Origin of the sequence: Nonomuraea sp. NPDC049400, from assembly GCF_044466425.1 — a bacterium.
GTDB lineage: Bacteria > Actinomycetota > Actinomycetes > Streptosporangiales > Streptosporangiaceae > Nonomuraea.
Map to the genome: position 1 here is coordinate 114,103 of NZ_JBITMP010000002.1, position 55,865 is coordinate 169,967.

The window sequence follows — 55,865 nt, forward strand, 5'->3', positions numbered from 1 at the left end:
CGCACCTCGAAGCTGATCTCCAGCGTCGAGGCGTACGCCTGGCTCATCCTGACGCCGCGCAGCGGCGCGTAGGCGCCGTTGTAGATGACCTCCTCCATGGTCGGTTTGAAGAAGAACGTGAGGAAGACGCCCGTGAGCAGGACGACCACGAACGCGTACAGCGCGATCTCCCCCAGGAGGAAGGTCCAGTGATCGGGAAAGACCTTCCGCATCGCCTTCTTCAGGAACCCGGCGCCGCCGATCCGATCGTCGAGCGCCTGGGCCAGTGAGCTGACCTTCATCGTCACTCCGCCTATGACTGGTGTGGTGTGTCACCAGACAAGACGGAATGAGATGAAGAAATGTGACATCAGTCTCCGATGCGGCGGCTCTCGGGAGGTCCCAGGTAGCTCGGGAGCACGCCGCCGGTGTCCAGCACGATGCGCTGGAGCACCACCGTCGGGTCCACCATCCAGAACTTCACCACGTGCACGCCCGGTGTCGCGATCGTGTGCGTGGTCGTGGTGACGTTGACGTTGTCGGAGGTGTTGCGCTCCCACTGGCGGTTCATGGTCGTGTCGTTGGCGCCGGTGGCGGTGGTGACGTTCACCCGCTGGGGCGGCTGGTCGTCGATCGAGACCGCGTACGTGAGCCCGTCGGTCGGCAGCACGTTGTTCCTGGGCGACAACAGCACCGACACCTTCACCTGGCCGGTCGTGAACAACGTCGTCGTGTACTCCAGGCGCGGACTGCCCCCGCCCGGCGTCTGGCGCGCGGCGGTCACCGGGAGCGGGGTCACGCCGTCCGAGGTCTTGCCGAGGTCGGGGATCACCCGCCACGGGCCGACCGCTCGGCTGTAGTGGCCCGCCTCGATCGCGACGTGGCCGCCCGCCTCGACGAACCCCTTGGGGCGGACGGCCGGGTTGTCGATCACGGCCTGCACGGTCACCTGGCCGCCCGCACCCGCCACGGTGATGGGGACCTCGGTCCTGCCCTTGGGAGCGCGCGACCAGTCCACCTTCACAGCGACCCGTACCTGGTCGGTGATCCTGCCGGAGCCCGGCGTGACGCTCACCCAGGGCCGGGCGGGCGTGATCGTGTAGTCGAACGGGGTGGCGCCGCGGTTGAACACCTCGATGTACTGTCCCGGATAGGCCTGGTACGGGCTGAACGCCGGCAGCACGGCCGCGCCGGTCGCGCCCGGCCACCACTGCTCGGAGCCGTCGATCGCGACGCCGAGACCCGCGGCCTCCGGGACCTGTGTCCGGACGAGGTGCGGGTAGAAGGCGTCGGGCAGGGCCACATTGTTCTTCTCCGGCTGCTGCCACGGCGCGTTCGGGCCGTACCGCTCGACGTCGCCGTACCCGATCTTGGGCTGCAGCTGGAAGTCCTTCCACTTGCCCCCGGCCAATTCGCCGTAGTGGGCGTTCATGGCCTGGTCCGCGTCGAACGCGGCCTGGGCGAGGTCAGCCTGGGCGTTCGCGGCGGCGCGGCCCTGCCTGGCGTAGAGGATGTTGGTGAACTGGGCCCGGCGCAGCACGTACAGGTTGGCCGTGGCCTTCACCTGGTAGTGGACGAGCTGGTAGTAGGCGTCGTCGAAGCCGGGCGGGAGACTTTTCCGGATTTTTTCGGCTTTGTCGGCTAGGCGCTGCCATTCACCCGCGACCCTGTCCATCTCGCGGTAGCTGGTCAGGCTGAACGGGGTGTCGTCGGCGTACCTGATGCCGGCGGGGGCGGCGGGGTCCAAGGTGATGCGGCGGTTCAGCAGCTCGGGCTTGCGGCGGGACTGGAGCCTGCCGTACTCGTGGAGGACCTCGGCGATCGCGCCGGCACGCTCGGCGCCGAAGCTCTGCGCCGCGTACGCGCGCTCCCAGTCGTCCAGCTTGTCCAGCGGCAGCTTGGCGGGGTCCCAGGCGTAGTCGAGGAAGAACTGCAGCGGCAGCTCCTCGTTCTTCATGTCGCCGGCGTTGACGACCCAGAGCCGGTCCACGCCGTAGGTGTAGGCCAGGTTGAGCTGCTCCCACGTGCTCGCCAGGTTGATCGTGTCGACCCACTTGTAGTTGCGGCCGCCGCCGACGTAGTCGAAGTGGTAGTACATGCCGTAGCCGCCGGATCGTGCGGGGAGCGCCTGATCGGGCAGCTTGCGCAGGTTGCCCCAGTTGTCATCGCAGAAGACCACCGTCACGTCGTCCGGCGGGCGCAGGCCCTGGTCCCAGTATCTCTGCACCTCCTTGTAGAGGGTCTGCACCTGCGGGATGCTCTCCAGGCCCTCGCCGCTCTCGCGGGCCAGGATCTCGCGCTGGCTCGCCAGGATGGTCTGCATCAGCTCGATGCCGTCGCCGTCCGGCAGGCTCACGTCGCCGTTGCCGCGCATGCCGAGCGTGACGACGCCCTCGAAGCCCTGCTCCTTCATCCTGCGGATGCCGTCGGCCCAGTACTTCTTGATGGCCTCGCCGTTGCGGCGGAAGCTCCACTCGCCGGTCCCGCCGTACGGGTCGTGGCCGGGGGTGACGATGTTGCCCTGGGAGTCGCGTACGGCTGCGACGGCGTGCCGGTTCCACTCCTCGATGCCCCGCATCATGGGGGCCTCGTGGGAGGTGCCCATGACGATGCCGTACTCGGCGGCGACCTTGTGGTTGTCCGGGTCGTCCTCGGCGAACGCCCGCCCCCAGACCGCCGGCCACAGGTAGTTGGCCTTGAGCCTGAGCATGACCTCGAAGACCCTGGCGTAGAACTTGCTGTTGAAGCCCCAGGGGTACCCCTGGGCCAGTCCGGGGCCGAAGTGACGCGGGGCCCAGGTGCCGAGGTTGGGGTTCTCGTCGTTGATGAAGAAGCCCCGGTACTTCACCTTCGGCGTGCCCTGGGTGTGCCGGCCGGGAAGCACGTACAGGGCGTCCTGGTGGCGGGCGGGCACGTCGTCCCACCAGTACCACGGGGAGACGCCGATCTCCTTGGAGACGTCGTACGCGCCGTAGATCGTGCCCCGCTGGTCGCTTCCGGCGATCACGAACGCGCGCCGGACGCCGGGCAGGGGATTCTGCACGACCTGCTCCAGCGAGGTCTCCCACTTGCCCGCGATGCCCGAGACGTCGAGCTTGCCGGTGCCGACCAGGCGGTCGATGAGCGGGCTCCTGCCGATGGTGCCCACGAGCACCACGTCGTCCTGCCCCGGCACCTCGTCCTTCGCCACGGCGGCCACGGCCGGCCGCACGCTGGTGACGCGCTCGATGTCGGCCTGCAGGTCGCCCGCCACGCGGACGACACCGGCGTGGTCGCTCGCGCTGACCACGATGGGCGCAGCGCGGCCGGCGGCCACGAGGGGGAACCGTCCCGGGCCTGCGGAGGCGGAGACGTACGTGCCGAGCGGCTTGCCGCTCCGGGCTTGGGCGGGTGTCGGGACGGAGGCGGTCGCGGCGGTCATCACCACGACCGATAACAGGAGCCTGGCGAGCTTTGTCATCTGAAACTTTCACCTTCAAGGAGAAAATTTCGGGCAGGGTAAAGCGGATGCTAAGCGGCGCTCAAGTGGCGGTCAATGCGTCCTGGCATGGTCCCTCGGTTCGAGGGCAGAAGTCGCCGGGATCGCCTACTGTGAATCTGCCCGATTTGTCAGGTTTGGGAGGCATTGGCGATGCGGAACGGCCGCACCACACTCGTCAGCACGTTCGCGGCGGCCCTGCTCCTCGCCGCAGGCTGCAGCTCGGGCGGCTCATCAGGGCCCGCCGCGAAGCCGCAGGAGCAGGGGCCGGTGGCCAAGCTGTCGATCACGCCTGCCGACGGCACGAAGAAGGTCGCCCCCGATACCGGGATCGGCGTCAAGGTCACCGACGGCAAGGTCACCAAGGTGACCGTCGCGGACGCCAGGGGACGCGAGGTGAGCGGGAGCGCGGGCGCGGACGGGACCTGGCGGCCCAGGTGGCCGTTGAAGCCGTCGACCGCGTACACGGTGAGCGTGCAGGCCACCGGCACGGACGGAAAGCCGGTCACGGCGCAGGCCGAGTTCACCACGCTCAAGCCGAAGCGGGTGCTTGAGAGCGGCATGTCGCCGCTGGACGGCGAGAAGGTCGGCGTCGGGATGCCGGTGCAGCTCCTGCTCTCGCAGCCGGTCACCGCGCGCGAGGACCGGGCCGCGGTCGAGCGGTCACTGGAGGTGCGGATGTCCAAGCCGGTCGAGGGCGCGTGGAGCTGGGTGAGCGACCGGGAGGTCCAGTTCAGGCCGCGGGAGTACTGGCCGGTCGGCGAAAAGGTCACGGTGGTCGCGCACCTGGCCGGGCTGCGTGCCGGGCAGGACCTGTGGGGCACCAAGGACCGCAGCCTGACGTTCACGGTCGGGCCCGAGCACATCACGAAGGTCAGCAACGCGGACCACCAGGCGGTCGTGCGGGAGAACGGCGAGGTCGTCAAGACCATCCCGGTCAGCCTGGGTAAGCCGGGGGACGACAGCTACTCCGGCGTCATGATCGCCCAGGAGAAGGCGGCGGAGACCGTCATGGACTCGGCCACCGTCGGCAAACCGGGCGAGTACCGCATCCGCACCAAGTGGAACGTCAGGATGACCTACAGCGGCACGTTCTTCCACGCCGCGCCCTGGTCGACCGGCGCGCAGGGCAGCCGCAACGTCAGCCACGGCTGCGTGAACGCCAGCCCGGACAACGCCCGCTGGTTCTACGAGTTCACGCAGCGGGGGGACATCATCGAGGTGACCGGGACGTCGCGGAAGCTGCGGTTCGGCAACGGGCCGACGCCCTGGGCGAAGTCGTGGGAGGACTGGCTGGCGGGCAGCGCCCTCGGCAAGCCGATCAACGGGTAGGGGGAACGGCGGCGCTTATCGTGGTGCCTTCTCCCCGTACGCCGTTGACGGTGAGGCGGCCGCCCAGTCCGGCGATTTCGGCGCGCCGGCTGCGTAGACGGGTCTCCAGCACGTCCGCCGACGTCCCGGAGTCGTCATGGCTGACGGTCAAGCGCAGCCCGCTGGGGGCCACGGTGAGGGCGATGGCGACGGTACGGGTCGCTGCCTGCCGTTCCACCTCCTGCAGGACATCACGGATCGTGCCATGGACGATCTCGGTGATCGCGGTGGGAAGCGGTTGTTTCGGCAGAGCCCATATCTCCACCGTGATCCCGGTCTGCCGCGACCATTCCGCCACGTAATCCGCCAAGGCCTGTGAGGCTGTGCGGCTGCCTGATTCGAGCTCGCCATGTGAGCTATGGATCATTTGCTGGAGCCTTTCTTGCCTTTGCACTTTCCGGCACCACCTGTGTGCCACTTGTCCGGCTGGACGCGGGCACCGATAAGCGCAGGCCCAGGTGCAGGGAACGGTGCTCAGATTCTCTGCGGAAATCGGCGCTCAGTCCTCAACCCTTGAATTGAATCGGCGGACCCATCCGCAGTAACCGAGACTCATCCAACTGCTGTACACCGGGGGAACCACTGCCCCTCCTGGCCCACCGCAGGAGTTTACGGCGAGCTGATCATCTGTCAGTGCGAGCCCGGTTTGACCAGGCCGCAGTCATAGGCGAGGACGACGACTTGGGCGCGGCTGCACAGGCCGAGCTTGGCCATCAGACGGTTGAGGTGGGTCTTCACCGTGGCCTCGCTCACCTGAAGGGCCTGGGCGATCTGCCCGTTGGACATCGCCCGGCCGACGAGCTGGACCACCTCGGTCTCCCGCGCGGTCAACCCGGCCAGGGTGGGCGGCGGTGTGTGGGCCACGGGGGTGTTGAACGCCTCGATGAGTCGCCTGATGGCGACCGGGGCCAGCAGGACGTCACCGGCCGCGACCGTATGGATGGCGGCGATCAGGCGCTCTGGGGGAGTGTCCTTGAGCAGGAAACCGCTGGCACCGACGCGGAGGGCGTTGTAGACGTACTCGTCGAGGTCGAACGTGGTCAGAATGATCACCTTTGGCCCGTCCTCGCCGCATGTCGTCAGGATGTGCTCGGTCGCGGTGATGCCGCTCATGCCGGGCATGCGGATGTCCATGAGGATGACGTCGGGGCGCAGGGCGGAGGCGAGCCGCATCGCCTCCTCGCCTGAGCCCGCCTCGCCGACCACGTCGATGCCGGGGGCGGCGCGCAGCAGGGCCGCCAGGCCGGCACGGATCAGGATCTGGTCGTCTATCACGGCTACCCTGACGTCCACTCGCATCACCATCGGAGTCTGGGGGACCGTCCCGCTACGGGGACGGGGGCAGGGGGAAGGACGCGGCTACGTCATAGCCACCTTGGGGAAGCGGGCCTGTGGTGATCGCGCCACGGTAGAGCTTTACACGTTCCGCCATGCCCAGCAAGCCGTGCCCTCCGGGCGTCGTCGCCCGCGTGCCGCGCCCGTCGTCGGTGATGCGAAGGGCCAGGTCGGCGGGGCCGTAGGTCACCACTATCCGTACACGGGCATCATCGCCGGCGTGCTTGAGCACGTTCGTCAGCGCCTCCTGCACGATCCGGAACGCGCACAGGTCCAAGCCCGTGGGCAGCGGCCGCGCCGTTCCCTCGACGGTCATGTCGATCGACAGGCCCGCCAGCCGCATCCGCTCGACCAGCGCCGGCAGGCGTTCGAGACCAGGAGTGGTGGTGTAGAGCTCCTCATCCTCGCCGGCCGGCTCGACGCGCAAGATCGAAAGCAGCCGCCGCATCTCGGTCAGGGCCGCACTGCTGGTGAGGGCGATGACCTCCAGTGCCTGCCGCGCCGTCTCGGGCTCGGACGATGCCACATAGCGGCCGAGCCCGGCCTGTACGGAGATCACTGACATGTGGTGGGCGACAACGTCGTGCAGCTCGCGGGCGATCTGCATGCGCTCCAGCGCGACCGCCCGCTGCGCGGCGGCCTCCTGCTCCTGGTGCAGCCGGTCGGCCAACTCCGCCAGCTGCCTCGTACGCGACGCCAGCAGCCGCATGCTCGCGCCGACGCTCACGGCGCAGCCGGATACCACCAGAGCCTGCCCCAGAGCGGACCATACGGCTACTCCCGGCACGTGCCAGGAGGCGTGCGTCCACTCGGCGACGACGGGCGCGGAGCAGACGAGCGCGGCGCGCAGCGGCCGGTGCGCGGCGACGGTGTAGAGCGCCAGCAGGGGGCCCATGTTGTTGAGCCCGTGGTGGTAGCCGAGCAGGTGGTAGACGGCCGCCCCTGACACGCTGACCACCAGCACGGCGTAGGGCGCGCGACGGCGGGCCGCGAGGGGGGCGTTGACCAGCAGTATCAGGGTCAGCGACGGCAGGTCGGCCGGACGGCGTCCCTGGCCCGGCTCGGCCACGGCCCACAACCAGCTCGTGATGACCAGGAACAGAGCCAGTGCGGTGTCGACGATCGCGGGGTTGATCTCTGACAGCCTCCGGATCACCGGTGGCGCGCCGTTGAGCATCCGCCAGCGTAACTCCGCGCGGTTCCGGCCCGCATGCACCCGGGAGTGGAGATTGCGTACCGCAAAAGTCGTACGCCAGGGCGTGGGGGAACTGCTAGAGCCCCCTCGTCCCCGGGACCACCAGGCCGGACTCGTAGGCGACGACGACCAGCTGGGCCCTGTCGCGCACGACACGGCGGAACGTGACGCGGTTCGTGATCGCCCGCCGGGCCGCCGACGACAACGCCGTACCGGCCGTCCTGTCCCGCCCGCCCAAGCGGCGGCCGCCCGTGACCACCCGGACATTCGACTTCCGCAGGTCGGAGACCGCCTGGACGATCAACGGCCATCCCTACCGGCCCGGTGTCCCACTGGCCCGCCCGCGCCTGGGCACCGCCGAGGTCTGGCGGCTTACCTGCGACTTCCACCACCCCGTGCACGTCCACCTGGCCCACTTCCTGGTGCTGGCCAGGAACGGCAGGCCGCCCGCCGCCACCGACGCCGGGTGGAAGGACACCGTGGACGTGCGCCCGTACGAGGTCGTGGACGTGCTCGCCCGCTTCGACGGCTACCGGGGCCGGTACATGCTGCACTGCCACAACCTCGAGCACGAGGACATGGCGATGATGGCCGAATTCGAGGTGATCTGATCTCGGGCGGGCGGCCGGAACCCTGCCCGTCGCGACTGCGACCGGGTAGGGAAGACTCACACCAGACCCGTCTGATGAGAATGAGGAGCGGCAATGCACATCGTACGGTTCGTCAGCCCCCTGACCGACGCGCCCGCGGTCGGCGTCGACGACGGCGAGCGGGTGGTGGAGCTGTCCGGCGTCACCACCGTGGCGGAGCTGCTGCGGTCGCCGGTCGAGGGACTGCGGGAGCGGGTGGCCGGGGCGGACGGGCCGGAGCACCCCTCCGGATCGGTGCGGCGGCTCGCGCCGGTTGACGGGCAGATGGAGGTCTGGGCGGCGGGCGTGACGTACCGGCGCTCGCGCGAGGCCCGGGTGCTCGAGAGCGAGCGCGCCGCCGACGTGTACGAGCTGGTCTACGACGCCGAGCGGCCCGAGCTGTTCTTCAAGTCGGTGGCCTGGAAGGTCTCGGGCGACGGCGGGCGCATCGCGGTGCGGTCGGACTCGGAGATCGACGTGCCGGAGCCGGAGCTCGGCCTCGTGCTGAACGCGTCCGGCGAGATCGCCGGCTACACGGTGGTCGACGACGTGAGCTCGCGCACCATCGAGGGGGTCAACCCGCTCTACCTGCCGCAGGCCAAGATCTACCTGGGCGCGTGCGCGGTCGGCCCCGCGATCAGGCCGGTGTGGGAGGTGTCCGACCCGTATGCGCTGGACATCACGCTGAGCATCGCCAGAGCGGGGGAGACGGTGTGGGACGGCAAGGCGTCCACCTCCCAGCTGCACCGCCGGCTCGACGACCTGGCGGGCTACCTGTACCGGGCCGACGTCTTCCCCGACGGCGCCGTGCTGGCGACCGGCACCTGCCTGGTCCCCGACCTGCCGTTCACGCTGCAGGACGGTGACACCGTCACCATCGGCATCGGAGAAGTCGGCACCCTCACGACCGGCGTGGTCAAGGGCCTGGAGCCGATGCGAGAGATCGGCGGAGTGCTGTAACTCTCATAACGGACGTGCGCGGATGAGACGCCCGTTGACTTTGGTTTGGATGGTGTCCAAATTAATGGGCATGAGGCGCTCTCTCGCGGTGTTCCTCGTCGTGCTGTGCACCCTGGTGGGCGTGCCCCCGCACGCCCACGCCGCCGCGCACGAGGTCACGTACGACAGGTACTCGCTGATGGTGGACGGAGAGCGGCTCGTCCTGCAGGCGGCCGAGTTCCACTACTTCCACCTGCCCAGTCCCGGGCTGTGGCGGGACGTGCTGGAGAAGCTCAGGGCGGCCGGGTTCAACGCCGTCTCGGTCTACTTCTCCTGGGCCTACCACTCGCCGAGCCCCGGCGCGTACGACTTCACCGGCGTGCGCGACGTGGACCGCCTCCTGCGCACCGCCCGGCAGGCCGGCCTGTACGTGATCGCCCGCCCCGGGCCGTACATCAACGCCGAGACCACCGGCGGTGGCCTGCCCGCCTGGGTGAAGACCGTGCCGGGACGGGCACGCAGCAGCGAGGCCGGATACCAGGCCGCCTACCGCGAGTGGCTGCACCGGATCAACCCGATCATCGCCAGGCATCAGGTCACCTCCGGCGGCCCGGTGATCCTGCACAACGCCGAGAACGAGTACCAGGTCAACACGGACGCCGCGCTCGCCGTCACCGCCGAGCAGCAGGTGACAGGGCCCGGCCCGATCAGCCTCTTCGCCTACGGCAACGTCCGCACCACGCGCTAGCCGCGCTCCGGCACGGCCAGCTCGCCCAGCAGGGACCAGTCGTCCTGCGGGACCATGGCGTTGATGATGCGCGGCGTCTCGACGAGGTGCGGCGGGAGCGTCTGCTGCGCCTGCTTGAAGTGGGCCGACTGAACGTGCGCCGCTCCGGCCTCCTCGTCCCGGAACGCCTCCACCAGGACGTACTCGCCAGGGTCCGCGACGCTGCGTGACCAGTCGAACCACAGGCAGCCCGGCTCCGCCCTGGTCGCCTCGGTGAACTCGGCGGCGATCTCCGGCCAGCGGTCGGCGTACTCGGGCAGGATGCGGAACTTCGCGGTGATGAAGATCATCGGCTGGCTCTTTCGGGCTCGGCGGCACTACAGCACGAGACTAACGGCCGCCCATTGACAGGCATTCATGCTTACCTACTGTTTGGAGAGGAACGCGTCGGTCCCGAGAAACGCGGTCGCGGCGGTTCCGGATTTCCTGAATTTCCTACCAAATGTGTGGGATAGTGGAAGAGTGAGTCTGGACAGGATCCGCGCTTCGAGCGCCCGCGCCGATTCCCCCCTGACCGCCGCCATCCTGGCGGGCCGGTGGATCAGATCCGCCGCGGCCGATGACGAGCGTGGCAGGCGCTGGCTGGCCAATCCCGATCCGCACGGCGGGTCGGCGGTCACCCCCGAGCCGTGGTCCCTCTATTCGGGGGCGGCGGGCATCGTGCTGTTCTTTCTCGAGCTGGCCGCGGCGACCGGCCACGAGGCGTACCACGAGGACGCCAGGGCCGGGGCGCGCAGGCTCGCGGCGGCCTGGCGGGAGCAGGACGACCTCTCCCTCTATCACGGGCTGACCGGCACCATGATCGCGCTCATGGAGGCGGGCTGGGCGCTCGGCGAGGGCGGCTTCGAGGCCGAGGCGGCCGCCATCGCGGAGGTGATCCTGCGCAGGGGACAGGAGTCCGGGAACGGCGTCGGGTGGTCGCGGGATCCCGCCCAGCGGGGTGAGGGCGGCATCATCCTCGGCCTGCTGCGGGCGGCGGCCCACCTCGGCGTGCCCGCGTACGAGGAGGCCGCCGTGGAGGCGGGGCTGCGGATCGCCCGGCTGCCCGTCCCGGGGCACCAGTTCGGCGACTGCGCCGACCTGCCCGTGGACGCGGTCACGCCCGGCTTCCTCGCGGGCACGTCCGGCACGGCGTTCCTGCTCGCCCGCCTGTACGGGGTGACCGGTGACGAGCGGTTCCTGTTCGCCGCCCGCAGCGGGGCGGCCTTCGTCCGCGAGGTCAGCGTCGTGAGCGGCAGCTGCGCGGTCGTCCCGCACCACGTGCCGCACGCCCGTGGGCTGCACTACCTGGGCTTCTGCTCCGGGTCGGCCGGCGTGGCCAGGATGTTCTACGAGCTGTACCGGGTGGGCGGCGACCCCGGCGACCTGGAGTGGGTGGAGCGGCTGGCCCGTGGCATCGTCAAGAGCGGCGTGCCGCGGCGCCATACCGAGGGCTACTGGAACGTGGCCTGCCAGTGTTGCGGCGCGGCCGGCCTGATCGAGCTGTTCGTGGGGCTGTGGGCGGCGACGGGCGACGAGGCCCACCTGGAGTACGCCCGCCGGCTCGCCGCCGACCTGATCGGCCGGGCCACCGACCATGACGGGCGCGGCTACCGCTGGTACCAGGCGTACCGGCGGCTGCGCCCCGGAGAGGTGACGGCCGACACCGGCTACATGGTGGGTGCGGCCGGCATCGGCGCCGCGCTCCTGCACCTCGACGCCGCAGGCCAGGCTGACCGCCCGCGCCGCGTGATCCTGCTGCCCGACAACCCGTTCCCGGCGATCCCGTTGCCCGCGTCCGTGCTCCGCTGAATCAATCCATGTATATCCAGTAGGAAATATTGACTTTACGGGCCGGGGCTCGTAGTTTCATGGTCATGGGCCTTTACCTGACCACGCGCCCGCACGTGGACTTCGGCCACGTCGCCAGCGCGCAGTGTCGCTGATCACGTACCGCTGACACCCTCCCCTCTCCCATCAGAGGACCCATCGTGATCAAGTTCAGACATGCCCTTCTCGCCGCCTTGCTGCCCACCGTCCTGGTGGCCTGCGGCACGGCCCAGGCGAACCCGGAAAAGGAGGTGAAGGTGCTGCGCTACCAGGGCAGCGCCGGCACCGTCACCTTCCCCGAGCTGGCCGAGGAGCTCGGCTATCTCGGCGACGTCAAGCTCAAGTGGGTCGGCAACACCACGTCGGGCCCGCAGGACATCCAGTCGGCGGCCACCGGCCAGACCGACTTCGGCGGCGCGTTCAACGGCGCGATCGTCAAGCTCAAGGCGGCCAAGGCCCCGATCAAGGCGGTGATCGGCTACTACGGCTCCGACAAGGACACGTACCAGGGCTACTACGTCAAAGAAGACAGCCCGATCAGGACCGCCCGCGACCTCATCGGCAAGAAGATCGGCGTCAACACCCTCGGCGCCCACCACGAGGCCGTCATCAAGGAGTACCTCAAGCGCCAGGGGCTGACGCCCGAGGAGAGCAAGCAGGTCCAGCTCGTGGTGATCCCGCCGGTCAACACCGAGCAGGCGCTGCGCCAGGGGCAGCTCGACGTCGGCACCCTCGGCGGCGTGCTCAGGGACAAGGCACTCGAGCGCGGCGGGCTGCGTCCCCTGTTCAAGGACGTGGACCTGTTCGGCCCGTTCACGGCGGGGTCGATCGTGCTCAGAGAGGACTTCATCGCCGAGAACCCCCACACCGTCAAGACGTTCGTGACCGGATTCGCGAAGGCCGTCGAGTGGGCGCAGACCCACTCGCGCGACGAGGTCATCGCCAAGTTCCAGCAGATCATCGCCAAGCGCGGGCGCAACGAGAGCGCCGACACCGTGCGCTTCTGGAAGAGCACCGGCATCGCCGCCAAGGGCGGTGTCATCGCCGACCAGGAGTTCAAGACCTGGATCGACTGGCTGGAGCGCGAGGGCGAGATCAAGCCCGGCCAGGTCGAGGTCTCCGACCTCTACACCAACCAGTACAACCCCTTCGCCGGTGGGAGCGGCTCATGACCAAGATCAGCATCCGGAACGTGACCAAGACGTTCCAGGTCAGGGACGATTCCCGGCCGTTCACCGCGCTCTCCGGCATCGACCTCGCCGTGCGCGAGGGCGAGTTCCTCACGCTCGTCGGCCCCAGCGGCTGCGGCAAGTCCACCCTGCTCGACCTGATCGCCGGGCTGACCGCGCCGACGTCCGGTGAGATCCTCATCGACGGCGTGGCGGTCTCCGGGCCCGGGCTCGACCGGGGCATCGTCTTCCAGCAGTACGCGCTGTTCCCCTGGCGCACGGCCCAGTCCAACGTGGAGTTCGGGCTGGAGGCCAAGGGCGTGCCGAGGAAGGAGCGGGTGCGGCGGGCCCGCGAGCACCTCGCGTTCGTGGGGCTGGCCGGGTTCGAGGAACGGTACCCGCACGAGCTGTCCGGCGGGATGCGGCAGCGGGTCGCGATCGCGCGCAGCCTCGCGTTCGACCCCGACGTGCTGCTGATGGACGAGCCGTTCGCCGCCCTGGACGCGCAGACCCGCGAGTCGCTCCAGGAGGAGCTGGTGCACGTCTGGGAGCAGACCGGCAAGACCGTCGTGTTCATCACGCACGGCATCGACGAGGCCGTCTACCTCGGCCAGCGGGTCGCGGTGATGACCTCGCGGCCCGGCCGGATCAAGGAGGTCGTCGACGTGCGCTTCGGCTCGCGGGAGGGCGACCTGCGGGCGGACCCGGCCTTCGGCGAGTACCGCCACCACGTGTGGAGCCTGCTGCGCGAAGAGGTCGCGGCGGCGCAGGTGCAGGAGCGGAAGGCGGCGACGACTCATGGCTGAGCAGCGCCTGCTCCCCGGGGACCTCCACTGGTACGACCTGCCCGACGACGAGGCCGAGCAGGACGTCCCGCAGGAGAGACCGCGCCGGCGGATCTTCGGCGCGCGCATCCAGCCGGGCCGGCGGATTCTCGGCGCGCGCATCCAGCCGAGCCGGCGGAGCCTCGGCCGGCGGGTCCGGCGGGCGGCCACGAACTCCACGGCCATCCTGCTCCTCCTCGCCGCCTGGGAGGCGCTGCCCAGGCTCGGCGTCGTGGACCCCGTCTTCGTCCCGCCGCTCTCGGAGAACCTCGCCGCCTGGTACGACCTCCTGGCCGGCGGCCGGCTCTCGGAGCACCTCGGGGCCTCGCTCGCCCGCTCGCTGGCCGGCTTCGGCCTGGCCATCGTGCTGGCGATCCCGCTCGGCCTGCTGATCGGCTGGTACAAACCGGTCGCCGACTTCCTCACCCCGCTGCTCGAGCTGTTCCGCAACACCTCGGCGGTGGCGCTGCTGCCGGTGTTCACGCTCATCCTGGGCATCGGGGAGACGACGAAGGTCGCGTTCGTGCTGTACGCGTGCTCCTGGCCGATCCTGCTCAACACCGTCAGCGGCGTGAAGACCGTGGAGCCGCTGCTCATCAAGTCGGCCAGGTCGATGGGCCTGGGCCCGGTCCGGCTGTTCCAGAAGGTGATCCTGCCCGCCGCCGTGCCCGCCATCTTCACCGGGGTGCGGCTGGCGGGCGCGTACTCGATCCTCGTCCTGCTGTTCGCCGAGATGGTCGGCGCCAAGGCCGGGCTCGGATATCTCATCCTCGACACCCAGTCCAGCTTCCGCATCCCCGACATGTACGCGGGAATCATCACGATCTCCGCGCTCGGCGTGCTGTTCAACCTGCTCCTGGTCGGCGTCGAGCGCCGATTCTCCACCTGGAGGACCACGTGACGAGAAAGCTCCACCTGAACGCCTTCCTCATGGGCGTCGGCCACCATGAGGCGGCCTGGCGGCACCCCCGTACAGAGCCGGCCCGCCTCACCGACGTCCGCCACTACCAGGAGCTCGCCAGGATCGCCGAGCGCGGCAAGCTCGACTCGGTCTTCCTCGCCGACGGCGTGGCCCTGCACGGCGACGTCAGGCACAACGCGCTCGGCGGCCTCGAACCGCTGACCCTGCTGTCGGCCCTGGCGGCCGTCACCGACCACATCGGCCTCATCGCCACCGTGTCGACGACGTACAACGAGCCCTTCCACGTGGCCCGCAAGTTCGCCTCGCTCGACCACATCAGCGGTGGCCGGGCCGGCTGGAACATCGTCACCTCCGCGGGCGAGGCCGAGGCCCGCAACTTCGGCGTCGTCCGCCCGTCACACGCCGACCGCTACGCAAGGGCCGGCGAGTTCCTGGAGGTCACGCGGAAACTCTGGGACAGCTGGGAGGACGACGCGATCCTGCGCGACCGCGCCGGCGGCCGCTACGCCGACACCGGCAAGATCCACGCGATCGAGCACGCCGGCGAGCACTTCGCGGTCGACGGGCCGCTCAACACCTCCCGCCCACCCCAGGGCCACCCGCTCCTGGTCCAGGCGGGGTCGTCGGAGGACGGCAAGGAGTTCGCCGCCCGCCACGCCGAGGCCGTCTTCACCGCTCAGCAGACCCTGCAGGAGGGGCAGGAGTTCTACGCCGACCTGAAGCGCCGCCTGGCGGCCTACGGCCGGCGGCACGAGGACGTGCTCGTCCTGCCGGGCATCTCGCCGATCATCGGCTCGACCGAGCGCGAGGCGTTGCGGCTGGAGAAGGAACTGGAGGATCTCATCATCCCCGCGTACGGGCTGGCACAGCTCTCCACCATGACCGGCATCGAACTGACCGAGGACGCGCTGGACCAGCCTCTGCCCGAGGTACCCGTCGAGACGGAGGGCGCGCAGAGCCGGCGCAAGCTCGTCCTGGACCTGGCCAGGCGCGAACACCTCACGGTGCGGCAGCTCCTCGGCCGCCTCGCCGGCGGCCGCGGCCACCGCGTCGTCGCCGGGACCCCCGATCAGATCGCCGACCAGCTCCAGGAGTGGTTCTTCGCCGGGGCGGCCGACGGGTTCAACATCATGCCGCCGATCCTGCCCGGCGGGCTGAGCGACTTCGTGGCTCACGTGGTGCCGGAGCTGCAGCTCAGGGGCCTGTTCCGGCACGACTACGAGGGCCGCACCCTCCGCGAGAACTACGGCCTGCCCAGACCCCCGTCCCGGTACGCCGCCGCCCGGCGTGAAGAAGTGGCGGTGGCGCGATGAGCATCGTGACGCTGGTCGGCAACCCCCGGGCGGGCTCCCGCACGCTCGCCGTCGCCGCCTCGGCCGCCCAGGCGGTCGGCGGGCGCCTCGGGGCCTCGCCGGGGGCGTACGCGGTCGTGGACCTGTCGGGGCTCGGGCCCCACCTGCTCTCGCCCGGCAAGCACCCCGACGTGGGCGCGGCGCTGGAGTTGGTGAGCGGGGCGAGCGTGCTCGTGGTGGCCGGCCCGACCTACAAGGGCACCTATACCGGTCTGCTGAAGTCGTTCCTCGACCGCCTGCCGCCGGACGCGCTGGCGGGCAAGGCGGCGCTGCCGCTGCTGGTCATGGGGGACGCCAAGCATTCGCTGGCGGTGGAGGTGCACCTGCGGCCGCTGCTGGTGGAACTGGGAGCCTTCGTGCCCACCCCGGGACTGGCGGTGCTGGAGTCGCAGATTCCGCAGCCGGCGGAGGTGCTGGACGGATGGGCCGATCGGGTGGCGCCGCAGGTGGCCGCCGCGCTCAAGGAAGGGGCGCTTTCATGACGGAGACCGTGGCCGCTCGTGAGGCCCGGCGAGCCAAGGAGGCACGGCACTCGCGCTTCGCGGCGGAGGGCCGGTTGGCACCCGCGCGGTCCCCGGAGGCCCGGTTGGCGCCGCCTCCACGGGCGACCGCGGCGACCGCGGGCCGATCCCTGACGGAATCGCAGCGGGCCGTGGCGGCGGTTTCAGGCAGTCCCGTGGACGCCGACGGGTTCCGGCAGGCGCTGGCCGTCCACGCCGCCGGGGTCGTCATCATCACCGCCCAGACCGACGGCATCCCCACCGGGCTCACCGCCACGTCCTTCTCCTCCGTCAGCCTGGACCCACCCCTGGTCTCCTTCTACGTCGACCGGTCCTCCACCACCTGGCCCGCGATGCGCTCCGCGGACCACTTCGCCGTCAACGTCCTGGCCAGCGACCAGGCCGACCTGGCGGTCAGGTTCGCACGCAAGGACGTCGACCGGTTCGCCGAGCCCACCCGCTGGCGTCCAGGACCTCTCGGCGCGCCCCTGCTGAAGGACGTCTCCGCTCACCTGATCTGCCTCCCGCACGACACGGTGGACGTCGGCGACCACATCCTGGTCGTGGGCCTGGTCGCCGATGCCAGGGTGCACAGTCCAGGCCGTCCCCTCATCTACCACCAGGGCCGCTTCGGCCGCTTCTTCGCTTATCCCTGAAGTCCCTGAGAACGCTGACGGCCGCCCGGCGCATCGCCGGGCGGCCGTTTCCCGTTGCTCACCACGTGGTCATGTCACTGACAACGACCACGTGGACCGTCGCCCCCGGCATTCACGCGCATGAGTGAGCGCGGACATGTGTGTGGCCCCGGCCACGTCGTCGGGGCCGGGGCCTTGCGCAGAGGGTCAGGTCAGGCGGCGATGGGGGAGTAGGCTGCCGCGTCGCCCTTCAGCACGACGCTGGGGCGGCCGTCCACCCCCACCGGCACATCCCCGGCGATGGTGACCCGGTGCAGCCGCCGTGGCCGGTCGCCGAAGTCGTGCACCACGCGGTGCTGGGTCGCCCGGTTGTCCCACACGGCCACGTCGCCGGGCGCCCACCGCCAGCGCACCGTGTTCTCCACCTCCGTGACGTGCTCCTGGACCAGCCGGATGAGCGAGGCGGACGTGTGCGCCGGCAGCCCCACCAGCCGCATGGCGAAGTCGCCGAGCAGAATCGACCGTTCGCCGGTCTCCGGATGCACGCGCACCACGGGGTGCTCGGTCTCGAACACCGTGGAGGCGAACACCTTGGCGTACTCCCGGGCCCGCTCGGGATCCGCGGAGGCGGCGACGCGGGCGTAGTCGTACTGGTTGGTGTGCACGGCGCGCAGCCGGTCGAGCAGGTCCCGCAGCTCGGCGGGCAGGTGCTCGTACACGCTCACGGTGTTGGCCCAGAGCGTGTCACCACCGGCGGCGGGAACGGTGACGGCCCGCAGCACCGAGGCCAGCGGCGGCCGGTCCACGAACGTCACGTCGGTGTGCCAGCGATCCACCTTGTGGCCGTTGCTGTAGTCGAGGTCGAGGATGTGGTCGTTGCCGTTGAGCGAGGGCACGGTCGGATGTGCGGCGGTCGGCTCGCCGAGCAGCCGGGCGAAGGCCACCTGGCGCTGCTCGTCCAGATGATCCTGGCCGCGGAAGAAGATCACTTTGTGGCCCAGCAGCGCCAGGCGGATCTCCGCGACGACGTCAGCGGGCAGATCGCCGCCGAGCCGCACACCGGAGATCTCGGCGCCTATGCGACCGGCGACAGGGACGATGGACAGGGATGACATGGGATTGTCCTTCCGTAAGAGGATTGGCCTGCGGTCGGAAGGACGGACACAGCGCGCTGGCCACGCGGCAGAAGTCCACGTGACCCCGGATGGTCAGAGCCGTGGTCGTCACACCACAAACGTAGATCGCCCACGCTTAATAGTCAATCTAATTGGTAGGGAATTAGGGTTTTGACTCCGGTCCGGAGAGTCGGTCGGCGATCTCCTCGGCCCGCAGAACCAGCGCGAAGCCCTTGCGCAGGACCGCGAGCTCGGGTTCCTGGCGGGATTCGTCGTCGGTGGCGGTGACGTCCGAGCCGAACACGACCTGGTAACCGCGCTCGTACGCCTGCCGTGCGGTGGTGCCGCAGCAGTAGTTGGTCAGCGTGCCGGTGACGATGACGGTGTCGCGGCCCAGGTTGCGCAGGATGGTGTCGAGCGGGGTGTCGTGGAACGCGCCGTAGGAAGGCTTGCGGATCAGGATCTCGTCGTCGCGGTATCCCATGGGCTCCCAGGCCGTCGCCGGGCCCGGCCTGTGCCAGTCGGTGTCGGCGTGCGGAAGGAAGCGAAGGGCGTGGGGGCGGTCCAGCCCGAGGTGGGTGTCGTCGAAGATGGTCCAGATCACCGGGACGCCGGCGTCTCGGCAGTGGTCGACGAGCCGGCGCAGCCGGGGGGCCATCCGGGTGGCGGCCGGCACCCAGTACGGGCTCCAGCCGGGCCGTACGAACTCGTCCTGCATGTCGATGACCAGCAGCGCGGAGCGCTCGGGCCGGACGGTGAACGACGCCTGTCCCTGCTCGTAGGCGATCCGCGCCCGCGACGTCACCCACTCCTCGGTATAGGCCATTCCGGAGCTCCTATCTCGATTCGAGGTATGTCGATTCGAGGCGGCAGCATAGCAGCCGCGCCCAGAGCGAAGACGTGCGGGAGCTAGCCGCGTGTGTGGGAAGCGGCTGGTGCGGGTGTTCGGATCGGGTCGGTCCCGTCCGGGACGTGGCGGCGTGGCCGTACCGAGCCGGCCAGCAGGACGACGAGCCCGGCGGCGGTGACGCCCGCGCCGGCCCAGAGCGGTGAGACGAAGCCGAGCCCGGCGCCGAGGGCGAGCCCGCCCAGCCAGGCGCCGAGCGCGTTGCCGATGTTGAAGGCCGCTATGTTGGCGCCGGAGGCCATCGTGGGCGCGTCCTGGGCGTACCCCATGATCCGCAGCTGCAGCCCAGGTGCGGTGGCGAGGCCGACCGCGCCCATCAGCATCAGCGAGACGATCGTCATGGCCTTGCTCTGCGCCGTCAGCGCGAACACCGCGAGCACCACGGTGAGCAGTGCCAGGATCACGGCCAACGACGTGTTCAGGGCGCGGTCCGCGAACTTGCCGCCGGCGAAGTTGCCTGCGAACGTGCCCACCCCGAACAGCACCAGCAGCCAGGGCACCGTGGTGGTGGCGAACCCGCTGACCTCGGTGAGCGTGAACGCGATGTAGGTGAACGCGCCGAACATGCCGCCGAAGGCCAGCACGGTGACCGCGGCGGAGACCCACACCTGTGGCCGGCGGAACACGCCGAGCTCGCCGCGCAGGCTCGTCTCGGCAGGCGCCGGCGTCGGCGGCACCAGCAGCCGGATCCCGGCCAGCGCGACGACGCCGATGACCGTGATCGCCCAGAACGTCGAGCGCCAGCCGAGCTGCTGGCCGAGCAGCGTGCCCAGCGGAACCCCGAGAACGTTGGCCGCGGTCAGCCCGGCGAACATCAACGCGATGGCCCCGGCTCGCCGGTTCGGCGCCACCATGTCCGCCGCGACCACCGAGCCGACGCCGAAGAACGCGCCATGGCACAGCGCCGCGACGACCCGCCCTGCCATCAGCACCGGGTAGACCGGCGCGATCGCGGAGATCAGGTTGCCCGCGATGAACAGCACCATCAGCGCGAGCAGCACCTTCTTGCGGTCGAACCGGGCGATCGCCGCGGTCAGCGCGATGGCGCCGACCGCCACGCTCAGCGCGTAACCCGAGACCAGATACCCGGCCACCGGCTCGCTGACCCCGAAATCCGCCGCCACCTCCGGCAGCAGCCCGATGATCCCGAACTCCGTGAGCCCGATGCCGAAGCCGCCCAGTGCCAGGGCGAGAAGCCCGATAGGCATGTCCAAACCCCCAATTGCAATGCGTTCGCCGTTATGCGGCGCTTGCAATTATTGCGGGCGCTCAGAGCCTCCACGAGTGGCCGGGAAGCCACTATACGAAAGAATCAGGCCAAGGCAATCGGCCGGCCGGCGCTACGGCGTACGCCGCCCCGCCACACGTCCGCGATGGCCCGGGTGGCCGTGATGTCCGTGGTCGGGTCGCCGTTCACCAGGAGCAGGTCGGCGCGGAGTCCGGGCGCGATCCTGCCCCGGTCGGCGAGGCCGAAGCAGCGTGCCGGGATGCTGGTCGCCGCCGCCAGGGCCTGTTCCGGGGTCCAGCCGGCCTCCGTCAGGAGCAGGAGCTCGTGGTGCAGGCCCGCCCCGTGCACCGGTCCGAACGGGGTGGCGTCCGTGCCCGCCGGCACCGGCACGCCCGCCCGGAGCAGGGCCGCGGCTGAGTGGGATGCGTTCAGCACACCCTGTGAGTGCATGGGGATGTCCGCCCACTCCCGGCCGAAAGTGCCCTTCGCGCGATCCGACATCCGGCCCGCGACCCGCGGGTCCCGCAGGAGCTCCTGGTCGTTCGGGTCGCCGGTGACGGCCTCGATGTAGGTGATCGTGCTGATCACGAACGCGTCGTACGAGGCGACCCTGGCGGCCATCTCCCCGGCCTGGTCCTGGTCCACGTCGGAGTACAGGTGCGCCAGCCCGTCGGCGCCCGCGTCCAGGGCGATGATCGCCTCTCTCGCGGTCACCGTGTGCGCGATGACCCGCAGCCCGGCGGCATGGCCCGCCTCGACCAGCGTGGCGGCGAGCGACGGGCTGAGCGCGGGGAGCCGCATCCCGGACGAGCCGCCGTCGTCGATGGCGATCTTGAGGTAGTCGACGCCCTCCGCCAGCCGCGCCTCGACGAACGCCTTGGCCTGGCCCGAGTCGGCGACCGTGTCGAGCGTGTGGTCCGTGCCGAGGGCCTTGAGCACGTCCGCGGTCATGATCTGGGTCGGATGCCCGTGCGGGGCGGTGGCGATCATGCTGGAGCTGCGGATGTCGGCCACGTCGTCGCGCTCGGCGGCCAGCCGGCGCTGGGCGGCCAGGACGGGCGGCAAGTTGTTCATGTCGAGCTCGGTGGTGACGCCGAACTTCAGCGCCTCCTCCAGATCGCCGTCGAAGGCGTGCGTGTGGGCGTCGATCAGGCCCGGCAGCAGGGTCTTCCCGGCGCCGTCCACCTCGACGTCCACGGGAGCGATGCCCGGCTCGCCGATGCTGCCGCCGTCGATCAGCACGTCGGCGGCGGGCACGGTCCGCTCGCCGTCGAAGACGCGGACGTTACGGATCAAAGTACGCATTGTCTGCTCCATATAGTTCGATATCTAACTAAATCTTCATCGGATAGTACGATGTCTAACTATCTGGGAGCAAGCATGCGTGCGGCCCGCGCCCCAACAGCGCGGGCCGCAGAGCTGGAATGTCAGTGCGAGAACGCCTGGAACTCGGCCGCCCTCACCTGGTCCCGCAGCGGGCTGGCCGTGGCGCAGTCCGTCGCGGAGTTCGGATCCTTGTCCTGCTCACCGGCGTACCGCGGATTGCCGGTGCACTGCGTGCTGACCACCTGCAACATCAGATGCGTGGCGGTGGCGGGCCGCACCCCGAACGACTTGATGACCATGTCCGCGCCCCGCGGGCGCGGCAGACCGGCGTCGAAGGCGTCCGCAGGACTGGTGTAGATCTTCGTGAAGTTCGCCGGGTCCGCGCAGCCGGAGCTGCAGGCCAGCACCTCGAACGCGCGGAGGCTGGAGAAGCGGTTCTGCCCGCCCGGGTCGGCGGTGTCGCCGATGTTGGGCCGGAGCATCGCGCTCACCTGCACCCGCCGCACCGTGACCGGCGCGTCGCCCGCCAGGTCCACGACGACCGACTTGCCGGCGGGTGCGCCGGTGAGCGAGGCCCAGTTCGTGGCCTCGGTCTCGTCGATCAGCTTGGCCTGGTTGACGCCGTCGCCCGTGGCCGCCGCGCCGCCCGCCGCCGAGGCGAGGTTGCGGGTCAGCGGCAGCGGGAGCGGCAATGTCACGCCGCCCACCACGGCGTACTTCAGCCGCGTGTGCCCGAACCCGTTGCCCGTCACCACGAAGGAGTACACGCCAGGCGTCATCTCCACCGTGTCGCCCAGCGGCGTCGCCGGGTCGGTGTCGGCGACCGGCACCACGCGGCCCTCGTAGTCGCCCACGTACAGCCGCAGCGCCGCGCCCTTCGCCTCGCCCAGCGGCTTGAGCTGCAGCGAGCCGTTCTTGCCTGCGGGGTTGACGAAGCTGGGCGTCGGGTCGGCGTCGTTCGAGCCGTTGCTCGCGGCGCCCTTGCCCAGGCCGTGCTCGGCGAACGCGCGCCACATGATGTCCTGGTTCTTGCCGCCGAAGCGGATCGCGTCCGCCGCCAGCAGCGCGTCCCGGTGGTCGACGTAGCTGACCGCGCCCGAGGCCATCAGCAGCAGGGCGTCGAACGACAGCTGCGCCCAGCGCCGGTTGCCCGGGCACCGCTCGACCGGCGTCTGGCCGTCCGCGCAGGCGCGTTGCTGCCTGGCGGTGCCGTCGCCGTACCGCTTGACGAACGCCGCCCGCACGTCGAACTGCGTGGCCGACCAGATCTCGCCGTCCGCGTGCACCTGCTGGCCGACGATGTCGTAGGCGACGTCGCTGTAGTTCAGCGGGGACTTCGACATGTCGTAGTTCCTGATGCCGCGCGCCTTGTCGCCCGTCACGTAGCCGCCGGTCACGTACGGGGTCAGGCCCGAGGGGCGGAAGCCGTACTCGAAGAGGTGCTCCATCGCGAACAGGTCCGACGTGCTCTCGTTCATGGCCCCGGCCTGGGCGCCGCTCCAGCCGGCGTTCGGGCCGCCGACCATGCGGCCGGAGATGGCGTGCGTGTACTCGTGGCCGATGACCGACATGTCGTAGTCGCCGTCCACGCACGGCGAGTAGAACGAGCCGGCGATGGGCTGCCACAGGTACATGTTCGTGATCGGCGCGACGCCGTCGGGCCCGGTGATCTGGTTGGCGTTGTCGCGCACGGACAGGACGCGGGCGCCGGCCTGCGCGTTGCCCTGCTCGGGGTCGTTGCCGAGGCCGCCGCGCGAGCCGTTGTCGGCCTGCATGTTCCAGGCGGTCTCGGTGAAGCCGAGCCGGTAGGACCAGTCGTGCATGCGGTTGTGCATGGCGTTCAGGTTGGCCATGGCGGCCTCGAGGTCGGCCTCGCCGCTCTGGTCGAACACCGCGGGGTCGCACTTCGCCTCGTACCAGGTGTTCCGCCACGGGTAGACGTAGTTCCTGCTGGGCGTGAGCACGTTGGTGCGCGTCCCGACGGTGAACGGGTCGCCGCTCGCCCGGTTCTCGGTCGTCTTGGTCGCGTTGCCGGAGCTGGTGTTCGTCGGCTCGTTCGTGGCGTGGTCGACGTCCCACGCCTTGCCGGTCCCCGGGTCGCCGCCGGTCACGAAGTCGCAGCCGGGGCCGGCCGTGAAGCACCAGGTCTGGCGGGTGTCGTGGGAGGAGTAGTCGTCGCGCGGGTTCGCCGGGAAGGCCGCCCAGTGCGGGTTCTCGGGCTCGAAGTGGTCGACCAGGTTCTCGCGTACCAGGATGGCGCCGCTGACGGCGTCCACGTGCGTGGTGAACCCGGCGGCCTCGCCCTGCGAGCCGCCGATCAGGACCACCTGGTACGCGCTGTGCACCCCGTCGGGAGCGGGCACCGCCACCGGCGTGGCCTGCTTGGTGGTCGCCTTGGCCAGGTCGATGCCGCCGTCCCTGGCCGCGATCTCCAGCGCCTGCTGCGCGGTGACGGTCGCTGCCGGGGGCGCCTCGGTCTCCCTGGAGAGTGAGGAGGTGACGTGCCTGACCTGGCCGTTCGCCACGCCGACGGCGACGAGCCCGTCCACGCCGGCCGGCAGGCCGCCGAAGCGCTGGCGCAGCAGCACGGCGTGACCTGCGCCGATGGGGTTGACCGCGACCCGCTCCAGCGCGTCCACCGCCTCCGCGGACAGGCCGAAGGCGGTCTGGTTGTTCTTGAGGTACGTGCGGGCGGCCTGCTCGGGATCTTCACCGAGGCCCTCGGCCAGAGGCTCCGCGCTGGTGATGGCGGCGGGGGTGCCGAGAGCGTTCCAACGGATCTCGGCCTTCTGCCCGGCGGTGCGGGCGTTCACTCCGGCGGGCGGCGCCACCCTGCCCTGCCGGTTGTCCACGTCGGGCTTGCCGTGCTCTTCGGCCTGGAAGTCGTGGACCGGGGCCTGCCTGCCGGGCTCGCCCCGGGCCGGCCCCGCGAGGGGTAAGGCCGACGCGACGAGCGCGGCGGCCAGGAGAGTGCTGCGTAACCAGGACAAGTGTGCCTCCTGCGTCTCAGGGGTGCGCGGATTGCACGCACCCGCAAGAGGTAACACCGGGGGAGGAGGCTGGCAAGATCTAAATGCGGGACAGGTGTCCGGCGCCTCGACGGATGCTCCGCGTCGTACGGCGGCCCGGCGCGTGATGTGCGCCGGGCCGCGCGACGGCCGGTCTCAGATGATGCGGTACTTACGGCCGCAGTTGTCGAACTTGCCGGCCCAGCAGGTGAACGTGTAGACCTTCGTGATCCCCTTGCCGTGCCAGCCCTCGGTCACCTTGCCGTCGAACGAGCGGTTGAACTTGTGCCAGTCGCCGTTCTGGTAGTACTCGAACCACACCCAGCCCTTCTTGCCGCCGACCTTGTCCACGCCGTACCACTTCGTGAAGACCTTGCCGCCGGCCTTCCACGTCTTGCCGAACGTGTACGCCTTGTGGTCGCTGGAGAAGAACTTGCCCCACTTGACAGTCGTGGTGGACTGCGTGGTGGCCTGAGCCGCAGGGGTCATGGCGATGCCGGTGACGGCCGTCGAGCCGGCGAGAGCGATGATCGCAAGGGTCTTGCGCATTGGGTTTCCTCCCCGTTGTCAGTGCGCCGGTTGGCCCGGCAGCACGGACATTACGGAGACTCGGCGCGATCATCTGTGGACAAATCCGCACTCGCGAAGTGATCGGTGACACACTTGCCAGGCGATCACCGGACCGCGGCTGAGAGCGTGTCCGCGGGGAGCGGGAGTACCTGCGGCCGCGACGCCTTCGCCTGGGCCGCCGTGTCGCCGCACAGGGCCACGACCACGTGATCGACCAGGGCGTAGTCGATCGGGCTCGGCACGATCTGGCCGTTCTCGTCGATCTTCTGGTACTTCATGAGGTTGATCCCGAACGACAGCTGGCGATTGCCGTCCGGGCTGGACAGCGACTGCGTGCCCATCCCGAACACGCCACCGTCGTGCCCCCAGAAGCGGCCGCACGGCAGGTCGGCGGAGTAGAGCCCGAGCCCGTACGCGAGCGAAGCGCCGCCCACCAGCACCGGCACCGTCTTCTGCATCTCGGCGACCTGCGCCGCGCCGACCAGTTCGCCCCGCAGCAGCGCCCGGTAGAAGCGGTTGAGGTCGTCCATCGTGGACACGACCGCGCCCGCCGTGCTCGCCCACGACATGTTGTAGACGCTGTAGTCACGCGGCGGGTCGATCCAGCCGTACATCGACTCGTACGCCTTGGAGTGCGGGCCCGGGATGAGCGGCGTGCGCGGGAAGGACGTGTGGCGCAGGCCGGCCTTGCGGATGACGTTGCGGGTGATGTACTTCTCGGCGTCCGTGCCCGTCACCTTCTTCAGTAGCAGGCCCGCGATGACGTAGTTGGTGTTCGAGTACGAGCCGGGCGCCGCCCCCGGCTCACCGGTCGGGGTCGCGGCCAGGCCCAGCTTGACCAGCTCTTCCGGGGCGAACGTGCGGAAGCGGTTGTCGTCCAGGCTCTTGGGCGAGCCTTCCAGCAGCGAGGGGAACGCCGGGCCGATGTAGTCGGCGATGTGGCTGGTGTGGTTGAGCAGCATCCGTACGGTGATCCGCTGACCGCGCTCGCCGGGGACGAGGTCGGGCAGGTAGCGGCCGATCGGGGCGTCCAGTTCGACGGCGCCGCGTTCGACCTGCTGGAGGATGGCGACGGCGGTGAACGTCTTGCTGATGCTGCCCACCCGGTGCACCATGTCTGGCCGTACGGGGCGGCGCGTGTCCACATCGGCCACGCCGGACGCGCCCTTCCACGTCTGGGCCGCATCGCGCACTTCCGAGTAGATGCCGTACATGCCGGCCTCGTGCACGGCGTCCAGCGACTGCCGCAGCGCCTGGCGGTCGAGCCCGTCCGCTGCCTGGGCGGTCGTGGGCGCGGCCAGCAGCCCTGCCGCGAGCAGCGCGCCCGCGCCGGCCGCGACCGCCAGCCGCCTGACGCGGCCCACGGCTGACGCCGGCATCCTGAATCGGGGAGAAGTCATGGCCGTAGCGTGATGCCAAACCCGTTTGGCCGGTAAGTCCGCTGTGTCACCTGTTCCATATGACATAGATCATGTTTGCGGTTCGCCGTCCAAGGGTGCGGATCGGCGTCCGGGTACGCTTCTAAACCCGCCCGGTTCGCGGGCCGGCCCCTTCTTTGGAAAGGACCCTGCGGATGCCCCATGCGGCGAGGCCCACGGTCACGCTGCACGACGTCGCCGCGGCGGCCGGCGTCTCGGTCTCCACCGCCTCCAGGGTCCTGGGCGGCAGCACGCGGAAGGTCGCGCCCGAGCACGAGGCCCGCGTGCTGGCCGCCGCGGCGGCCCTGCGCTACACGGTGGACGCCTCGGCCAGGGCGATGCGGCGGGCGAGCGACTCGATCGCGCTCATCGCGGACGACCTCACGACGCCGTCCATCGCGATGGTCGTGGCGGCGATGGAACGCCAAGCGCGTACGGCGGGCGCCTTCGTCACCGTCTCGTCCACGATGGCGGCCTCCGAGCGGCAGTTGGAGACCGTACGGCTGCTTCGCGCGCTTCGGCCGCGCGCGCTCGTGCTGACCTCCAGCCGTTTCATGGCGAACGCGTTCGACGGGCGGCTGCTGAAGGAGCTCGACTCCTACGAACGCGAAGGCGGCCGGGTCGTCATCGTCGGCGAGACGGACATGAGTTTCGATTCGATCGGGTTCGACGATTACGCCGCCGGGTGCTCGGCCGGCGCCTTTGTCGCGGAAACCGGGCACCGGCGGGTGACGATATTCGGCGGCGTCAGGGAACTGCGCAACCTGGCCCTTCGAACGGCCGGTTTCGTGGCGGGACTGCGGGTCGGCGGGCTGGCCGAGCGGGATATCCGGATCGTTTGTTGCGAGGTCAGCCGCCAGGGCGGATTCGACGCGGCGCGACGGCTGGCCGAGGACGGAATGGGCGGTGCGGAAGCGGTTCTCGCGGTCAACGACATGGTCGCCATCGGTGCGATGTCGGCTTTCCGCGCGGCCGGTGTGGCGGTGCCCGGCGACGTTTCCGTGACGGGGATCGACGACATTCCGCTCGCCGGGGATGTGACGCCGCGATTGACCACCGTGGCGCTCCCGCTGGCACAGGCGGGGGCGGAGGCGATCCGCTTCGCGCTGCAAAAGGCGGGCACGGGCAAGCGCCTCACCCTCGAAGGGCGGCTGGTCGTCCGCGAGAGCACCCGCACCCGAGAGTGACGCCCCCAACCCCAGCCGACCTCCGCCGTCACTATGCGCGCAAGGCCGGGCGGCGGGCCAAGGTGGCCCACCGCCACAGCCACTCGATCGGCCCCTGGAGGTAGCGGTTGAGCCAGAGCGTGGACCACACCCACTGGACAAGGAGGATGACACCAGCGATCACCAGGACCGTGGCCGTGGACCACTCCTGTGGCAACCCGCCCACCATCCGGGCGGCCACCAGCACGAACACGCTGGCGGTCAGGTAGTTGGTCAGCGCCATCCGGCCCAGCGGCGCGAAAACCTTCTGCAGCGCCGGTCGGAGCGGCGTTCTGAGCAGGAGCAGCAGGAGGCACACATAGACGCCCGCAATCAGCGTTCCCGCGAGGCCGAACCAGGAGCTGAAGGTCTCGTCGCCGATCTCTGTCTCGATCTGCAGCCACACGGCGGGCACGGCCCCCGCCGTGAGGACCAGGCCCAGTGCCGCCGGAACGCGGACGGAGCGCTCCATCCGGTCGATCACCCCGTACCGGGTCAGCGCCGAGCCCAGCAGGAACAGCCCAGGCACCAGTGGGAAACCGTTGCTGCCGAGGACCAGCGGTGTCGCGATGAGGACTGCGGCGAGCCCCGCGACGGCCCAGCGCGGCAACCAGGTCGAGGGCAGCAGCACCACCAGCCCGACGACGGCGTAGACCACCAGGATGTCGCCTTCCCAGAGCAGGAAATGGTGCGCCAGCCCTATCGCGAGCAGCGCCAGCAGTCTGCGCGACAGCAGCAGCCGAGGCCGGGCGGTTCGCTCGCCGGCCGATTTCAGCAGCAGCGAGAACCCGATGCCGAACAGCAGCGAGAAGATCGGAAAGAAGCGCTGCTCGACGAGCAGGCCCAGCCAGATGTCCGCGGGGCTCGGCTGGGCTTCCGACACGGGCGGCCCGCCCATGCTGGCGATCGGCTGAACGTTGGCCAGCAGGATCCCGCACAACGCGAACCCGCGGATCACGTCCAGCGCCGCGATCCGATGGCGTGGTTGACGAACTTCGTGTGACATGGGGCCTCATCCTGCGGACCCCGACGCGCTCCCACATCGGCGGAAAGCAGGGGACGGAACAGTACTTTCGGCCGGTACAAGCCCGCGGGCTCCCTCTTCTAGCCTGGACGCCGTGGGTGTTCCCGTTCGGCTCAAGGTGGCGGCCGATGCCGGGCTCGGCGTCGTGTTCGCGGTGGCCGTCGCCTTCCAGGCGTACCGGGTCGCCGGCAGCTGGGGCGGCGGCTACTGGCTGTTCGGTGCGGTCGCCGGCGCGTCGGTGTCCGTGCTCGCCGTGGTGCGCCACCGCAACCGGCTGTGGACCGCCGTCGCGGGCCTGATCGCGGCGGCGCTCGCCATCCTCGCCACCCTCATCGTCCACCTGCCCGCCGAACCCGGCCCCGCCACGTCCCTGGCCCTGGCGGTGCTCGTCGGTTCCGCGGTCAGAACTTTGCCCGCCCGCACGGCCTGCGCCGTCGCCGCCGCGGGACTGGCCGTGGTGGCGGGCGGCCTGCTCGCCAACCCCGGCTCGCCCGTGCCGGTGCTCGCCGGCCTGGCCTGGCTCGCCGCCCTGCAGATCGGGCTCGGCCCCCGGCTCCTCGCCGCCCGCCGCCGTTCCGTCGCCGAGCGGGTACGGCGTGCCGAGCGCCTCGAGCTGGCCAGGGAGCTCCACGACGTCGTGGCACACCACATCACCAGCGTCGTGCTCCAGGCCCAGGCCGCCCGGCTCGTCACCGCCAAACATCCGGAGAGGACGGCCGGCTCCCTGGCCGACATCGAGACGGCGAGCTCCGAGGCCCTGGCCGCCACCCGTCGCGTGGTCGGCCTCCTGCGCGACACCGCTCCCGACTCAGCGGGCCACGAACGGCTCGGCGAGTTGATCGAGGGCTTCGAGGGCCACGGCCGCCGGGCGCAGCTGCGGCTGGCGGCCGAGCCGTCCAGCTGGCCGCCCGAGGTGAGCAGCACCGTGTACCGGGTCGTACGGGAGTCGCTGACCAACGTCTTGCGGCACGCGCGGCACGCCCGCGCGGTCACGGTCGGCATCACTCAGGACGAGGAGGCCGTCACGGTCGAGGTTGAGGACGACGCCCCGCAGGTGGCCGCCCGCTGCTACCGCCGTGCCGGGTACGGCCTGGTCGGGATGCGCGAACGCCTCGAAGCCCTCGGCGGCACCCTGACCGCCGGCCCCCGCCCCGGCTCCGGCTGGCGCGTCCGCGCCACCGTCCCCACCCGCGAACGTCGATGACCATCCGGGTGCTGCTCGCCGACGACCAGGCGATGATCCGGGCCAGCCTGCGGATCATTCTCGAGGACCAGCCCGACATCACCGTGGTCGCCGAGGCGTGCGACGGTGTCGAGGCGATCGAGCAGGCCCGCAGGACACGCCCGGACGTGTGCCTCGTGGACGTCCAGATGCCCCGACTCGACGGGATCCAGGTCGCCCGCGCACTGGCCGACGCCCCACCTCGGGTGGTCATGGTCACCACCTTCGACCTGGACGAGTACGTCTACGGCGCGCTGCGCGGTGGCGCGGCCGGGTTCGTGCTGAAGGACGCGGGTCCGAGCCTGCTGGTCGAGGCGGTGCGGGCCGCGTACGCGGGGGAAGCGCTCATCTCGCCGTCGATCACGCTGCGGCTGATGCGCCACCTCGCCGACCGCGGAGCCCGGCACAAGGTCCGCGTGCCCGCGCAGCCCTTGACCGCGCGCGAGCTCGAGGTCGTCCGGGCGGTCGCCAGAGGACGCACCAACCAGCAGATCGCCGACGAGCTGTTCATCTCGCTGAGCACGGTCAAGGGGCACGTGTCGTGCATCATGGCCAAGCTGGCGCTACGTAACCGGGTCGAGATCGTGGCCTGGGCCTGGGAAAGCCGCACGACACGCACGGGATGACGGAGCCGTGCGCCCCCACACCCGGCAAGATCACGACTCCGCTGGTCCGGAAGCCACGCTCTTGACGCCCGCGTGACGGCCGTGCAAACCTGCGGAATACGTTTTCCTGGAATGCGCTTTCCCGGACGAGTCGCAGACCGAGATCGACGGCGCCTGACATTCCCCCATATAGGAGCACCATCTTGACAGAACGGATCTACCGGGCCGCGATCGTCGGAACCGGTGCGATCGCCCATGCGCACGCCCAGGCCGTCCTCGGGTCCGGGCGGGCGGAGCTCGTGGCGGTGGCCGACGTGGACGCCGACCGGGTGACGGCGTTCGCCGAGAAGTACGACGTGACGAGCACCCACGCGAGCCTGGATGACCTGCTGCGGGCCGAGGAGGTCGACCTCGTCCACCTGTGCACGCCGCCCCAGCTGCACACCCCGCTGGCCATCGCGTGCCTGGAGGCCGGGGTCACGGCGCTGGTCGAGAAGCCGCCGACGCTCTCACTCGCCGAGTTCGACGCATTGATCGAGGCGGAGCGCCACTCGACGGCGCACGTCGCGACCGTCCTGCAGCACCGCTTCGGGGCGGGCGCGCTGCGGCTGCGCCGCCTGCAGGAGGCCGGCGAGCTGGGCCGTCCGCTGCTGGCCACGTGCAACACCCAGTGGTACCGCGACGAGGCATACTACGCGGTCCCGTGGCGCGGCACGTGGGAGTCGGAGGGCGGCGGGCCGACCATGGGGCACGGCATCCACCAGTTCGACCTGCTGTTCTCGATCCTCGGCCCATGGCGCGAGGTCACGGCCGTGGCCGCCCGCCAGGCGCGCCCGGTGGACACCGAGGACGTCTCCCTGGCGCTGGTGACGTTCGAGAACGGCGCCGTGGCCACGATCGTGAACTCCGTCGTGTCCCCGAGGCAGACCTCCCAGCTCCGCTTCGACTACGAGCGCGCCACCGTCGAGGTCGAGCACCTGTACGGCTACACCGACGACGACTGGACCGTGACCCCGGCGCCGGGCCAGGAGGCGGTGTCGGACCTGTGGGCGCAGGGGCACAGCACCGTGCCGAGCAGCCACGACGGCTGGCTCGCCGCCGTCTTCGACGCGCTCGACCGGGGCGAGGCGCCTCCGGTGACCACCGAGGACGCCCGCCGGACGATGGAGTTCATCGCCGCGCTCTACACCTCCGCCTTCACCGGCGAGCGGGTACGAGCCGGACAGATCACAGCTGACAGCCCGTTCGCCCTGCGCATGGACGGCACGGGCGCTCCTTGGAAAAGGTGAGGAACCCGTGACCCTGCAAGCCACACACGTGCTCGACCGCTCGGTGACCCTCGCGGCGGGCGACGTCGACCTGTTCACGTACGTCTACCGCCCCGACACGCCGGTGCTGGAGTCGCCCAAGCCGTACCTGCACCCGATCCGCACCCTCGGCGGCCGGCTGGTGTCGCTGTTCAGGCCGCACGACCACGTCTGGCACAAGGGCATCGCCTGGTCGCTGCCGCACGTGGGGGAGCACAACTTCTGGGGCGGGCCGACGTACGTGCACGGGAAGTTCTACGTGCAGCTCGAGAACAACGGCAGCGCCACCCACCGCGAGATGACCGCGCTGTCGGTCACCGGCGACCGGGCCGAGCTCGGGCACACGCTCGACTGGACCTCGCAGGCCGGCGCCCCGGTCATCGCCGAGCGGCGGTCGCTGGCCGCGCAGGTGCTGGACGAGGCGACGTGGGCGCTGGTGTTCGACACGGAGATGACGAACGTGTCGGGCGGCACGCTCGCGTTCGGCTCCCCGACCACGAAGGGCCGCGAGAACGCCGGGTACGGCGGGCTCTTCTGGCGCGGGCCCAGGTCGTTCACCAACGGGATCATCCAGTCGCCGGCCGGGGCGGGCGGTGACGAGCTGCGCGGCACGCGCGCCGAGTGGTTCGGCTTCCGCGGCAGGCACGACGAGACCGGCGACCACTCCACGATCGTCGTGGTCGACGCCGCCTCGAACCCCCAGCACCCGCCGAAGTGGTTCGCGCGGAGCGAGGACTTCGCGTGCCTGTGCCCGGCGCCGTTCTTCAGCGAGGAGGTGGAGCTGCCGGACGGGGAGTCGCTGCGGTTCCGGTACGCGGTCGTGATCGCCGACGGCGACCGGGGCGAGGAAGGGACCGAGTTGCTGGCCAAGCAGGGGCGGGCGGCGCTGGCATGACCTTCCCCGGAGGCACCTCGGTCAGCCGGCTGTCGGTCTACTCCGGCAGCCCATGCGCCGACGGGCTGGAGGGCGGCACGCCGCACCTGCACACGGCCTCCACGGAGGCGTACGTGGTCGTCGGCGGGCGCGGCACGCTGCAGACGCTCGACGTGAACGGGCTGCGCGAGACGGAGCTGAGCGCGGGCACGACCGTGTGGTTCACGCCCGGCACCATCCACCGCGCGGTCAACCGCGGGGACCTGGAGGTGGTGGTCGTGATGTCGAACGCCGGCCTGCCCGAGGCCGGCGACGCGGTCATGACGTTCCCGCCGGAGATCGTCGCCGACCCGGACCGTTACCGCGAGGCCGCCACCCTCCCCTCCCAAGGGGAGGAGGACGCGGTGCGCAGGCGACGGGAACTGGCCGTCGAGGGGTTCCTCCGGCTCGCCGGCGCCGCCGCCGAGGGCGACCTGGGCCCGCTCCACCGCTTCTACGACCACGCACTCGCACTCGTGCGTCCCAAGGCGGCGGCGTGGCGGTCGATCTGGGCGGACACGGTCGCCCAGGAGACGCGCCGCACGGCCGAGATCCTCGACGCCCTGGAGCGCGGCGACGGCGCGCACCTGCGCCGGTCCGCCCTGATGGAGAGCCCGCCGCACGAGCGGTGGGGCATGTGCGGCCACCTGCGTGCCCACGACGTGGCCCACCCCATCGTCCACACCCCGTAACCGAGCTCTTCAGGTGAGCGCGGGCGGGCACACGTACGTGGCCGAGCTGGCGAACGCGGCGGGCGTGACCAGGAGCGACCCGCTGACCGTGGTGGCAGGGTGACCGGCGTGGCCGACGGGCCCAAGACCCCGCCCACCCTCCACGACGTCGCCCGGGAGGCGGGCGTGTCCGTCGCGACCGCCTCGCGCGCGCTCAACGGCAGCTCGCGCAACGTCAGGTCCGAGAACGTCAGCCGGGTGCGCGCGGCGGCGGCCAAGCTCAACTACGAGCCGCACCTGTCGGCGCAGGCCATCGCGAAGGGCTCGACCAGGACCGTCGCGCTGGTGATCCGCGACGTGGCCGACCCCTACTTCTCCTCCATCGCCGCCGGGGTCACCCGGGCGGCGGAGGCGGCGCGGCTCATCGTCACCATGGCGGTGGCCGACGGGTCGCCCGAGCGCGAGCTGGAGATCGTCAGGACTCTGCGTGGGCAACGGCCGCGCGTCATCATCGTCGCGGGCACCCGCGTCGCGGGCTCAGGGACCAGGGAAGCGCTGATCGAGGAGCTGGAGGAGTACCGGACGGCGGGCGGCCGGGTCGTGCTGATCAGCCAGCGGGACCTGCCGTTCAGCACCGTCACGATCGACGACCACGGCGGCGCCCGCGACCTCGCCCGGGCGCTGCTGGAGGCGGGATACCGGCGCTTCGCCGTCTTCCACGCGCCGGGCGAGATCCGCACCTCGCGCGAGCGCCACGACGGCTTCCGCACGGGGTTGGCCGGGTCCGGCGTGGTCGAGGCGGTGGCGATCGAGACCGCGTTCACCCGCGCGGGCGGCTACGACGCCGCACGCAGGCTGGTGGAGCGGGGCTTCGCGGACGTGGAGGCGGTGTTCGCGGTCAACGACGTGATGGCGATCGGCGCCATGGCGGCCTTCCGCGACGCCGGGGTCGTCCCGGGGGTGGACATCGGGGTGGCGGGCTTCGACGACATCGGCTCCGCGCTGGACGTCGTGCCCGCCCTCACCTCCGTGGCCGTGCCGCTGCAGGAGGCGGGCCTGAGCGCCATGCGCCTCGCGCTCTCCGACGACGAAGGGGCGCCGGACGTGCCGCTCCCGACCCGCGTCGTCCTGCGCGAGAGCACCCCGCCCCGCCACGGAAAAGGGCGTGCGGGGCGGACCGCCCACAGAGCATGATCGCGGCATGGGCTATGAGGAGCTGATGCGCGAGGCGCTGACCACGTCGTTCGAGGGCTGGGACTGGGGCGTGTTCCGCGGCCGGATGACCACCGCCGACGACCTGCCGTGGGACTACGAGGAGCTGGTGCGCGAGCGCCTGCCGGAGGCGGCGTCCCTGCTCGACCTCGGCACCGGAGGCGGCGAGCTGCTGTCGTCCCTGGCCCCGCTGCCGCCGCGCACCGCCGCCACCGAGGAGTACGCGCCCAACGTCCCGATAGCCCGGCGCCGACTGGAGCCTCTGGGCGTCGAAGTGGCCGAGACGACCTCCTCGTTTCCCGATGGCTCGTTCGAGCTGATCGTCAACCGGCACGAGTCGTACGAACCGGGGGAGATCCGCCGCCTCCTCGCTCCCGGCGGCACGTACGTCACCCAGCAGGTGGGAGGGCGCGACCTGGAAGAGATCAACCAGGCGCTGGGCGCCCCGCCGCACGAGGACCACGGCTGGGACCTCACCACCGCGACCGCCGCGCTCACCGGGACCGGGTTCGACGTCACCTGGCGGCGGGAGTCGAGCTGTCCCGTCACGTTCCACGACATCGGCGCGCTCGTCCTCTATCTCCGCGTCATCTCGTGGCAGATCCCCGGTTTCACCGCCGACGAGTACGAGGACCGGCTCCATGCGTTGCACGCGGAAATGGCGAGCGGCCGCCCGCTGAGAGCGACCGCCCACCGTTTCGCCTTGATCGCTACGTGATGCGGACGCTCCGGATTTCCGATACGTGCGCCCGCCGCTCTGCAGTCAAGTTCATGACATGCCCCCGTTTGTGGTGCTGTTCTCTGATTTATAAGTAACTTACGTACCTCTACTGTCTTTTTGCTTACAGAGCTCTTGCGGCGCAACAGCACCACACGAGACTTCGAGTGCCCTGTGGGGCGAGGGGCGTCAATCTTGCATCCGAGGCCAAGAGATTGACGTCCGCGAGTGGGTTTTTCCATCCACCTCCCGCCCCCATGGGTGGCCGGTGCCCCGGTCGGGATGGAAAGCTTCCCGCATCCGATCCTGTCCTCCCGCGAAGGGGCAGGGGCGGAAACTCCGCAGTGCACTGGAAGGAGTACGGCATGACTCAAGACGCCGGCCGCGTCGCGGCCAAGCGGATCAACGATCACGTGGAGGTCATCCACGTCGACAACCCGGACAAGGTGCTGGAGGTCCCGCGCCGCGACTGGGAGGCGTTCACCGCAGCGGTCAAGTCGGGCGCGTTCGACCTTGAGGCGCTCCACCGGGAGGCCGAGGAAAGCGCGGCCTGACCTTCTCCGCTGCACGAAAGGCGTCCGCTCTCAGCGCAGTGGAGCGGGCGCCTTTCGCAGCACGCGGCGGAGGCTCACCAGACGCCAGGCCATTGATCCGGGGGAGGTCAGCGCTTGCGGCCGACCCCCGCGTACATCCAGGTCGGGGGGTCGTCGGCGAAGAGCGGCGTGTCACGCCACTCCGGCGCCGGCACGAGCCCGGGCTCGACCAGGTCGAACCCGTCGAAGTAACGCGCGATCTGCTCGCCCGTCCGCGGCGTCCTGTGCATCGCCTGGTGGCTCGTGGCCGTCAGGTAGGTGTCGGCGGTCTCCTTGGACACGAAGTCCAGCGTCAGGTGGCTCAGCACGAGGTAGCTGCCCGAGGGCACGGCCGCGGCGAACGCCCGCACCAGCCCGGCGGGGTCGTCCTCGTCGGGGATGTGCATGAGGATCGCGACCATCATGAGCGCGATCGGCTGCGTGAAGTCGAGCGTGTCCAGCACCTCGGGGTGCTCGACGATGGCGCGCGGGTCGCGTACGTCGGCCTCGATGTAGGCCGTCCTGCCCTCCGGCTTGCTGGTCAGCAGCGCCCTGGCGTGCGTCATCACGATGGGGTCGTTGTCGACGTACACCACGCGGGCGTCCGGCGCCTCCGCCTGCGCGATCTCGTGCGTGTTGCCCTGGCTCGGGATGCCCGTGCCGAGATCGAGGAACTGCCGGACGCCCAGCTGAGTGAGGTGGCGCACGGCCCGGCCGAGGAAGGCCCGGTTGTTCCTGGCGCTCTCGCGTACGCCCGGGACCGCCGCCATGGTCTGCTCGGCCACCTGGCGATCCGCCTCGAAGTTGTCCTTGCCGCCCAGCCAGTAGTCGTAGACGCGGGCCGAGTGGGGGACGTTGGGGTTGATGCCGTGGGGAGCGGTCACGGTCACGATCTTATGACATCCGCTCGAGCGCGCGTCAGGGGGCCGTGACGCGCGCTCGGAGGCCGGTCAGGTGCCCGTGACGATGTCCAGCCGCCAGGCGCTCAGGACCCCGGCGGTGGCGTGTGACGGGGCGAGGTCGCTCACCCGCAGTGTCCACCCACCACCCGCCGGCTGGCCCACCAGCGGAGTCACCGCCGACGGCGGCTCGGTCGCGTACTCCAGCAGTTTCGAGGTGTCCAGGGTGGCGGCCCGGTGCGACAGGACGATGCGCCGTCCGGTCGGCGAGTGCAGCACGATCCGCAGGTCCTCGGGGTGGTTGTGGTCGAGGTCGATGAGGACCTTCAGCGTCCGCACGGTCCCCTCCGCCTCGATCGTGATCGTGTCGGCCACGCCGTGCGGGTCGCTGTCGGGGATGCGCAGCGCCGGCCGCGACAGCGAGGTGAACGTGGCGCCGTTCACCCCCACCGGGCCCGCCTTGAAGCGGATGGTCTGGCCGGGGTCGCTGATCGCCGACAGGGTGAGCCCCGACTCGGCCCCGCTCCACAGCAGGCTGGCGGGCACGGTCGAGTGCGACAGCGCCGTGCCGTCCACCCGGCCGTACAGGTCGCGGCTGTCGCCCCTGTTGAGGTTGTTCTCCAGGTCGAGGTGGCCGTCGGCCTGCAGCAGCGCGATCTGGTAGTGGTGCAGCGGCGTCCCGTCCTGCAGCTCGTTGGAGCCGCGGGTGTCGCAGTGGTAGACGGCCAGGCCGCTCGCCGGCAGGTGCAGGTCGAAGCCGAGCTTGGCGCGGTTCTCCACCAGGAAGTACTCCTCGTCCGTCCCGGTCGAGTAGCGGAACACCTTGCGGTAGTCGCCGTGCTCGGCCTGGAAGGCGCTGCCAAGGTTGAGTTCCACCTTCTCAGGGCACCAGCCGGCCAGGTCGCGCAGGTAGGCGCTGACGGGCGCGGGCGTCTTGCCGCCGTTCAGGTGGTTGCCGGCGCTCATCAGGCAGTACAGGCCGAGGCCCGAGCTGGCGAAGTCGTCGCCGTCGCGGCGGCCGTAGTCGTACAGGTCGGGGAAGCGGCACAGGAGGTGCCCGGTCTCGTGGCAGAACGTGCCGATCGTCAGCTGCTCAGGGCCCTCGCCCATGCTCGTCACCATGTAGAAGTGGGTGCGCATGTCGCCGGACTCCAGCTCGACGACGCTGTTGTGCGGCCACAGGACGCTGTCCTTGATGTACTGCGTCTTGCCGGCGTACATGACGATCAGGGCGTCCACGACCTGCTGGCCGAGCGAGTCGTACCGGGTGAGGTCGACGCCCGAGTCGACGGCCGCCCGCAGCGCCTCCGGGACCAGCACGTCGAAATTGTCGGGGTCGGCGTAGAAGGTGATGTCGTGGCTCATCCTGAACGGGCCCACGACGTCGTTGGTGAAGTCCAGGAGGCCGCTCGACATGGTCTTGTAGTACTCGTTCACCGAGCACGCGTTGCCGTTCTCGTGATAGCCGGGGGCGTTGAGCAGCGCGTCCACCTGCGCCTGGGTGACCGTCGTGGCCTGGTCGGGGAAGTCGACGAGGATCGTCAGGCCGCGCACGGTGCCGACGCTGAGCCTGCGGCCCTCCAGCAGCCCGCCCTTCGGCCCGAACGTCAGCACGGAGTCCTGCGCCGCCTCGGCCGAGAGCATGCCCGGTCGGCGCCGCCTGTGCGCCTCGGCCATGACCGGACCCGACTCGCGCAGGTGGCGCGGCACGCCGCCGGGCGCGTCGTAGGAGTCGACCCTGACCCCGGTGGACTGGAACCGCCCGTCCTTGAGGTCGGCGTAGCAGTAGGCGCCGGCGGAGGCGTCGTAGACGGCGGTGTACCCGTCGAGGGTCTCGTAGCGGGCGTAGTGCTCGTCCCCGAACACGACGAGCCGCACCTCCTCGCCCTCCGCCTGGGTGAAGCTCAGCGTCTCTCCGAATATGGCGCTCATCCGAGGCCTCCGGTGTCCAGTGGGGCTTGTTTCCTCCGATCGTCACTGAGGGCCGCCGGACGCGCCTGAGTACACCCGTACTCAAGCCGTGACGTAGTCGGCGATGATCACTGTGGCGTCGTCCTTGGGATCGGCGGCGGCCATCTCGTCGTACAGCCGGTCCAGGCATGCGCCGGGCGACGCCCCGCCGGTGAGCAGCTCCTTCATGCGCGCCGCGCCGAGCACCCTGATCGCGCCGTCCGAGACGATGACGACGCGGTCGCCGGGGCGGAGCGGGACGGCGCCGACCTCGGGGTTGGGCGCCGACGGCAGGCCGAGCCCGCGCAGCCGCGGGCCGCCGTCGAAAGCGTGCGACGTCGTGAGCGGCTGCGGCTCCGCGCCCTTCGGGCAGTGCCAGATCGCGCCGTTGCCGACGTGGGCGAAGCGCAGGCACGGGCGCTCGCCGGGGTCGAGGACGACCACGTCCAGGGTGCTGACCAGGCCGGCCGCCGAGGCGTCCCGCAGGGCCGCGGTGCGCACGGCGCGGTGCGCCAGTTGCGCGCACTCCTCGAGCTCCTCCTCGTACTGCGGCCTGGCGGCGACCACCGCGGCCAGCGCCAGGGCCGCCGCCGCGCAGGCCGGGTCGCCGCCCGTGCCGTGGGCCGCCGCGACCAGCCGTTCCTGGACGACGTACGCGTCCGACGCCTGGCCGCGCGAGCCCGCGTACGTGCCGCCCGCCGCCACCAGCCGCGGCCGGGCCACCGGCAGGCCGGACGGCCGGTTCCCCTGCCGGGCCGTCATCACGGACAGGCAGCCGACCAGGATCGAGATCGCCAGGAAGGTCATGAGGTCCCCTCTCGTCGCATCGTCGCGACCCGCAGCCAGTACACGCTCATGTGAGGAGACGCGGCTGACGGCTGATCGGCCGTCGTAGCGGATGACGGCCGATCAGCCGTCATGCTGTCGGAGGGCACGGTGGGTCACGGTGCGAGGAGGCAGCGAACGCCGCGAGGAGAGCCGGACCGAGGGAACAACCATGCGCCCCATGTCTCCACCCGCCTCCGCAAAAAGGCTGTATTCACACCGTGCTCACCCATACCGGATGAGTTATTGTGAAGCCCGTCTTGTGCTCTCGTCGCGAGCAGGCGGCCCATGTCTCACTCAGGCTCCAGGAGATACGACTCGGCGGCCAGGCACATGGAGCGGACGATCGCCCGCACCTGTGCGGGGGCGCGGGGTGTGGTGGGCCTCGTGGCGGTCGTGGCCGCGATCCTCAGCGCCGTTCCGCCGGTGTCCGCGGCGTGGCTGGCGCCCGCGCTGGCGGTCGACCTCGTGTGGACCGGGCTGTTCCTGCGCGTGGCCCGGCGCAGGGAAGGGATCCCTGCCTGGCTGGTGGCGGGGGACGCGACCATCACGGTCACGCTCTGCCTCGCACAGCGCCATCTCGTCGCGGGGGCGGCGCTCGACGGGGGATCGAGCTGGATCGCGGGGCTGGTCACGATGACCATCGTCGTCTCGGGCGTCACGTGGCGGCCTTGGGCGGCGGTGCCCGCCGGGCTGGGCGTGGCGGCGGCGTACCTGGCCGGGATGCGGCTGGCCGACCCGTACCAGGATGTGGCGGGGACGCTGGGGATCCACCTCGTGCAGATCCTCGCGATCGCGGTGCTGATGACGCTTCTGCGCCGCTCCGCCGCCTCGGCGGACGCGTTCCTGCGTGAGAGTGCCCGCGCCGAGATCGCGCTCATCGTCGAGCGGCTGCGGCGCGAGGACGAGCTGCGCCAGGTCGGCAGCGTGCACGAGACGTCGCTGCACACGCTGACGATGGTCGGGCTGGGCACGTACGGGCGGCCCGTGCCCACGCTGCGCCGCCAGGCGGCGGCCGACCTCGCGGCGCTGGAGAAGCTGCGCGCCCGGCCGCGCGCCCGCTCCGCGCCCATCGCGCTGGACGCCCTGCTCGACGAGGTCGCGGGGCGGGCGACGGGGCTGGCCGTACGCAGGCGGCTGACGCCGGAGACGGTGCCGGGGGAGGTCGCCGAGCGCTTCGCCCGCGCGGTCACCGAGGCGCTGGCCAACGTGGCGCTGCACGCCGGGGTACGCGAGGCCGAGCTGGTCTCCAGCAGCCGCGACGGGGAGATCCGGGTGGAGGTGGCGGACGCGGGGGGCGGCTTCGACCTCGCGCGGGTGCCGCCCGACCGGTTCGGCGTGCGGGGGTCGATCCTCGGCACGATGCGCTCGCTGCCGAACGCCGGCGCCGACATCCTCTCCGGCGACCAGGGCACCCGGGTGAGCCTGTGGTGGCGGCCATGATCGATGACATCGAGGAGGTCGCCCAGCGCTACGCCCGCTACACCGCCATCGGCGCCGTGGTGATCGCCGCGGCCTGGCACCTCGGTTACGACCTCACCGTCACCGTCGCGGGCTGGCCGTCCTTCCGCTGGCCGTGGCTGGCGGCGGTGGCCTGGATCGCCTACACGGCCGTCGGCGTCGTCGCCGCGCGGTCGCTGGTCCGCAGGTTCGAGGGCCCGGCCAGGGCGATCGAGCTCGCCGTCGCCGTGCTGGCCGTGGACGTCGCGGTGATCGTGTCCTGCCGCCCCGCGGACCTGCTGGGCCCCGCCGACTGGGGCTGGGGCTCGGTGGGCTGGCTCGGCGTCATGCTCCTGTGGAACCGGCCCCGCTGGCGGAGCGAGCTGATCGCGTTCCTCTCCGCCAACGCCGGGATCATGCTGACCGCGATGATCGTGACGGGGACGGTCGACCGGGTCTCCATCGCCAAGTACCTCATGGTCATGGCCGGGAGCATCACGCTCCAGCTCGGGTACGCGGCGGGCTGCCACACGCTGCGGGTCAGGGCCGACGATGCCGCGTTGCTGGCCCGCCGGCTGGCCGCCGACGACGCCTGGCGGGAGTCCGCCCAGCGGATCCACGCCGACCGGCTCCGCCGGTACGCCGCGATCCGCGACGTGGCCGAGTCGCTGCTCGAGCAGCTCGCCGAGGGGGCCGACCCGGGGGATCCCCAGGTACGTGAGGACTGCACGGCCGGGGCCATGCGGCTGCGCCGGCTCATCACGGAGCGGGAGGACGTGCCCGACGAGCTGGTGTCCGTGCTGCGCGAGCGCATCGACGCCGCCGAGCGGCGCCAGGTGCTGGTGACGGCGCCGCCGTTCGGGCAGCGGATGCCGGTGCTGCCGCAGGGCGTACGGGAGGATCTGCTCAGGGCGCCCGTCCTGGCGCTGGACGGGGCGCGGTCACGGGCCAGGGTGACCGTGTCGGCGATGTCGACCATGGTGAGCGTGGCGGTCGTGGCCGACAACGACGACCTGCCCATCAGCACCGCTCCGGTACGCGAGCCGAGCGGGGTCGTCGTCACCTTCCAGCGGCAGGGGCGGGACGTGTGGGTCAACAGCATCTGGCAGGGCCCTTGAGGGGTGGGGCGGGGAGCGCGCCGGCCGGAGGGGGGCCGGCGCGCGAACCCGTAACGGATGCGCGCGCGCAAGCGACGGAACGGGGGACAGACCGGATCGGGCAGGCGACGGGACTGGGGCGGAGCGGATGGCGCGGGAGACGGAGCCGGGGGCGGACCGGCGCGGTGACAGGAGCGGTGACAGGAGCGAGGCGGCGGGGCGGGTGACGGTCGCCCTGGTGGAGGACCATCAGGTGGTGGTGGACGGCGTCAGGTCGTGGTTCGGCGGGCCGAGCCCGGTGGAGCTGGTCGCGCAGGGGCCGACCATCGAGTCGGTCCGCGGCGTGGTGGCCGACGTGCTCCTGCTGGACCTCAATCTCAACGGCACCATGGTGGTGGACCGGGTCGCCGAGCTGTGCGCGGGCGGCCAGCGGGTCATCGTCTTCTCGGAGCACGAGGAGCCGGAGACGGTGCGGGCGGTGCTGGACGCGGGCGCCTCGGCCTTCATCGGCAAGGGACGGGCCACGCGCGAGTCCTGCCTGGAGACCATCCTGGAGGTGGCGGCCGACCGGCCGAGCGTCACCCTGCCCATGGCCCAGGCGATCGCCACGGACGAAAGCCCGCACCGGCCGCAGTTGTCGGACAAGGAGCGCGCGGCCCTGCTGTTCTGGTTCCAGTCGATGTCGAAGGCGTCGGTGGCGGCCAGGATGGGCATCAAGGAGCGCACCGTACGCCAGTACATCGACCGGGCGAGGGTCAAGTACGCCGCCGCGGGCCGCCCCGCGCCGACCAAGGAGAAGCTGCTCATCTGCGCCATCCAGGACGGTCTTGTCCAGCCGGACGAGGTGACGGTCTACACGTCGCGGGCCGCCCGCGCCCCCGGCTCCGTCCGCTCTGGGTGAAGCCGTTATGCCGTGGGCGATGAGGTGCTGCCACCGCCGGCCGAGCAGGGCATCCTGAGTCCAGGCGAACGGCTGATCCGGAAGGCGGTGGCACCATGGCGGTCGCGGAGGTTCTGGGGCCGGGGGAGTGGCTGGGCGCGGAGCTGCGCGACAGTGACACCTGGAGGATCCCGCTGACGGAGGCACACAGGCGGGAGGTGCTCGCCGCCGTCCACGCGGACTCAGAGGAGAGCTTCCCGTTGCCGACGCTCGCCCCGATCCTGCACCGGGTCCGCGACGAGCTCACGCACGGCCGCGGCTTCGTCCTGATCCAAGGGGTTCCCGTGGCGGAGATGACCGAGCGGCAGTGCGAGAGGGCCGCGCTCGGCCTCGCCCGCCAGGTCGGCGCCATCGTTCCACAACCACCTGACGCACAGCCCCTCATGCACGTCCGCGACACGGGCGCCGACCCGTCCCGCGCGAAGAGCTACCAGCACAGCGGCCGGCTCGGCTTCCACAGCGATCCCACGGACGTGGTGGCTCTCCTGTGCGTGCGCCCGGCGAGATCCGGCGGCCTCAGCGCGATCGTCAGCTCGGTGGCGGTCCACAACGAGCTCGTCCGCACCCGCCCCGACCTGGCGGAGCTCCTCTACCAGCCGTGGTGGCACGACCGGCGCACGGGCGACGGCCCGGACAGCTTCTACACCAAGCCGATCTGCGCGGTCCGTCCCGATGGCGGGGTGTCCGTCGCGTACGGCCCCGACTACCTGCGCTCGGCCCAGCGCGGCGCCACCGTCCCGCCGTTCACCGCGGCGCAGGAGGAGACCATGGACCTTCTCGACCGCCTGACCAACGACACCCGCTTCACGCTCACCATGGATCTGCGGGCGGGCGACATGCAGTTCCTCAACAACCACGTCGTCCTGCACAGCCGCACCGCCTACGAGGACCACCCGGAGCCGTCCCGCCGCCGCCATCTCCTCCGGCTCTGGCTCACCACGGCCTGAGGGTCAGCGTCGTGGACGGTCGAGCTCGGCAGGGTCGAAGCTGAGCGGGAAAGGCACCGTCAGGTTCGCGACTTCGCCTGCCTTGTAGACGGTCGGAGGGTCATAGGTGTCGCCATTGAGCTCATAGACGTAGAGTGCTGGTCCTTCGTCCAGCTCGACTCGCCAGTAGACGGGGATGCCCGCCGCTGCATATGCCCCGGCCTTGAGAACCTTGTCTCGCATCTTGGTGCTCGGGCTGACCACCTCAACGGCGAGATGAAGTTCCCCAGGGGAGAACATGAGTTGGGCGGTGTCTGCGGGCACGATGACAACGTCGGGGATGTAGTAGTCCTTGTCAGTGACTCGCAGATTGACGGTCGACAGAGGCTCCAGCTCGGCTGGTGCCGCCTCATCGAGGATGAGCTGCAGCCGGAAGATGGCGCGCTGGTGGGGGGATGTGGGGGCAGGGCTCACCAGTAGGCTCCCGTTGAAGAGCTCGTAGCGGTTCCCGTCGTCAGGGAGCTTGAGCAGGTCGTCGACTGTGTACGGCGGCAGAGGAAGGACGGCCTTGCGCTCCGCGGTCGGTTCGATCGTCGCCATTGCGGTCACCCACCAAGTATCGGGAACCTTGCCCTCGCTCACATGCTACTTGCCCAAATTTCCTTACCCTAAGTTATCGGATGGGCACGGCGCGAAATTGGACGATGGTGAAAGTTTCACCGGTTTGGAGGCCTAAGGGAAAGCCCTTTCCGCTGCTCATCCGGGACATCGGCCTTCAATCCGGCACCGGAGGGGCACATTGACATGGTCCGTCATTTGATGCGGACTCATGCCGTCAGATACCGTCACCCCGCGGAGCGCTCCCCATCACCGGAACCCCCCGACCGGAACACGGAGATCGCACTATGCCCAAAGGACCCCACCGCTGGGCGCGGCGCGCCCTGGCGCTGCTGCTCTCCACCGCGATGATCTTCGCCATCGCCCTGGCCGGCCCCGCGTCGGCGCACGGCTCGGTCGTCGACCCCGCCTCCCGCAACTACGGCTGCTGGCTGCGCTGGGGCAGCGACTTCCAGAACCCCGCCATGCAGCAGCAGGACCCCATGTGCTGGCAGGCATGGCAGGACAACACCAACGCCATGTGGAACTGGAACGGCCTCTACCGCAACGGGGTCGGCGGCAACCATGAGGCCGTCATTCCCAATGGCCAGCTGTGCAGCGCCGGACTGACCGAAGGCGGGCGCTACCGCTCCATGGACACGCCGGGAGCGTGGACGATGGCGAACCTCGCCGCGACGTTCAACATCCGCCTGAACGACCAGGCCAGGCACGGCGCGGACTACATCAGGGTCTACATCACCCGCCAGGGTTACAACGCCCTCACCACGCCCCTGGGATGGAACCACCTGGAACTGGTCCGCACGACCCCCAGGTACGCGCCCGGTGACGTGTACATGATCAACAACATCAGCAAGGGCTCGCGCACCGGCCGTCACGTGATCTACACGATCTGGCAGGCCTCGCACATGGACCAGACGTTCTACTTCTGCAGCGACGTCAACTTCGGCTGAGCCGTCAGGGGTGGGGGCGGGTCGAGGCGCGGATGTTGAGCTCTATCGGGTGTACGCGCTCGGTGCCCATCGGCGCGGACCCGGACAGCAGCTCGAACAGCAGCTCCGCGCAGCTCGCCCCCGCCTCCTTCGGGCGCAGGTCGATCGCGGTGATCGGCGGGTCCGACTGGCGGGTGGCGGCGTTGTCCACGCACGAGGCGAGCCTCACCCCGGTCTCCCGCAACAGCGGCGCCACCTCGGCCGCCGCCCCCGCCGGGGCGCACACCAGGGCGTCCAGCGGCCCGCCGGCCTGCCGGGCGTCGAGGAGGGCGCGGGCGGCGGCCCGGACCTCGTCGCCCGACGCGTCGAACGACACCCGCCGCACCAGCGGCGCGACCTCGTGCGCGGCGCACCACTCCAGATAGCCCCGGTGCACGCTGGCCGCCCAGTCGCTCTCGTCCCCGGCCACGATGAGCGCAGGCCGGGACGCGCCCGACTCGCGCAGGTGGTCGAGCAGGCGGACCAGCATCGCGGCGTGCTCCGACCACACCACCCCGTCGGCCTGCCGGGAACCGGGGAAGCGTTCGCACGAGACCGTCGGCAGCCCCGTCGCCATCAGGCTCTCCACCACCGGGTCGCCCCCGAGCGGGTCGCCGAGCACCAGGCCGTCCACGCGCGGCGGCCGTGAGCGGCGCTGGCCGGACGTGATCAGCGTGACGTCGTAGTCGTGCCGCGCCGCCTGCTCGACCACGCCGAAGACGAACGACATGTAGTACGAGGAGCGGGTCAGGACCTCCGGCACGTGCAGGCCGATGGTGCCGGTGCTGGCCTTGCGCAGATGCCTGGCCGAGCCGTTGGGCACGTAGCCGAGCCGCTCGGCGACCCGCGCGACCGCCTCCCGGGTGCGCTCCGACACCCGCCCGGAGCCGCGCAGCGCGTCGGAGGCCGTCGTCTTGGACACCCCCGCCTCCCGGGCGACGGTGAGGATCGTGACCGGCTCCTCCGCCGCACGCGTATCGCGTCCTGTTCGCTCGTCTGCCTGCACGCCCCGATGGTAGCGGCCTGATCGTCCTCCTTCTCCGGGCAAGTTCGGCTCCCCCTTCGCCTCTCGTGAGCGGCCGGTTCGGCGCGCCTCATGGGCGGGCGCTCCGGTAAACGGTCTGTTTCAGGTGGCTTTTGGGTCTTGTCTCCGTCCGCCGGCCGCGATTAGGTTAGCCGAAACCTTGCCGGAACGTTCCGGCAGCAGAAAGGGGCGGAACGTTGCACCTGACCACCGGGAAGCATCCCCATCCTCTCGACCCCCTCGCCCCGCGGGAGATCGACGAGGTCAGGCGGATCCTGATGGAGGAGGGTCTGCTGACCGACACGGTGCGGGTGGCCTACCTCGGCCTCGAGGAGCCGCCGAAGGGCGAGGTGCTGGCGTACGAGCCGGCAACTTCCATCGCGCGCCGCGCCCGCGCCTTCCTCCTGGACCTGGCCACCGAGGCGGCCGAGGACGTGATCGTGTCGATCAGCGCGGGCACGGTCGAGGCGCGCAGGCCGATCGATCCGGTCACCGACGGCCAGGTGCCCATGCTGGACGAGGAGCACGCCCTGGTCAGGAAGGTGCTGAGAGAAGACGCGCAGTGGGCCGAGGCGCTGCGGCGGCGGGGCATCGAGGACCCGGCGGGCGTCTATCTGGCGGCGCTGAGCGCGGGGCACTTCGGCCTGGCCAAGGAGCAGGGCAGGCGGGTGGCGAGGGTGCTGGCGCACCGGATGCCCACCCCCGAGAGCCTCCCGTGGGCCTACCCCGTGGACGGCCTGGTCGCGTACGTGGACCTGGTCAAGGGCGAGGTCATGGAGATCGTGGACACCGGTCCCCAGCCGATCCCGGACGAGCCCGGCGACTACCACCACGGCCCGCACCGCACCTCGCAGAAGCCCATCCATATCACCCAGCCGGAGGGACCCAGCTTCACGGTCGACGGCCCGCTGGTCACCTGGGAGAAGTGGAGCCTGCGCCTCGGGTACGACATGCGCGAGGGGCTCACCCTGCACCAGATCGGCTTCGAGGACGGCGGTCGCACCAGGCCGATCGTCTACCGCGCGTCGGTGGCCGAGATGCTGGTCCCGTACGGCGACCCGAGCCCGATCCGGTTCTGGCAGAACTACTTCGACACCGGCGAGTACCAGCTCGGCAAGCTGGCCAACTCGCTGGAGCTGGGCTGCGACTGCCTCGGCGAGATCACGTACTTCGACGCCGTCGTGACGGACGGCGCCGGCGTGCCCAAGGTGATCACCAATGCGATCTGCATGCACGAGGAGGACTACGGCGTGCTGTGGAAGCACACCGATCCGGCCAACGGCTCCAGGCAGACCCGCCGGCAGCGGCGCCTGGTGATCTCGTTCTTCGTCACCGTGGGCAACTACGACTACGGCTTCTACTGGTACCTCTACCTCGACGGCACCATCGAGCTGGAGGTCAAGGCCACCGGCATTGTGTTCACGGGGGCCTACGACGACCGCGCCGCGCCCTACGGCTCGGAGGTCGCGCCGGGGCTGGCGGCGCCGTACCACCAGCACCTGTTCAGCGCCCGGCTGGACATGACGGTGGACGGCGTGGCGAACGCGGTGGACGAGGTCGAGGCGGCTCCTCATCCGATCAGCGCGGCGAACCCGTACGGCAACGCCTTCGGCCGCACCGCGAGACGGCTGCGCAGCGAGCGGGCGGCGCGGCGCGACGCCGACCTCGCCAAGGAGCGCACCTGGCACGTCGTGAACCCCGAGGTGCGCAACCGCCTCGGCCGCCCGGTCGGCTACGCCCTGCACCCCGAGGGCAAGCCGACCCTGCTGGCGAACCCGGACGCGTCCATCACGCAGCGGGCCGAGTTCGCCACCAGCCATCTGTGGGTGACGCACTATCACCCCGCGGAGCGCTATCCCGCCGGGGACCTGGTCAACCAGCATCCCGGCGGCGCGGGCCTGCCCGCCTACACCAGGGCCGACCGCGACATCGACGGGCAGGACATCGTGCTGTGGCACACGTTCGGCCTGACGCATTTCCCCCGCACCGAGGACTGGCCGATCATGCCGGTCGACACCTGCGGGTTCGTACTCAAGCCGGTCGGGTTCTTCGACCGCAACCCCACGCTCGACGTCCCGCCGAGCGCCGCCGAACGTTCCTGTCATTAGAGGAGAAGAGGCCCATGCGTCCCCTACGCCTGGCCTGCGGTGTCATGGTCGCCCTGCTGGCCTCGGCCTGCGCCGCGACGAACCCTCAGCCGGAAGCCGCACCGGCGAAGACCGGCTACCTCGCAGAAGCCGACCAGTCGCTGCCCGCCGGGGGCACGCTCAACCTCGCGGTGCACATCGACAGCGGCGCCGCCACCGGGTACGACCCGCAGCTGGCCGACGTCGCCACCACCTGGCAGCTGCTCTCGTTGTCCTACGAGACGCTGGTCACGGTGGGCCCCGACTTCAGCGTCCAGCCGCTGCTGGCCGACAAGTGGGAGACCCCCGACCCCAAGACGTACGTCTTCCACCTGCGGGAGGGCGTCACCTTCTCCAACGGCCGCGAGATGACCGCCGACGACGTGGTGGGCAGCCTGAAGCGCCTGCTGGCGTCGAAGTCGGTCTGGCGTGGCCAGCTCGGCCCGGTCAAGTCGGTCACCAAGGACGGCGACCGCACGGTCAAGGTCACCCTCAGCGAGCCGTACACGCCGTTCCTGGCCGCCCTGGCCAACGTGCCCGCCGCCGTCCTGCCCATGAAGGAGATCGACGACAAGTCGGTCGACCCGGCCAAGACGCTGCTCGGCACCGGCCCGTACGTGGTCGGGAACCACCGCCAGGACGTGTCGTGGACCTTCAAGCGCAACGACAAGTACTGGGCGAAGGGGAAGCCGGCGGCCGACGCCGTCAACATCACGATCGCGCCGGAGGAGGCCGCGCGCATCGCCGCCCTGCAGAACGGCGGTGCCGCCCTGGCCACGCTGGGCAACGTCGACTCCGCGAGCATGCTGGCCGGGGCGAAGAACGTCCAGGTCGTCACCCAGGCCACCACCGACTTCTACTACCTGATGCTCAACACCCAGGCCCCGAACTCGAAGTTCGCCGACCCGAGGGTGCGCCAGGCCGTCGCCATCGCGCTCGACCAGCAGCAGATCGCCGACGTGGCGCTCGGCGGCAAGGGCAAGCCGACCGCCGTCACCCCGGCGGGCCTGCCCGGCGCGTGCGACCCGGCTGCGCTGCCGTCGGCGTCGAAGAGCCTGGACGAGGCCAAGAAGCTGCTGGCCGAGGCGGGCGCGCAGAGCCTGACGTTCACGCTCAGCATCTTCGCCACCGAGCCCGCCCCCGCGGTCGCCCAGGTGATCCAGCAGAACCTCCAGCAGGCCGGCATCACCGTGAAGATCGAGCAGCTGGACGAGGCCGGCTGGTCGGGCAAGGTGTACGGCAAGGCGCCCGCCGAGTTCGACGCCGCGCTGTCCTGGTTCGCCGGTTACGCCGACCCCGGCATGGTCACCAAGTGGTGGAACCCGGAGACGGCCGGCTTCAACGCCGGCTTCATGAAGCCGGACAAGGAGCTGAACGCCCTCATCGACGCGGCGGGCAAGGAGCCCGCGGGCGCCGCGCGTGGCAAGGCGCTGGCGGCCGTCTGCGCGAAGGCCGACGCGGACGGGCAGATGATCCCGCTGGTCACCCGCCCTGCCACGGTCGCGTTCCGCACCGACGCGCTCAGCCCCAGCCTGTACGCCACCGAGGGGTACGGCAACGTGCTGCGCCTGGTCGCCGACGCCCGCGTGAAGAAGGCGCAGTAGTCATGCGCCTGCTGATGTGGTGGTCCGGCCGGGCACTCAGCTCGGCCGCCACACTCCTGGGCGTCTCCGTGCTGATCTTCGCGGCCGTGCGCCTGATGCCCGGCGGCTTCGCCGAGACCGTGCTCGGCCCGTTCGCCACGGCGGAGCAGAAGGCGGAGCTGGCCGCCCGCTACGGGCTCGACCAGCCGGTGTTCCTGCAGTACGGGCACTGGCTGGGCGCCGTCGCGGGCGGCGACTTCGGCATCTCCATGATCAGCCGCCAGCCGGTCGGCACGGAGATCCTGGCCCGCCTGCCGGTGACGGCCGAGCTGACCGTGCTGGCCGTGGCCGTCAGCGCGCTGGCGGGGGTGCCCTTGGGCGTGCTCACCGCCGTGCGCGGCAGACCGGGCGGCGGCGGGACGGCGGGGCGGCTGCTCAGCGGGCTGGGCGTCAGCGTGCCGGAGTTCGTGCTGGGCAGCCTGGTCGTGTTCGTGTTCTCCCGGTACGCGCTCGGCCTGGAGGTCGGCGCTTGGGTGCCGTTCACCCGGGACCCGGGCGCGAACCTGGCCGCGATGGTGCTGCCCGCCGCCGTCCTGTCGGTGTTCGCCATCTCGGTCACCGCGCGGACCACCCGGGACGCGGTGCTGGGCGTGCTGGTCGAGCCGTACGTCACGGCGGCCGTCGGGCGCGGCGAGTCGCCGTGGTTCATCGTCAGGCACCACATCCTGCGCAACGCCGCCACGCCCGTGGTCACGCTGCTCGGCACGATCACCGCGTACCTGCTGGGCGGGGCGCTGATCGTGGAGCACGTGTTCAACCTGCCGGGCATCGGCTCGTACATCGTGCAGGCCGTGGGCCGCCGCGACTACGCGGTCGTGCAGGCGGGCGTGCTGCTCGCGGCGGCGGTGTTCATCGTGATGAACGTGCTGATCGACCTGCTCGTCGGGGTTCTGGACCCGAGGCTCGGCGTGCTGGCGGGGAGGCGCTCATGAGGAGGCTGGACCGGCTGTCCATCGGCGGGCTCGTCTGCCTGGCCGTGCTGGTGGTGTTCGCGCTGGGCTCGCTGGTCGGGGCCGGGGGAGACCCGGACGCGATCGTCGGGCCGCGCCTGCAGCCGCCGGGGCCAGGCTGGTGGCTGGGCACCGACAACCTGGGCCGCTCGGTGCTGCCACGTGTCATGGAGGGCGTCGGCACGACGCTGTTGTTGTCGTCGGTCGCCGTGCTGGTGACGGCGGCGCTGAGCGCGACGTTCGGCATCATCGCCGGATACCGCGGCGGCTACCTGAACGAGCTGGTGATGCGGCTGGTGGAGGTGCTCTACTCCTTCCCGGCCATCGTGCTGGCGATCCTGGTCGCCGCCGTGCTCGGCCCTGGCCAGCTGGCGGCGCTGGCCGGCATCGTGCTGGTGACGATCCCGCTGATGACCCGGCTGGTGCGGGCCGCCGCCGTGGCCGTGTCGCAGCGCGACTACGTCACCTCGGCCGTCATCAGCGGCGCCCGGCTGCCGCGCGTGCTCGGCCGTCATGTGCTGCCGAACGTGGCGGGCACGATCGCGGTGCAGGGCACGTACGCGCTGTCGGTGGGGATCGCGGTCGAGGGCGGGCTGAGCTTCCTCGGGTTCGGCGTGCAGCCGCCGCAGGCCTCGCTCGGCGTGCTGATCCAGCAGGGCGGCACCTACATGATCGCCGCACCCTGGCTGATCCTCGGCCCGGGCGTCGTGCTCGTGGCGGCCATCCTGGCGATCAACGTGGTGGGCGACGGGCTGCGCGACCGGCTCGAGCCCAGGGAGACGAGGTCACTCACATGAGCCTGCTCACGGTGCGGAACCTGGTGATCGACTACGCCGCGACCAGGGCGCTGGACGGCGCCGACCTGGAGGTGGCGCAGGGCGAGACGGTCGGCCTGGTCGGTGAGAGCGGCTCAGGCAAGTCCACGCTCGGCTCGGCCGTCGGCCGCCTGCTGCCCGGGACGGCCCGGCGGAGCGAGGGAGAGGTCGTGGTGTCCGGGCAGCCGGTGTTCGACCTGCCCCCCAAGCAGCTGCGCCACCTGCGGAAACGGCATCTCGGGTTCGTCTTCCAGGACCCGATCGCCTCGCTCGACCCGACCATGCGCGTCGGCGACCAGCTGCGCCTGGTGCTCGGGCGCGGCGCCGACGTGGGCTTCCACCTGGGCCGGGTCAAGCTCGACGACCCCCGCGTCGTGCGCGCGTACCCGCATCAGCTCTCCGGCGGCATGGCGCAGCGGGTGGCCATCGCGATGGCCATGGCCACCTCACCCGAGCTGCTCGTCGCCGACGAGCCGACCGCCGCACTGGACAGCCAGGTGCGCGAGGAGGTGCTGAACGTGGTCTTCTCGCTGGCCGCCGAGGCCGGGACGAGCATCCTGTGGCTCAGCCACGACCTGCCCGCCGTCGCCCGCAGGTGCGACCGGGTCGCGGTCATGTACGGGGGCCGCGTCGTCGAGTCCGGACCCGCCCGCGAGGTGCTCGGCACGCCCGCCCACCCGTACACGGCGGCGCTGGCCGGATCGGCGCCCGCGGCGGCGGCTCACGGCGTCCGGCTGGAGCCGGTGCCCGGGCGGCCGCCCGTCCTCACCGGCCCGTCGCCCGGCTGCGCCTTCGCGCCACGGTGCGCGTTCGCGGTCGAGCGTTGCCACCACGAGCGCCCGGAGCCGGTGAAGGCGGGCAACCACGAGGTCCTCTGTCACCGGGCCGGGGAGGTCGCGGCATGATTCTGGAGCTTGACGACGTCACAGTGACCTTCGCCGCCGGGCCGCCCTTCAGGCGGATTCACCTGGACGCCATGAGACACGTCTCCCTCTCCGTGGCCGAGGGCGAGACGCTCGGGCTGGTCGGCGAGTCCGGCTCGGGCAAGACGACCACGAGCCGGGTGGCGCTGGGCCTGCAGCGGCCCACCTCCGGCACGGTCAGGTTCGACGGCCGCCCGTTCCCCAAGCGGCGGCGTGAGCTGGCGGGCCGGATGCAGGCCGTGCTCCAGCACCCCCACTGGTCGCTGAACCCGCGCATGCGCGTCGGCCAGAGCGTCGCCGAGCCCCTGACCGTGCTGGGCCGCCCCGCCGGCGACGCGGTCACCGAGATGCTGGCGCACGTCGGCCTCGAGGCGTCGTTCGCCGGCCGGTACCCGCACGAGTTGTCCGGCGGCCAGCGGCAGCGCGTGTCCATCGCCAGGGCGCTGGTCACCAGGCCCAGGTTCATCGTGTTCGACGAGGCCGTCAGCGCGCTGGACGTCTCCGTGCAGGTGCAGATCCTCAATCTCATCAAGGACCTGCAGGCCGAGTACGGCTTCAGCGCCCTGTTCATCTCCCACGACCTCGGCGCGGTCCGCTACGTCGCCGACCGGATCGCCGTCATGCGCAAGGGTGAGATCGTCGAGACCGCCGACACCGCCACCTTCTACACCGCACCCGCCCACGAGTACTCGAAGCAGCTCCTGGAGGCCCTGTGAAAGACGCTGTGAGCAATGAGCCCCGGCTCGCCACACCGTCCGCGTTCGCGCCCGGCGTGCCGCGCAACGCGGACCTGCCGCTGGCCCCGCAGGCCAGCCCCGGACGCGGGTCCGTCGCGTTCGACCTGCCCGGCGTGCTCGTCGGCACGGCGGAGTACGCGGAGGGCCCCACCGGGTGCACCGTGATCCACGTCCCGGCCGGCGCGCGCACGGCGGTGGACGCGCGCGGCGGCGCGGTCGGCATGAGCGGCGGGTACGAGTTCAACCACGCCATCTGCTTCGCCGGCGGCTCGGTGTACGGGCTGGCCGCCGCGGCGGGCGTGAGCGACGAGCTGCTGGCCCGCAGGGACAACCGGACCAGGTGGGACGACCTCCAGCTCGTGTCCGGCGCGGTGATCTACGACTTCTCCGCCAGGGACACCGCCGTCTACCCGGACGCCGAGCTGGGCAGGGCCGCGCTGCGCAACGCCGTAGAAGGCCGCTTCCCGGTGGGCCGGTGCGGCGCGGGACGCACGGCGAGCGCGGGCAAGGTGGACTTCGGCCGGGCCGAGTTCGCCGGCCAGGGGGCGGCGTTCGGCACGTTCGGCGAGGCCAAGGTGCTGGTGGCGACCGTGGTCAACGCGGTCGGCGCGGTCACCGACCGGCAGGGCCAAGTGGTGCGCGGCAACTACCACGCCGAGGAGGGCGCCCGCCGCCACCCGGGCGCCGACTACGCCGCCGCCATCGGCGACCCCGCCCCGGTCGTCATGGGCAACACCACGCTGACCGTGATGGTGACGAACGTGAAGCTGACCGACATCGAGCTGCTCCAGATCGGCCGCCAGGTGCACAGCTCCATGCACCGCGGCATCCAGCCGTTCCACACCATGAACGACGGCGACGTGCTGTTCGCGATGACCACGGACGAGGTGGACCTGGTGAGCGTCAAGCCCACGGGCCTCGGGACGCTCGCGTCCGAGGTCGCCTGGGACGCCGTCCTGAGCGCCGTCGAGTAGCCATGCACGTCTTCCCCCGCTACGCCGCCGAGGACCCGGCCCGAGCCGCCGCGCTGATCAGGGAGAACCCGTTCGCCCTGGTCGTCAGCGCGGTGGACGGCGTCCCCGTCGCCACGCACGTCCCCGTCATCCCGGACGACGACACCCTGGTCGGCCACATGGCTCGCGCCAACCCCCACTGGCGCTCCTTCGAGTCCGCGCCCGACGTGCTCGTGGTCTTCTCCGGGCCGCACGGGTACGTCTCGCCCACCGTGTACGCCACCGACCCGGCCGTGCCGACCTGGAACTACGCGGCCGTGCACGTGACAGGCCGGGTGGAGCTGCTCGACGACGCGCTCGACGTGGTGGAGCGGACCGTCGCGGCCCTGGAGTCGCTCCGCTCGCCCGCCTGGGAGCCGACCCCGGCGTCGAGGGAGAGGTTCGCCGCGCTGCTGCCTGGGGTAGTGGCTTTTCGGGTGCATGTGCATACCGAGAAGAGCATGTTCAAGCTGAGCCAGGACATCGACGCCGAGCGGTACGCGCGCGTCCGCGCCTCGTTCGCCACCGAGAACCCCAGGCTCGCCGACCTGATGGATGGTTCATGACTTTTCCCACCTTCACGTCGTCGGAAATCGATCCCCGCGCGCGCGGCAAGGAGCTCGGCGCGCACCGGCGCAAGGCGATCATCGCCAACCTCGCCGGCTACTCAGACCTGTTCGCCGTCGCGGGCGCCACAACGGCGCAGGTCCGCGCGTGGGGGGAGCAGGCATTCGAGCGCAGCGCCGACTGGGCGCCGCACCTGGCGGAGGAGATCGCCGGGATCGCGGCCGGCGCCGGTGTGAAGCCCTGGCAGGTCGCCGTCGTCAACGCGCGCACCGAGATCCTGGCCGCCATCGACGCGACCGGTGAGGGGGAGTGCTCCACCTCCGTCGTGCTGCCGGGGACGGACCTGCCGCCGCGTACGGTGCAGACCTGGGACTGGCACGACCACCTGCGCGACGCGCCCATGCTCTGGGAGCTGGAGCCGCGCCCCGGACATGTCGTGCGCACCTTCACCGAGGCCGGGGCGCTGGCCAAGATCGGGGT

The 55,865-nt window shown here is 70.9% G+C and carries 53 protein-coding genes (2 of these 53 only partly in view); 34 read left to right on the forward strand and 19 right to left on the reverse strand.

Annotated features, from left to right (window positions below; all coding sequences use genetic code 11):
- Together ACIBVN_RS02525 and ACIBVN_RS02530 are read right to left on the reverse strand one after the other, a co-directional pair.
- Positions 1–281 carry the 5' end (the start) of a cytochrome bc complex cytochrome b subunit gene (locus ACIBVN_RS02525; protein ID WP_397131847.1) on the reverse strand. 1,231 nt of this gene lie to the left of the window's left edge, so 281 of the gene's 1,512 nt are visible here — the first part of the coding sequence; its start codon is at positions 279–281; its stop codon lies beyond the left edge, outside the window.
- A gap of 68 nt (positions 282–349) precedes the next feature.
- The gene (locus ACIBVN_RS02530) at positions 350–3,439 is read right to left on the reverse strand and encodes a glycosyl hydrolase 115 family protein (protein WP_397131848.1); all 3,090 of its coding nucleotides are present in this window, start codon (positions 3,437–3,439) and stop codon (positions 350–352) included.
- A 171-nt stretch (positions 3,440–3,610) separates the two neighbouring features.
- Here ACIBVN_RS02530 and ACIBVN_RS02535 point away from each other — a divergent pair, with 171 nt between their 5' ends.
- Positions 3,611–4,789 carry an Ig-like domain-containing protein gene (locus ACIBVN_RS02535; RefSeq protein ID WP_397131849.1) on the forward strand — a complete coding sequence of 393 codons (1,179 nt, stop codon included), beginning with the start codon at positions 3,611–3,613 and terminating at the stop codon, positions 4,787–4,789.
- Here ACIBVN_RS02535 and ACIBVN_RS02540 read toward each other — a convergent pair.
- The 3 genes from ACIBVN_RS02540 to ACIBVN_RS02550 all read right to left on the reverse strand — a co-directional run bounded on the left by ACIBVN_RS02540 (position 4,779) and on the right by ACIBVN_RS02550 (position 7,319).
- Positions 4,779–5,138, reverse strand: a complete 360-nt coding sequence (locus ACIBVN_RS02540; protein ID WP_397131850.1) for a hypothetical protein — start codon at positions 5,136–5,138, stop codon at positions 4,779–4,781. The genes ACIBVN_RS02535 and ACIBVN_RS02540 overlap by 11 nt on opposite strands.
- Before the next feature lie 320 nt (positions 5,139–5,458).
- The gene (locus tag ACIBVN_RS02545) at positions 5,459–6,121 is read right to left on the reverse strand and encodes a response regulator (protein WP_397131851.1); all 663 of its coding nucleotides are present in this window, start codon (positions 6,119–6,121) and stop codon (positions 5,459–5,461) included.
- 34 nt (positions 6,122–6,155) lie between these two features.
- On the reverse strand, positions 6,156–7,319 hold the full coding sequence (locus tag ACIBVN_RS02550; RefSeq protein WP_397131852.1) for a sensor histidine kinase: 1,164 nt from the start codon (positions 7,317–7,319) through the stop codon (positions 6,156–6,158).
- Between the two features lie 203 nt (positions 7,320–7,522).
- On the opposite strand from ACIBVN_RS02550, the gene ACIBVN_RS02555 reads away from it, so the two are divergent.
- The 3 genes from ACIBVN_RS02555 to ACIBVN_RS02565 all read left to right on the forward strand — a co-directional run bounded on the left by ACIBVN_RS02555 (position 7,523) and on the right by ACIBVN_RS02565 (position 9,674).
- Positions 7,523–7,969, forward strand: coding sequence for a multicopper oxidase domain-containing protein (locus ACIBVN_RS02555; protein ID WP_397131853.1), 447 nt, complete (start codon positions 7,523–7,525; stop codon positions 7,967–7,969).
- Between the two features lie 93 nt (positions 7,970–8,062).
- Positions 8,063–8,947: a fumarylacetoacetate hydrolase family protein gene (locus ACIBVN_RS02560; protein WP_397131854.1), complete on the forward strand. Its 885-nt coding sequence runs from the start codon at positions 8,063–8,065 to the stop codon at positions 8,945–8,947.
- A gap of 70 nt (positions 8,948–9,017) precedes the next feature.
- On the forward strand, positions 9,018–9,674 hold the full coding sequence (locus tag ACIBVN_RS02565; protein ID WP_397131855.1) for a beta-galactosidase: 657 nt from the start codon (positions 9,018–9,020) through the stop codon (positions 9,672–9,674).
- Here ACIBVN_RS02565 and ACIBVN_RS02570 read toward each other — a convergent pair.
- Positions 9,671–10,003, reverse strand: a complete 333-nt coding sequence (locus tag ACIBVN_RS02570) for a putative quinol monooxygenase (protein WP_397131857.1) — start codon at positions 10,001–10,003, stop codon at positions 9,671–9,673. The two genes, ACIBVN_RS02565 and ACIBVN_RS02570, sit on opposite strands and share 4 nt — an antisense overlap.
- A gap of 172 nt (positions 10,004–10,175) precedes the next feature.
- Between ACIBVN_RS02570 and ACIBVN_RS02575 the strand changes: the two genes are divergently transcribed.
- The 7 genes from ACIBVN_RS02575 to ACIBVN_RS02605 all read left to right on the forward strand — a co-directional run bounded on the left by ACIBVN_RS02575 (position 10,176) and on the right by ACIBVN_RS02605 (position 16,945).
- Entirely contained in the window at positions 10,176–11,504 is a 1,329-nt protein-coding gene (locus ACIBVN_RS02575; RefSeq protein ID WP_397131859.1) for a lanthionine synthetase LanC family protein, read from the forward strand.
- Between the two features lie 179 nt (positions 11,505–11,683).
- The gene (locus ACIBVN_RS02580) at positions 11,684–12,694 is read left to right on the forward strand and encodes an ABC transporter substrate-binding protein (protein WP_397131861.1); all 1,011 of its coding nucleotides are present in this window, start codon (positions 11,684–11,686) and stop codon (positions 12,692–12,694) included.
- Positions 12,691–13,497, forward strand: a complete 807-nt coding sequence (locus ACIBVN_RS02585) for an ABC transporter ATP-binding protein (protein WP_397131863.1) — start codon at positions 12,691–12,693, stop codon at positions 13,495–13,497. Before ACIBVN_RS02580 ends, ACIBVN_RS02585 begins: the two co-directional genes overlap by 4 nt.
- Complete coding sequence (locus ACIBVN_RS02590) at positions 13,490–14,416, forward strand: ABC transporter permease (RefSeq protein ID WP_397131865.1); 927 nt, start codon at positions 13,490–13,492, stop codon at positions 14,414–14,416. The genes ACIBVN_RS02585 and ACIBVN_RS02590 overlap by 8 nt, the downstream gene beginning before the upstream one ends.
- Entirely contained in the window at positions 14,413–15,750 is a 1,338-nt protein-coding gene (locus ACIBVN_RS02595) for an LLM class flavin-dependent oxidoreductase (RefSeq protein WP_397131867.1), read from the forward strand. Before ACIBVN_RS02590 ends, ACIBVN_RS02595 begins: the two co-directional genes overlap by 4 nt.
- Positions 15,747–16,271, forward strand: a complete 525-nt coding sequence (locus ACIBVN_RS02600; protein ID WP_397131869.1) for an NADPH-dependent FMN reductase — start codon at positions 15,747–15,749, stop codon at positions 16,269–16,271. The genes ACIBVN_RS02595 and ACIBVN_RS02600 overlap by 4 nt, the downstream gene beginning before the upstream one ends.
- A 149-nt stretch (positions 16,272–16,420) precedes the next feature.
- On the forward strand, positions 16,421–16,945 hold the full coding sequence (locus ACIBVN_RS02605; RefSeq protein ID WP_397132380.1) for a flavin reductase family protein: 525 nt from the start codon (positions 16,421–16,423) through the stop codon (positions 16,943–16,945).
- Positions 16,946–17,136: 191 nt separating this feature from the next.
- Here the strand turns inward: ACIBVN_RS02605 and ACIBVN_RS02610 are convergent, their stop codons facing one another.
- From ACIBVN_RS02610 to ACIBVN_RS02640, 7 genes are all read right to left on the reverse strand, one after another.
- Positions 17,137–18,039 (reverse strand): TauD/TfdA dioxygenase family protein, encoded by a 903-nt coding sequence (locus tag ACIBVN_RS02610; protein ID WP_397131871.1) that lies wholly within the window; start codon positions 18,037–18,039, stop codon positions 17,137–17,139.
- A gap of 163 nt (positions 18,040–18,202) precedes the next feature.
- Complete coding sequence (locus ACIBVN_RS02615; protein ID WP_397131873.1) at positions 18,203–18,865, reverse strand: cysteine hydrolase family protein; 663 nt, start codon at positions 18,863–18,865, stop codon at positions 18,203–18,205.
- A gap of 83 nt (positions 18,866–18,948) precedes the next feature.
- Positions 18,949–20,154: an MFS transporter gene (locus tag ACIBVN_RS02620; protein ID WP_397131875.1), complete on the reverse strand. Its 1,206-nt coding sequence runs from the start codon at positions 20,152–20,154 to the stop codon at positions 18,949–18,951.
- A 104-nt stretch (positions 20,155–20,258) separates the two neighbouring features.
- Positions 20,259–21,479: an amidohydrolase family protein gene (locus ACIBVN_RS02625; protein WP_397131877.1), complete on the reverse strand. Its 1,221-nt coding sequence runs from the start codon at positions 21,477–21,479 to the stop codon at positions 20,259–20,261.
- A 122-nt stretch (positions 21,480–21,601) separates the two neighbouring features.
- Positions 21,602–24,490 (reverse strand): M36 family metallopeptidase, encoded by a 2,889-nt coding sequence (locus ACIBVN_RS02630; protein ID WP_397131879.1) that lies wholly within the window; start codon positions 24,488–24,490, stop codon positions 21,602–21,604.
- A 174-nt stretch (positions 24,491–24,664) separates the two neighbouring features.
- Entirely contained in the window at positions 24,665–25,057 is a 393-nt protein-coding gene (locus tag ACIBVN_RS02635) for a hypothetical protein (protein ID WP_397131881.1), read from the reverse strand.
- Between the two features lie 125 nt (positions 25,058–25,182).
- Positions 25,183–26,478, reverse strand: a complete 1,296-nt coding sequence (locus ACIBVN_RS02640; protein ID WP_397131883.1) for a serine hydrolase domain-containing protein — start codon at positions 26,476–26,478, stop codon at positions 25,183–25,185.
- 173 nt (positions 26,479–26,651) lie between these two features.
- Here ACIBVN_RS02640 and ACIBVN_RS02645 point away from each other — a divergent pair, with 173 nt between their 5' ends.
- Positions 26,652–27,683 carry a LacI family DNA-binding transcriptional regulator gene (locus tag ACIBVN_RS02645; RefSeq protein WP_397131885.1) on the forward strand — a complete coding sequence of 344 codons (1,032 nt, stop codon included), beginning with the start codon at positions 26,652–26,654 and terminating at the stop codon, positions 27,681–27,683.
- A gap of 31 nt (positions 27,684–27,714) precedes the next feature.
- Here ACIBVN_RS02645 and ACIBVN_RS02650 read toward each other — a convergent pair whose 3' ends face one another.
- Positions 27,715–28,707 (reverse strand): DUF418 domain-containing protein, encoded by a 993-nt coding sequence (locus ACIBVN_RS02650; protein ID WP_397131887.1) that lies wholly within the window; start codon positions 28,705–28,707, stop codon positions 27,715–27,717.
- A gap of 112 nt (positions 28,708–28,819) precedes the next feature.
- Here ACIBVN_RS02650 and ACIBVN_RS02655 point away from each other — a divergent pair, with 112 nt between their 5' ends.
- The 8 genes from ACIBVN_RS02655 (at position 28,820) to ACIBVN_RS02690 (ending at position 35,927) form a co-directional block, all read left to right on the forward strand.
- A complete protein-coding gene (locus ACIBVN_RS02655) occupies positions 28,820–29,929 on the forward strand; it encodes a sensor histidine kinase (RefSeq protein WP_397131889.1) in 1,110 nt (369 codons plus the stop codon).
- A complete protein-coding gene (locus ACIBVN_RS02660) occupies positions 29,926–30,573 on the forward strand; it encodes a response regulator (RefSeq protein WP_397131891.1) in 648 nt (215 codons plus the stop codon). Before ACIBVN_RS02655 ends, ACIBVN_RS02660 begins: the two co-directional genes overlap by 4 nt.
- 182 nt (positions 30,574–30,755) lie before the next feature.
- The gene (locus tag ACIBVN_RS02665; protein ID WP_397131893.1) at positions 30,756–31,841 is read left to right on the forward strand and encodes a Gfo/Idh/MocA family protein; all 1,086 of its coding nucleotides are present in this window, start codon (positions 30,756–30,758) and stop codon (positions 31,839–31,841) included.
- 7 nt (positions 31,842–31,848) lie between these two features.
- Complete coding sequence (locus ACIBVN_RS02670) at positions 31,849–32,754, forward strand: PmoA family protein (protein ID WP_397131895.1); 906 nt, start codon at positions 31,849–31,851, stop codon at positions 32,752–32,754.
- Positions 32,751–33,464 carry a cupin domain-containing protein gene (locus tag ACIBVN_RS02675; protein ID WP_397131897.1) on the forward strand — a complete coding sequence of 238 codons (714 nt, stop codon included), beginning with the start codon at positions 32,751–32,753 and terminating at the stop codon, positions 33,462–33,464. Before ACIBVN_RS02670 ends, ACIBVN_RS02675 begins: the two co-directional genes overlap by 4 nt.
- Before the next feature lie 99 nt (positions 33,465–33,563).
- A complete protein-coding gene (locus ACIBVN_RS02680; protein ID WP_397131899.1) occupies positions 33,564–34,637 on the forward strand; it encodes a LacI family DNA-binding transcriptional regulator in 1,074 nt (357 codons plus the stop codon).
- 7 nt (positions 34,638–34,644) lie between these two features.
- Positions 34,645–35,373, forward strand: a complete 729-nt coding sequence (locus ACIBVN_RS02685; protein WP_397131901.1) for a class I SAM-dependent methyltransferase — start codon at positions 34,645–34,647, stop codon at positions 35,371–35,373.
- A 365-nt stretch (positions 35,374–35,738) separates the two neighbouring features.
- Positions 35,739–35,927 carry a hypothetical protein gene (locus ACIBVN_RS02690; RefSeq protein ID WP_349451357.1) on the forward strand — a complete coding sequence of 63 codons (189 nt, stop codon included), beginning with the start codon at positions 35,739–35,741 and terminating at the stop codon, positions 35,925–35,927.
- Positions 35,928–36,034: 107 nt separating this feature from the next.
- Here the strand turns inward: ACIBVN_RS02690 and ACIBVN_RS02695 are convergent, their stop codons facing one another.
- From ACIBVN_RS02695 to ACIBVN_RS02705, 3 genes are all read right to left on the reverse strand, one after another.
- Entirely contained in the window at positions 36,035–36,829 is a 795-nt protein-coding gene (locus ACIBVN_RS02695; RefSeq protein ID WP_397131904.1) for an SAM-dependent methyltransferase, read from the reverse strand.
- A 66-nt stretch (positions 36,830–36,895) separates the two neighbouring features.
- Entirely contained in the window at positions 36,896–38,776 is a 1,881-nt protein-coding gene (locus tag ACIBVN_RS02700) for a M6 family metalloprotease domain-containing protein (RefSeq protein ID WP_397131906.1), read from the reverse strand.
- Positions 38,777–38,857: 81 nt separating this feature from the next.
- Positions 38,858–39,601, reverse strand: a complete 744-nt coding sequence (locus tag ACIBVN_RS02705) for a PP2C family protein-serine/threonine phosphatase (protein ID WP_397131908.1) — start codon at positions 39,599–39,601, stop codon at positions 38,858–38,860.
- Between the two features lie 306 nt (positions 39,602–39,907).
- Here ACIBVN_RS02705 and ACIBVN_RS02710 point away from each other — a divergent pair, with 306 nt between their 5' ends.
- From ACIBVN_RS02710 to ACIBVN_RS02725, 4 genes are all read left to right on the forward strand, one after another.
- Positions 39,908–41,062: a hypothetical protein gene (locus tag ACIBVN_RS02710; protein ID WP_397131910.1), complete on the forward strand. Its 1,155-nt coding sequence runs from the start codon at positions 39,908–39,910 to the stop codon at positions 41,060–41,062.
- Positions 41,059–42,177 carry a hypothetical protein gene (locus tag ACIBVN_RS02715; RefSeq protein ID WP_397131912.1) on the forward strand — a complete coding sequence of 373 codons (1,119 nt, stop codon included), beginning with the start codon at positions 41,059–41,061 and terminating at the stop codon, positions 42,175–42,177. The genes ACIBVN_RS02710 and ACIBVN_RS02715 overlap by 4 nt, the downstream gene beginning before the upstream one ends.
- Positions 42,178–42,304: 127 nt before the next feature.
- Positions 42,305–43,057, forward strand: a complete 753-nt coding sequence (locus tag ACIBVN_RS02720) for a response regulator (protein ID WP_397131914.1) — start codon at positions 42,305–42,307, stop codon at positions 43,055–43,057.
- 95 nt (positions 43,058–43,152) lie between these two features.
- Positions 43,153–44,043 (forward strand): TauD/TfdA family dioxygenase, encoded by an 891-nt coding sequence (locus ACIBVN_RS02725; RefSeq protein WP_397131916.1) that lies wholly within the window; start codon positions 43,153–43,155, stop codon positions 44,041–44,043.
- A gap of 3 nt (positions 44,044–44,046) precedes the next feature.
- On the opposite strand, the gene ACIBVN_RS02730 is transcribed toward ACIBVN_RS02725, so the two are convergent.
- Entirely contained in the window at positions 44,047–44,622 is a 576-nt protein-coding gene (locus ACIBVN_RS02730; protein ID WP_397131918.1) for a Uma2 family endonuclease, read from the reverse strand.
- Between the two features lie 305 nt (positions 44,623–44,927).
- Here ACIBVN_RS02730 and ACIBVN_RS02735 point away from each other — a divergent pair, with 305 nt between their 5' ends.
- The gene (locus ACIBVN_RS02735; protein WP_397131920.1) at positions 44,928–45,590 is read left to right on the forward strand and encodes a lytic polysaccharide monooxygenase; all 663 of its coding nucleotides are present in this window, start codon (positions 44,928–44,930) and stop codon (positions 45,588–45,590) included.
- Between the two features lie 4 nt (positions 45,591–45,594).
- Here ACIBVN_RS02735 and ACIBVN_RS02740 read toward each other — a convergent pair whose 3' ends face one another.
- Positions 45,595–46,614 (reverse strand): LacI family DNA-binding transcriptional regulator, encoded by a 1,020-nt coding sequence (locus ACIBVN_RS02740; RefSeq protein WP_397131922.1) that lies wholly within the window; start codon positions 46,612–46,614, stop codon positions 45,595–45,597.
- A 215-nt stretch (positions 46,615–46,829) separates the two neighbouring features.
- On the opposite strand from ACIBVN_RS02740, the gene ACIBVN_RS02745 reads away from it, so the two are divergent.
- The 9 genes in view from ACIBVN_RS02745 to ACIBVN_RS02785 are tightly spaced (at most 14 nt apart) and all read left to right on the forward strand, a layout consistent with a single transcriptional unit that may run on beyond the window.
- On the forward strand, positions 46,830–48,740 hold the full coding sequence (locus tag ACIBVN_RS02745) for a primary-amine oxidase (protein ID WP_397131924.1): 1,911 nt from the start codon (positions 46,830–46,832) through the stop codon (positions 48,738–48,740).
- 14 nt (positions 48,741–48,754) lie between these two features.
- Positions 48,755–50,362: an ABC transporter substrate-binding protein gene (locus ACIBVN_RS02750; RefSeq protein ID WP_397131926.1), complete on the forward strand. Its 1,608-nt coding sequence runs from the start codon at positions 48,755–48,757 to the stop codon at positions 50,360–50,362.
- 2 nt (positions 50,363–50,364) lie between these two features.
- Positions 50,365–51,333 (forward strand): ABC transporter permease, encoded by a 969-nt coding sequence (locus ACIBVN_RS02755; RefSeq protein WP_397131928.1) that lies wholly within the window; start codon positions 50,365–50,367, stop codon positions 51,331–51,333.
- Entirely contained in the window at positions 51,330–52,148 is an 819-nt protein-coding gene (locus tag ACIBVN_RS02760; protein ID WP_397131930.1) for an ABC transporter permease, read from the forward strand. Before ACIBVN_RS02755 ends, ACIBVN_RS02760 begins: the two co-directional genes overlap by 4 nt.
- Positions 52,145–53,071: an ABC transporter ATP-binding protein gene (locus ACIBVN_RS02765; RefSeq protein ID WP_397131932.1), complete on the forward strand. Its 927-nt coding sequence runs from the start codon at positions 52,145–52,147 to the stop codon at positions 53,069–53,071. Before ACIBVN_RS02760 ends, ACIBVN_RS02765 begins: the two co-directional genes overlap by 4 nt.
- On the forward strand, positions 53,068–53,805 hold the full coding sequence (locus ACIBVN_RS02770) for an ABC transporter ATP-binding protein (RefSeq protein WP_397131934.1): 738 nt from the start codon (positions 53,068–53,070) through the stop codon (positions 53,803–53,805). The genes ACIBVN_RS02765 and ACIBVN_RS02770 overlap by 4 nt, the downstream gene beginning before the upstream one ends.
- On the forward strand, positions 53,802–54,800 hold the full coding sequence (locus ACIBVN_RS02775; protein ID WP_397131936.1) for a P1 family peptidase: 999 nt from the start codon (positions 53,802–53,804) through the stop codon (positions 54,798–54,800). Before ACIBVN_RS02770 ends, ACIBVN_RS02775 begins: the two co-directional genes overlap by 4 nt.
- 2 nt (positions 54,801–54,802) lie before the next feature.
- Positions 54,803–55,384 (forward strand): FMN-binding negative transcriptional regulator, encoded by a 582-nt coding sequence (locus tag ACIBVN_RS02780; RefSeq protein ID WP_397131938.1) that lies wholly within the window; start codon positions 54,803–54,805, stop codon positions 55,382–55,384.
- Positions 55,381–55,865 carry the beginning of a C45 family autoproteolytic acyltransferase/hydolase gene (locus ACIBVN_RS02785; RefSeq protein ID WP_397131940.1) on the forward strand. The gene runs 583 nt beyond the window's last position, so the window shows 485 of its 1,068 coding nt (coding positions 1–485); the start codon lies at positions 55,381–55,383; its stop codon lies beyond the right edge, outside the window. The genes ACIBVN_RS02780 and ACIBVN_RS02785 overlap by 4 nt, the downstream gene beginning before the upstream one ends.

What these genes read in the sequence shown, in the direction of transcription:
- ACIBVN_RS02645 (WP_397131885.1), top strand. Translation starts at nt 26,652, where the DNA reads ATGCCCCATGCGGCGAGGCCCACGGTCACGCTGCACGACGTCGCCGCG.
- ACIBVN_RS02720 (WP_397131914.1), top strand. Translation starts at nt 42,305, where the DNA reads ATGGCGCGGGAGACGGAGCCGGGGGCGGACCGGCGCGGTGACAGGAGC.
- ACIBVN_RS02700 (WP_397131906.1), bottom strand. Translation starts at nt 38,776, where the DNA reads ATGAGCGCCATATTCGGAGAGACGCTGAGCTTCACCCAGGCGGAGGGC.
- ACIBVN_RS02730 (WP_397131918.1), bottom strand. Translation starts at nt 44,622, where the DNA reads ATGGCGACGATCGAACCGACCGCGGAGCGCAAGGCCGTCCTTCCTCTG.
- ACIBVN_RS02625 (WP_397131877.1), bottom strand. Translation starts at nt 21,479, where the DNA reads ATGCGTACTTTGATCCGTAACGTCCGCGTCTTCGACGGCGAGCGGACC.
- ACIBVN_RS02600 (WP_397131869.1), top strand. Translation starts at nt 15,747, where the DNA reads ATGAGCATCGTGACGCTGGTCGGCAACCCCCGGGCGGGCTCCCGCACG.
- ACIBVN_RS02635 (WP_397131881.1), bottom strand. Translation starts at nt 25,057, where the DNA reads ATGCGCAAGACCCTTGCGATCATCGCTCTCGCCGGCTCGACGGCCGTC.
- ACIBVN_RS02690 (WP_349451357.1), top strand. Translation starts at nt 35,739, where the DNA reads ATGACTCAAGACGCCGGCCGCGTCGCGGCCAAGCGGATCAACGATCAC.
- ACIBVN_RS02565 (WP_397131855.1), top strand. Translation starts at nt 9,018, where the DNA reads ATGAGGCGCTCTCTCGCGGTGTTCCTCGTCGTGCTGTGCACCCTGGTG.
- ACIBVN_RS02590 (WP_397131865.1), top strand. Translation starts at nt 13,490, where the DNA reads ATGGCTGAGCAGCGCCTGCTCCCCGGGGACCTCCACTGGTACGACCTG.
- ACIBVN_RS02650 (WP_397131887.1), bottom strand. Translation starts at nt 28,707, where the DNA reads ATGTCACACGAAGTTCGTCAACCACGCCATCGGATCGCGGCGCTGGAC.
- ACIBVN_RS02735 (WP_397131920.1), top strand. Translation starts at nt 44,928, where the DNA reads ATGCCCAAAGGACCCCACCGCTGGGCGCGGCGCGCCCTGGCGCTGCTG.
- ACIBVN_RS02780 (WP_397131938.1), top strand. Translation starts at nt 54,803, where the DNA reads ATGCACGTCTTCCCCCGCTACGCCGCCGAGGACCCGGCCCGAGCCGCC.
- ACIBVN_RS02675 (WP_397131897.1), top strand. Translation starts at nt 32,751, where the DNA reads ATGACCTTCCCCGGAGGCACCTCGGTCAGCCGGCTGTCGGTCTACTCC.
- ACIBVN_RS02535 (WP_397131849.1), top strand. Translation starts at nt 3,611, where the DNA reads ATGCGGAACGGCCGCACCACACTCGTCAGCACGTTCGCGGCGGCCCTG.
- ACIBVN_RS02760 (WP_397131930.1), top strand. Translation starts at nt 51,330, where the DNA reads ATGAGGAGGCTGGACCGGCTGTCCATCGGCGGGCTCGTCTGCCTGGCC.
- ACIBVN_RS02560 (WP_397131854.1), top strand. Translation starts at nt 8,063, where the DNA reads ATGCACATCGTACGGTTCGTCAGCCCCCTGACCGACGCGCCCGCGGTC.
- ACIBVN_RS02725 (WP_397131916.1), top strand. Translation starts at nt 43,153, where the DNA reads ATGGCGGTCGCGGAGGTTCTGGGGCCGGGGGAGTGGCTGGGCGCGGAG.
- ACIBVN_RS02715 (WP_397131912.1), top strand. Translation starts at nt 41,059, where the DNA reads ATGATCGATGACATCGAGGAGGTCGCCCAGCGCTACGCCCGCTACACC.
- ACIBVN_RS02570 (WP_397131857.1), bottom strand. Translation starts at nt 10,003, where the DNA reads ATGATCTTCATCACCGCGAAGTTCCGCATCCTGCCCGAGTACGCCGAC.
- ACIBVN_RS02750 (WP_397131926.1), top strand. Translation starts at nt 48,755, where the DNA reads ATGCGTCCCCTACGCCTGGCCTGCGGTGTCATGGTCGCCCTGCTGGCC.
- ACIBVN_RS02530 (WP_397131848.1), bottom strand. Translation starts at nt 3,439, where the DNA reads ATGACAAAGCTCGCCAGGCTCCTGTTATCGGTCGTGGTGATGACCGCC.
- ACIBVN_RS02660 (WP_397131891.1), top strand. Translation starts at nt 29,926, where the DNA reads ATGACCATCCGGGTGCTGCTCGCCGACGACCAGGCGATGATCCGGGCC.
- ACIBVN_RS02755 (WP_397131928.1), top strand. Translation starts at nt 50,365, where the DNA reads ATGCGCCTGCTGATGTGGTGGTCCGGCCGGGCACTCAGCTCGGCCGCC.
- ACIBVN_RS02710 (WP_397131910.1), top strand. Translation starts at nt 39,908, where the DNA reads ATGTCTCACTCAGGCTCCAGGAGATACGACTCGGCGGCCAGGCACATG.
- ACIBVN_RS02765 (WP_397131932.1), top strand. Translation starts at nt 52,145, where the DNA reads ATGAGCCTGCTCACGGTGCGGAACCTGGTGATCGACTACGCCGCGACC.
- ACIBVN_RS02585 (WP_397131863.1), top strand. Translation starts at nt 12,691, where the DNA reads ATGACCAAGATCAGCATCCGGAACGTGACCAAGACGTTCCAGGTCAGG.
- ACIBVN_RS02685 (WP_397131901.1), top strand. Translation starts at nt 34,645, where the DNA reads ATGGGCTATGAGGAGCTGATGCGCGAGGCGCTGACCACGTCGTTCGAG.
- ACIBVN_RS02610 (WP_397131871.1), bottom strand. Translation starts at nt 18,039, where the DNA reads ATGTCATCCCTGTCCATCGTCCCTGTCGCCGGTCGCATAGGCGCCGAG.
- ACIBVN_RS02640 (WP_397131883.1), bottom strand. Translation starts at nt 26,478, where the DNA reads ATGACTTCTCCCCGATTCAGGATGCCGGCGTCAGCCGTGGGCCGCGTC.
- ACIBVN_RS02615 (WP_397131873.1), bottom strand. Translation starts at nt 18,865, where the DNA reads ATGGCCTATACCGAGGAGTGGGTGACGTCGCGGGCGCGGATCGCCTAC.
- ACIBVN_RS02620 (WP_397131875.1), bottom strand. Translation starts at nt 20,154, where the DNA reads ATGCCTATCGGGCTTCTCGCCCTGGCACTGGGCGGCTTCGGCATCGGG.
- ACIBVN_RS02705 (WP_397131908.1), bottom strand. Translation starts at nt 39,601, where the DNA reads ATGACCTTCCTGGCGATCTCGATCCTGGTCGGCTGCCTGTCCGTGATG.
- ACIBVN_RS02770 (WP_397131934.1), top strand. Translation starts at nt 53,068, where the DNA reads ATGATTCTGGAGCTTGACGACGTCACAGTGACCTTCGCCGCCGGGCCG.